Annotated in this window: 60 protein-coding genes (1 of these 60 cut by a window edge); 30 read left to right on the forward strand and 30 right to left on the reverse strand. The window is 71.9% G+C overall.

The features are described 5' to 3' along the window. The first annotated feature begins 209 nt into the window (after positions 1-209). Both ACFHWT_RS09870 and ACFHWT_RS09875 read left to right on the forward strand, forming a co-directional pair. Complete coding sequence (locus tag ACFHWT_RS09870; protein WP_416594307.1) at positions 210-596, forward strand: hypothetical protein; 387 nt, start codon at positions 210-212, stop codon at positions 594-596. Beyond that, positions 593-1,348 carry a GOLPH3/VPS74 family protein gene (locus ACFHWT_RS09875; protein WP_416594308.1) on the forward strand — a complete coding sequence of 252 codons (756 nt, stop codon included), beginning with the start codon at positions 593-595 and terminating at the stop codon, positions 1,346-1,348. Before ACFHWT_RS09870 ends, ACFHWT_RS09875 begins: the two co-directional genes overlap by 4 nt. Positions 1,349-1,425: 77 nt before the next feature. Here the strand turns inward: ACFHWT_RS09875 and ACFHWT_RS09880 are convergent, their stop codons facing one another. Further along, positions 1,426-2,577, reverse strand: a complete 1,152-nt coding sequence (locus ACFHWT_RS09880; protein ID WP_416594309.1) for a glycoside hydrolase family 11 protein — start codon at positions 2,575-2,577, stop codon at positions 1,426-1,428. Positions 2,578-2,803: 226 nt separating this feature from the next. Then, entirely contained in the window at positions 2,804-2,941 is a 138-nt protein-coding gene (locus ACFHWT_RS09885) for a hypothetical protein (protein ID WP_416594310.1), read from the reverse strand. 393 nt (positions 2,942-3,334) lie between these two features. Here ACFHWT_RS09885 and ACFHWT_RS09890 point away from each other — a divergent pair, with 393 nt between their 5' ends. From ACFHWT_RS09890 to ACFHWT_RS09915, 6 genes are all read left to right on the forward strand, one after another. Next, positions 3,335-4,939, forward strand: a complete 1,605-nt coding sequence (locus ACFHWT_RS09890; RefSeq protein WP_416594413.1) for a glycoside hydrolase family 27 protein — start codon at positions 3,335-3,337, stop codon at positions 4,937-4,939. Positions 4,940-4,982: 43 nt separating this feature from the next. Then, positions 4,983-5,438 (forward strand): hypothetical protein, encoded by a 456-nt coding sequence (locus ACFHWT_RS09895; protein WP_416594311.1) that lies wholly within the window; start codon positions 4,983-4,985, stop codon positions 5,436-5,438. Beyond that, positions 5,426-5,959, forward strand: coding sequence for a cellulose binding domain-containing protein (locus ACFHWT_RS09900; RefSeq protein WP_416594312.1), 534 nt, complete (start codon positions 5,426-5,428; stop codon positions 5,957-5,959). The genes ACFHWT_RS09895 and ACFHWT_RS09900 overlap by 13 nt, the downstream gene beginning before the upstream one ends. A gap of 241 nt (positions 5,960-6,200) precedes the next feature. Further along, positions 6,201-6,581 (forward strand): DUF2089 domain-containing protein, encoded by a 381-nt coding sequence (locus ACFHWT_RS09905; RefSeq protein WP_416594313.1) that lies wholly within the window; start codon positions 6,201-6,203, stop codon positions 6,579-6,581. Next, entirely contained in the window at positions 6,578-6,838 is a 261-nt protein-coding gene (locus ACFHWT_RS09910) for a hypothetical protein (protein WP_416594314.1), read from the forward strand. Before ACFHWT_RS09905 ends, ACFHWT_RS09910 begins: the two co-directional genes overlap by 4 nt. A 20-nt stretch (positions 6,839-6,858) precedes the next feature. Then, entirely contained in the window at positions 6,859-7,290 is a 432-nt protein-coding gene (locus ACFHWT_RS09915; protein ID WP_416594315.1) for an SHOCT-like domain-containing protein, read from the forward strand. Between the two features lie 60 nt (positions 7,291-7,350). Here the strand turns inward: ACFHWT_RS09915 and ACFHWT_RS09920 are convergent, their stop codons facing one another. Genes ACFHWT_RS09920 through ACFHWT_RS09935 form a run of 4 tightly spaced genes read right to left on the reverse strand, consistent with a single transcriptional unit; the run spans position 7,351 to position 9,419 of the window. After that, positions 7,351-7,845 carry a class I SAM-dependent methyltransferase gene (locus ACFHWT_RS09920; protein ID WP_416594316.1) on the reverse strand — a complete coding sequence of 165 codons (495 nt, stop codon included), beginning with the start codon at positions 7,843-7,845 and terminating at the stop codon, positions 7,351-7,353. 15 nt (positions 7,846-7,860) lie between these two features. Further along, positions 7,861-8,019, reverse strand: coding sequence for a hypothetical protein (locus ACFHWT_RS09925; RefSeq protein WP_416594317.1), 159 nt, complete (start codon positions 8,017-8,019; stop codon positions 7,861-7,863). Positions 8,020-8,021: 2 nt separating this feature from the next. After that, positions 8,022-8,732, reverse strand: coding sequence for a DNA alkylation repair protein (locus ACFHWT_RS09930; RefSeq protein ID WP_416594318.1), 711 nt, complete (start codon positions 8,730-8,732; stop codon positions 8,022-8,024). Between the two features lie 12 nt (positions 8,733-8,744). Further along, the gene (locus tag ACFHWT_RS09935) at positions 8,745-9,419 is read right to left on the reverse strand and encodes an NADPH-dependent F420 reductase (RefSeq protein WP_416594319.1); all 675 of its coding nucleotides are present in this window, start codon (positions 9,417-9,419) and stop codon (positions 8,745-8,747) included. Between the two features lie 145 nt (positions 9,420-9,564). Here ACFHWT_RS09935 and ACFHWT_RS09940 point away from each other — a divergent pair, with 145 nt between their 5' ends. Further along, on the forward strand, positions 9,565-10,137 hold the full coding sequence (locus tag ACFHWT_RS09940) for a TetR/AcrR family transcriptional regulator (protein WP_416594320.1): 573 nt from the start codon (positions 9,565-9,567) through the stop codon (positions 10,135-10,137). A gap of 15 nt (positions 10,138-10,152) precedes the next feature. Here the strand turns inward: ACFHWT_RS09940 and ACFHWT_RS09945 are convergent, their stop codons facing one another. Genes ACFHWT_RS09945 through helR form a run of 3 tightly spaced genes read right to left on the reverse strand, consistent with a single transcriptional unit; the run spans position 10,153 to position 13,787 of the window. Further along, on the reverse strand, positions 10,153-11,079 hold the full coding sequence (locus tag ACFHWT_RS09945; protein WP_416594321.1) for an alpha/beta fold hydrolase: 927 nt from the start codon (positions 11,077-11,079) through the stop codon (positions 10,153-10,155). A gap of 1 nt (position 11,080) precedes the next feature. Next, on the reverse strand, positions 11,081-11,554 hold the full coding sequence (locus ACFHWT_RS09950) for a hypothetical protein (protein WP_416594322.1): 474 nt from the start codon (positions 11,552-11,554) through the stop codon (positions 11,081-11,083). 46 nt (positions 11,555-11,600) lie between these two features. Next, positions 11,601-13,787 (reverse strand): RNA polymerase recycling motor ATPase HelR, encoded by a 2,187-nt coding sequence (gene helR, locus ACFHWT_RS09955; RefSeq protein WP_416594323.1) that lies wholly within the window; start codon positions 13,785-13,787, stop codon positions 11,601-11,603. A gap of 218 nt (positions 13,788-14,005) precedes the next feature. Here helR and ACFHWT_RS09960 point away from each other — a divergent pair, with 218 nt between their 5' ends. Both ACFHWT_RS09960 and ACFHWT_RS09965 read left to right on the forward strand, forming a co-directional pair. Continuing rightward, positions 14,006-14,410 (forward strand): hypothetical protein, encoded by a 405-nt coding sequence (locus ACFHWT_RS09960; protein WP_416594324.1) that lies wholly within the window; start codon positions 14,006-14,008, stop codon positions 14,408-14,410. Positions 14,411-14,416: 6 nt separating this feature from the next. After that, positions 14,417-14,827 carry a type II toxin-antitoxin system VapC family toxin gene (locus tag ACFHWT_RS09965; RefSeq protein ID WP_416594325.1) on the forward strand — a complete coding sequence of 137 codons (411 nt, stop codon included), beginning with the start codon at positions 14,417-14,419 and terminating at the stop codon, positions 14,825-14,827. Positions 14,828-14,930: 103 nt separating this feature from the next. Here the strand turns inward: ACFHWT_RS09965 and ACFHWT_RS09970 are convergent, their stop codons facing one another. The 7 genes from ACFHWT_RS09970 to ACFHWT_RS10000 all read right to left on the reverse strand — a co-directional run bounded on the left by ACFHWT_RS09970 (position 14,931) and on the right by ACFHWT_RS10000 (position 22,918). Further along, complete coding sequence (locus ACFHWT_RS09970) at positions 14,931-16,334, reverse strand: DHA2 family efflux MFS transporter permease subunit (protein WP_416594326.1); 1,404 nt, start codon at positions 16,332-16,334, stop codon at positions 14,931-14,933. A 5-nt stretch (positions 16,335-16,339) separates the two neighbouring features. Further along, positions 16,340-17,545 (reverse strand): AMP-binding protein, encoded by a 1,206-nt coding sequence (locus ACFHWT_RS09975; RefSeq protein ID WP_416594327.1) that lies wholly within the window; start codon positions 17,543-17,545, stop codon positions 16,340-16,342. Next, positions 17,497-18,525 (reverse strand): ATP-grasp domain-containing protein, encoded by a 1,029-nt coding sequence (locus tag ACFHWT_RS09980; RefSeq protein ID WP_416594328.1) that lies wholly within the window; start codon positions 18,523-18,525, stop codon positions 17,497-17,499. The genes ACFHWT_RS09975 and ACFHWT_RS09980 overlap by 49 nt, the downstream gene beginning before the upstream one ends. A 73-nt stretch (positions 18,526-18,598) precedes the next feature. After that, on the reverse strand, positions 18,599-19,396 hold the full coding sequence (locus ACFHWT_RS09985) for an alpha/beta fold hydrolase (protein WP_416594329.1): 798 nt from the start codon (positions 19,394-19,396) through the stop codon (positions 18,599-18,601). After that, positions 19,393-20,895, reverse strand: coding sequence for a class I adenylate-forming enzyme family protein (locus ACFHWT_RS09990; RefSeq protein ID WP_416594330.1), 1,503 nt, complete (start codon positions 20,893-20,895; stop codon positions 19,393-19,395). The genes ACFHWT_RS09985 and ACFHWT_RS09990 overlap by 4 nt, the downstream gene beginning before the upstream one ends. Further along, the gene (locus ACFHWT_RS09995; RefSeq protein ID WP_416594331.1) at positions 20,892-21,560 is read right to left on the reverse strand and encodes a class I SAM-dependent methyltransferase; all 669 of its coding nucleotides are present in this window, start codon (positions 21,558-21,560) and stop codon (positions 20,892-20,894) included. The genes ACFHWT_RS09990 and ACFHWT_RS09995 overlap by 4 nt, the downstream gene beginning before the upstream one ends. Before the next feature lie 266 nt (positions 21,561-21,826). Next, positions 21,827-22,918, reverse strand: a complete 1,092-nt coding sequence (locus ACFHWT_RS10000; RefSeq protein ID WP_416594332.1) for a TRM11 family SAM-dependent methyltransferase — start codon at positions 22,916-22,918, stop codon at positions 21,827-21,829. 78 nt (positions 22,919-22,996) lie between these two features. Here ACFHWT_RS10000 and ACFHWT_RS10005 point away from each other — a divergent pair, with 78 nt between their 5' ends. After that, entirely contained in the window at positions 22,997-23,245 is a 249-nt protein-coding gene (locus ACFHWT_RS10005) for a DUF5522 domain-containing protein (RefSeq protein WP_416594333.1), read from the forward strand. Between the two features lie 124 nt (positions 23,246-23,369). Beyond that, positions 23,370-23,981: a hypothetical protein gene (locus tag ACFHWT_RS10010; protein ID WP_416594334.1), complete on the forward strand. Its 612-nt coding sequence runs from the start codon at positions 23,370-23,372 to the stop codon at positions 23,979-23,981. Between the two features lie 58 nt (positions 23,982-24,039). Here ACFHWT_RS10010 and ACFHWT_RS10015 read toward each other — a convergent pair whose 3' ends face one another. Beyond that, on the reverse strand, positions 24,040-24,765 hold the full coding sequence (locus ACFHWT_RS10015; protein WP_416594335.1) for a metal-dependent transcriptional regulator: 726 nt from the start codon (positions 24,763-24,765) through the stop codon (positions 24,040-24,042). A 106-nt stretch (positions 24,766-24,871) separates the two neighbouring features. Here ACFHWT_RS10015 and ACFHWT_RS10020 point away from each other — a divergent pair, with 106 nt between their 5' ends. The 3 genes from ACFHWT_RS10020 (at position 24,872) to ACFHWT_RS10030 (ending at position 29,606) form a co-directional block, all read left to right on the forward strand. Further along, complete coding sequence (locus ACFHWT_RS10020; RefSeq protein WP_416594336.1) at positions 24,872-25,726, forward strand: sulfurtransferase; 855 nt, start codon at positions 24,872-24,874, stop codon at positions 25,724-25,726. A gap of 104 nt (positions 25,727-25,830) precedes the next feature. After that, entirely contained in the window at positions 25,831-27,048 is a 1,218-nt protein-coding gene (locus ACFHWT_RS10025) for an acetoin utilization protein AcuC (RefSeq protein WP_416594414.1), read from the forward strand. A gap of 2 nt (positions 27,049-27,050) precedes the next feature. Next, positions 27,051-29,606, forward strand: coding sequence for a GNAT family N-acetyltransferase (locus tag ACFHWT_RS10030; protein WP_416594337.1), 2,556 nt, complete (start codon positions 27,051-27,053; stop codon positions 29,604-29,606). Between the two features lie 132 nt (positions 29,607-29,738). Here ACFHWT_RS10030 and sigB read toward each other — a convergent pair whose 3' ends face one another. From sigB to ACFHWT_RS10045, 3 genes are all read right to left on the reverse strand, one after another. After that, complete coding sequence (sigB, locus tag ACFHWT_RS10035) at positions 29,739-30,716, reverse strand: RNA polymerase sigma factor SigB (protein WP_416594415.1); 978 nt, start codon at positions 30,714-30,716, stop codon at positions 29,739-29,741. A 195-nt stretch (positions 30,717-30,911) separates the two neighbouring features. Continuing rightward, positions 30,912-31,358 carry a D-aminoacyl-tRNA deacylase gene (dtd, locus tag ACFHWT_RS10040; protein ID WP_416594338.1) on the reverse strand — a complete coding sequence of 149 codons (447 nt, stop codon included), beginning with the start codon at positions 31,356-31,358 and terminating at the stop codon, positions 30,912-30,914. A gap of 77 nt (positions 31,359-31,435) precedes the next feature. Next, on the reverse strand, positions 31,436-32,902 hold the full coding sequence (locus ACFHWT_RS10045; RefSeq protein WP_416594416.1) for a methyltransferase: 1,467 nt from the start codon (positions 32,900-32,902) through the stop codon (positions 31,436-31,438). Between the two features lie 129 nt (positions 32,903-33,031). On the opposite strand from ACFHWT_RS10045, the gene ACFHWT_RS10050 reads away from it, so the two are divergent. Next, positions 33,032-33,607, forward strand: coding sequence for an HhH-GPD-type base excision DNA repair protein (locus ACFHWT_RS10050; protein ID WP_416594339.1), 576 nt, complete (start codon positions 33,032-33,034; stop codon positions 33,605-33,607). A gap of 119 nt (positions 33,608-33,726) precedes the next feature. Continuing rightward, positions 33,727-34,089: a DUF3099 domain-containing protein gene (locus tag ACFHWT_RS10055; RefSeq protein ID WP_278168141.1), complete on the forward strand. Its 363-nt coding sequence runs from the start codon at positions 33,727-33,729 to the stop codon at positions 34,087-34,089. Here ACFHWT_RS10055 and ACFHWT_RS10060 read toward each other — a convergent pair. Together ACFHWT_RS10060 and ACFHWT_RS10065 are read right to left on the reverse strand one after the other, a co-directional pair. Beyond that, a complete protein-coding gene (locus ACFHWT_RS10060; RefSeq protein WP_416594340.1) occupies positions 34,057-35,037 on the reverse strand; it encodes a carbohydrate kinase family protein in 981 nt (326 codons plus the stop codon). The genes ACFHWT_RS10055 and ACFHWT_RS10060 overlap by 33 nt on opposite strands. Beyond that, positions 35,034-36,035, reverse strand: a complete 1,002-nt coding sequence (locus ACFHWT_RS10065) for a pseudouridine-5'-phosphate glycosidase (protein ID WP_416594341.1) — start codon at positions 36,033-36,035, stop codon at positions 35,034-35,036. The genes ACFHWT_RS10060 and ACFHWT_RS10065 overlap by 4 nt, the downstream gene beginning before the upstream one ends. A 90-nt stretch (positions 36,036-36,125) precedes the next feature. On the opposite strand from ACFHWT_RS10065, the gene ACFHWT_RS10070 reads away from it, so the two are divergent. Together ACFHWT_RS10070 and ACFHWT_RS10075 are read left to right on the forward strand one after the other, a co-directional pair. Then, the gene (locus ACFHWT_RS10070; RefSeq protein WP_416594342.1) at positions 36,126-36,350 is read left to right on the forward strand and encodes a DUF3039 domain-containing protein; all 225 of its coding nucleotides are present in this window, start codon (positions 36,126-36,128) and stop codon (positions 36,348-36,350) included. A gap of 161 nt (positions 36,351-36,511) precedes the next feature. Beyond that, on the forward strand, positions 36,512-38,224 hold the full coding sequence (locus ACFHWT_RS10075; RefSeq protein WP_416594417.1) for a DEAD/DEAH box helicase: 1,713 nt from the start codon (positions 36,512-36,514) through the stop codon (positions 38,222-38,224). 15 nt (positions 38,225-38,239) lie between these two features. On the opposite strand, the gene ACFHWT_RS10080 is transcribed toward ACFHWT_RS10075, so the two are convergent. The 4 genes from ACFHWT_RS10080 to ACFHWT_RS10095 form a co-directional block, all read right to left on the reverse strand. Then, on the reverse strand, positions 38,240-38,743 hold the full coding sequence (locus tag ACFHWT_RS10080; RefSeq protein WP_416594343.1) for an SRPBCC family protein: 504 nt from the start codon (positions 38,741-38,743) through the stop codon (positions 38,240-38,242). After that, positions 38,740-39,168 (reverse strand): ArsR/SmtB family transcription factor, encoded by a 429-nt coding sequence (locus ACFHWT_RS10085; protein WP_416594344.1) that lies wholly within the window; start codon positions 39,166-39,168, stop codon positions 38,740-38,742. Before ACFHWT_RS10085 ends, ACFHWT_RS10080 begins: the two co-directional genes overlap by 4 nt. A gap of 167 nt (positions 39,169-39,335) precedes the next feature. Beyond that, complete coding sequence (locus ACFHWT_RS10090) at positions 39,336-39,566, reverse strand: DUF7455 domain-containing protein (RefSeq protein WP_123604458.1); 231 nt, start codon at positions 39,564-39,566, stop codon at positions 39,336-39,338. 242 nt (positions 39,567-39,808) lie between these two features. Next, positions 39,809-41,500, reverse strand: coding sequence for an RNA polymerase sigma factor (locus ACFHWT_RS10095; protein ID WP_416594345.1), 1,692 nt, complete (start codon positions 41,498-41,500; stop codon positions 39,809-39,811). Between the two features lie 385 nt (positions 41,501-41,885). On the opposite strand from ACFHWT_RS10095, the gene ACFHWT_RS10100 reads away from it, so the two are divergent. Further along, positions 41,886-42,698 carry an inositol monophosphatase family protein gene (locus ACFHWT_RS10100; protein ID WP_416594346.1) on the forward strand — a complete coding sequence of 271 codons (813 nt, stop codon included), beginning with the start codon at positions 41,886-41,888 and terminating at the stop codon, positions 42,696-42,698. Positions 42,699-42,709: 11 nt separating this feature from the next. Here the strand turns inward: ACFHWT_RS10100 and ACFHWT_RS10105 are convergent, their stop codons facing one another. Then, positions 42,710-43,228 carry a LytR C-terminal domain-containing protein gene (locus ACFHWT_RS10105; RefSeq protein WP_416594418.1) on the reverse strand — a complete coding sequence of 173 codons (519 nt, stop codon included), beginning with the start codon at positions 43,226-43,228 and terminating at the stop codon, positions 42,710-42,712. 435 nt (positions 43,229-43,663) lie between these two features. On the opposite strand from ACFHWT_RS10105, the gene ACFHWT_RS10110 reads away from it, so the two are divergent. Together ACFHWT_RS10110 and ACFHWT_RS10115 are read left to right on the forward strand one after the other, a co-directional pair. Then, on the forward strand, positions 43,664-43,960 hold the full coding sequence (locus tag ACFHWT_RS10110; protein WP_123600728.1) for a DUF4193 domain-containing protein: 297 nt from the start codon (positions 43,664-43,666) through the stop codon (positions 43,958-43,960). Between the two features lie 95 nt (positions 43,961-44,055). Beyond that, complete coding sequence (locus ACFHWT_RS10115) at positions 44,056-44,880, forward strand: hypothetical protein (RefSeq protein ID WP_416594347.1); 825 nt, start codon at positions 44,056-44,058, stop codon at positions 44,878-44,880. Between the two features lie 10 nt (positions 44,881-44,890). Here the strand turns inward: ACFHWT_RS10115 and ACFHWT_RS10120 are convergent, their stop codons facing one another. Further along, positions 44,891-45,466, reverse strand: coding sequence for a DUF3093 domain-containing protein (locus ACFHWT_RS10120; protein WP_416594348.1), 576 nt, complete (start codon positions 45,464-45,466; stop codon positions 44,891-44,893). A gap of 93 nt (positions 45,467-45,559) precedes the next feature. Between ACFHWT_RS10120 and dut the strand changes: the two genes are divergently transcribed. The 4 genes from dut to ACFHWT_RS10140 all read left to right on the forward strand — a co-directional run bounded on the left by dut (position 45,560) and on the right by ACFHWT_RS10140 (position 47,986). Beyond that, positions 45,560-46,057 carry a dUTP diphosphatase gene (dut, locus tag ACFHWT_RS10125; protein ID WP_416594349.1) on the forward strand — a complete coding sequence of 166 codons (498 nt, stop codon included), beginning with the start codon at positions 45,560-45,562 and terminating at the stop codon, positions 46,055-46,057. A 31-nt stretch (positions 46,058-46,088) separates the two neighbouring features. Continuing rightward, positions 46,089-46,727 carry a DUF3710 domain-containing protein gene (locus tag ACFHWT_RS10130; RefSeq protein WP_416594350.1) on the forward strand — a complete coding sequence of 213 codons (639 nt, stop codon included), beginning with the start codon at positions 46,089-46,091 and terminating at the stop codon, positions 46,725-46,727. A 145-nt stretch (positions 46,728-46,872) separates the two neighbouring features. Continuing rightward, positions 46,873-47,253 carry an OB-fold nucleic acid binding domain-containing protein gene (locus ACFHWT_RS10135; RefSeq protein WP_416594351.1) on the forward strand — a complete coding sequence of 127 codons (381 nt, stop codon included), beginning with the start codon at positions 46,873-46,875 and terminating at the stop codon, positions 47,251-47,253. Between the two features lie 49 nt (positions 47,254-47,302). After that, positions 47,303-47,986, forward strand: coding sequence for a DUF3159 domain-containing protein (locus ACFHWT_RS10140; RefSeq protein WP_416594352.1), 684 nt, complete (start codon positions 47,303-47,305; stop codon positions 47,984-47,986). 29 nt (positions 47,987-48,015) lie between these two features. Here the strand turns inward: ACFHWT_RS10140 and ACFHWT_RS10145 are convergent, their stop codons facing one another. Together ACFHWT_RS10145 and ACFHWT_RS10150 are read right to left on the reverse strand one after the other, a co-directional pair. Beyond that, the gene (locus tag ACFHWT_RS10145) at positions 48,016-48,750 is read right to left on the reverse strand and encodes a potassium channel family protein (protein WP_416594353.1); all 735 of its coding nucleotides are present in this window, start codon (positions 48,748-48,750) and stop codon (positions 48,016-48,018) included. Continuing rightward, entirely contained in the window at positions 48,750-49,415 is a 666-nt protein-coding gene (locus tag ACFHWT_RS10150) for a potassium channel family protein (RefSeq protein ID WP_416594354.1), read from the reverse strand. Before ACFHWT_RS10150 ends, ACFHWT_RS10145 begins: the two co-directional genes overlap by 1 nt. Before the next feature lie 175 nt (positions 49,416-49,590). Here ACFHWT_RS10150 and ACFHWT_RS10155 point away from each other — a divergent pair, with 175 nt between their 5' ends. The 3 genes from ACFHWT_RS10155 to dxs all read left to right on the forward strand — a co-directional run. After that, entirely contained in the window at positions 49,591-51,729 is a 2,139-nt protein-coding gene (locus ACFHWT_RS10155; RefSeq protein ID WP_416594355.1) for an APC family permease, read from the forward strand. After that, the gene (locus ACFHWT_RS10160; RefSeq protein ID WP_416594356.1) at positions 51,719-53,038 is read left to right on the forward strand and encodes a class I SAM-dependent RNA methyltransferase; all 1,320 of its coding nucleotides are present in this window, start codon (positions 51,719-51,721) and stop codon (positions 53,036-53,038) included. The genes ACFHWT_RS10155 and ACFHWT_RS10160 overlap by 11 nt, the downstream gene beginning before the upstream one ends. Positions 53,039-53,189: 151 nt before the next feature. Further along, a protein-coding gene (gene dxs, locus ACFHWT_RS10165) for a 1-deoxy-D-xylulose-5-phosphate synthase (protein WP_416594357.1) crosses the window boundary here: on the forward strand, positions 53,190-55,057 show its 5' portion. It continues 124 nt past the right edge of the window; the window shows 1,868 of its 1,992 coding nt (coding positions 1-1,868); it begins with the start codon at positions 53,190-53,192; its stop codon lies off the right edge, out of view.

Raw genomic sequence — 55,057 nt, forward strand, 5'->3', positions numbered from 1 at the left:
CGTCGGTGATCTGCTCGACGGTGCCCCAGCCGGAGGAGGGGCGCTGCTGGAACAGGCCCCGTCGCTGGCGGCGGCAAGCCCAAACCCGTACGGAGATTGGAGAACGTCATGTGCCTCCTCCTCACAACAGTGGTCTGCGTGCTGGCCGGGCTGGTTGGCGTGGTGGGTGGGTTTGTGTTGTGCCGGTGTCGGCACCGGTGGTGTCCGGTGTGCGGGCAGACGTTGACCTGCCGGGACTGCACCGCCCCGATCGACCGAACCTGGGGCACCACGCCACCACCACCGGCTCCGCCGCAGTCGGGCCCACGCGGGCGGCGGTGGCGCACCCAGGCCCGGGTGCAGCGGCGGTGACCGGCCGCGACGACGTGCCGCATGTGCCCGTACGGCCGGTCTGGTCCTGTTCGGGGTGTGGGCCGCGGGTCGACTGGCCGTGCGGGTACGCGCGGGCCGAGTTGACCGCGAACCTGGACCCGATCTCCCACAGCATGTACGCGGCCGAGCGGATGGCCGAGGCGATCGCCGACCTGCCGGAGGAGGCGACGCCGGGGGACCTGTTCACCCGGTTCCTGGCGTGGACGAGGCGGGCCGGCCGGTGACCGTCTACCGCACCCGCACCCGCGACTGGTCGACCCCATCGTCGACACCGGCACCGCTGGCGGAGCCGGCCGTACCGTTGCCGCCCGCCGGTCGGCTCGCCGACGAACTGTTCCTGATCGCCCACGACGACGTCACCGGCCGACTGCGCGCCCCAGCCGGAGTCGTCGGGCGTGGGCTGGCCACCGCGATCCTCGCCGACCTGGCCCTCGCCAGCGCGGTCGCGGTCGCCGTGTCCGGCATGGTCGTCACCGGCACGGCCGCGCCGGGTGCCGTCGACCCGTGGGGGCGTACGGTGCTGCGCTGGATCGACACCGACACACCGCACCCACCGGCCGCCTGGATCGACCGGCTCGCCGGGCACGCGTACCGCAGTGTCGCCGACCGGCTCACGGCTGCCGGGCTGGTGCGGCCCCGCACGGTCCGCCGCTGGTGGCGTCGGGACACCGTCTACCCGCCGGTCGACACGAACGTCGCGGCCTGGCCGTGGGCGCGGTTGTCGATGCGGGTACGCCGCCGCACCCGTCTCAGCGTGCACGACAGCACGTTGGCCCGACTCTGTGTGGCAACCGGACTCGGCGGCCACATTCTCGGCGTGGACACGTTGACCGCCCGTCGGCAGCTGCGGCAGCTGCTCACGCCCGTACCACCGGGGGTCGATCAGCTGGTGCGGCATCTTGCCGCCACCGACGGATGGAGCCGGCACAGTCAGCATGACCGACGGAGCCGGCACGGCCGGCGGGGCCGGCGGTGACCGCGACCGCCGGCCCCGCCGGCCCAGGCGCATGCCTCGGGGCCAGACCCGTGAGTGCCTGGCCCCGAGGCGAGGGGTCAGTTCCGGAGACTCCACTGCTGGTTGGCGCCGCCCCAGCAGCTGTACAGCTGAATCATCGCCCCGTTACCGCTGCCGCCGGCATCGAGGCACAACCCTGACTGCGCGCTGGTGATGGTGCCGTTGGAGACGTTCCACTGCTGGTTCGCGCCGCCGTGGCAGTCATAGATGATCACGGGTGTGCCGTTGCTGGTTCCGCCACCTGAGGCGTCCAGGCACTTGCCGTTCACCGTCAGCTGCCTGCTCGAGGTCTGGGTGAACCGCTGGTTGGCGCCACCCCAGCAGTCGTACAACTGCAGCTGGGTGCCGTTGGTGGTGCTCGCGTTCGGGACGTCGAGACACCGGCCGGACTGCTGACCGACGATCATCTGGCCGGAACCGGACGGTGGGTTGGAGGGGTTTCCCGGGTTGCCGGGGTTGCCGCTGCCGCCTTCCCAGACGGTGATGTCGGAGCTTCCCTGGCTCTGGTAGCCCTCGGTCGCCATGACCTGGTAGGCCCAACTGCTGCCGAGGTTGAGGCCGGCACGTGCCCAGGCGTCGAAGTGGTTGGCGGTGGTGATGGTGCCGCCGGTGCGCTTCTGCTGGCGGACGCTCCAGTACTGGTAGAACGTCTGGGTCCCGTCGATCGACGGCGCGTTGACCCGCTGGCTGCGCAGAATGTCGTAGGTGCCGCCGTCGGTGGTCACCGAACCGAGCCGCTGCGCGCCGCTGCTCGGGTTGTAGCTGCCGAAGTTCTCGACGATGTAGTACTCGATCAGCGGGTTGCGGGTCCATCCGTACAGGGCGAGGTAGGTGTTGTTGTTGCCCGGGTTGTAGCTGCCCGAGTAGCTGATCGTCCGGCGGCTGCCGGTGGCCCAGCCCTTGCCGCCGACCCAGTTGTTGGTGCTTCTGCCCCAAGAGCTGGAGTACCGGCCGTTCTCGCGCAGCACCATGCAGGCGTCGCCGCTGTCTTTCCAGAACGAGAAGTAGAACCCGTTGTGGGTGCCGGTGGTGTTCGAGCAGACCTGCCGGTCGGCTTCGGCGTGGGCGGGGCTGGCCAGGAGCGCGGCGGTGCCGGTCGTGACCAACGCTACGGCGCAGGCACCGCTGATGAGCATTCTGCGGAGCCGGCCGCGTCGGCGGCTCTCAAGTTGCGGGGGGACGTTCTTCATTTCGCGTGCTTCTCCTTGTGCGAGGCGGCGCGAAGCAACCGGCGGGGGTGGGTGCGGTCGAGGGACGACCGCCACCACCCGCCGGTGCCGCGCCAGGGTGGACGGAACTGCAGGACCGCTGGCTGTGGGCGCGCCACTGCTGCTTCGGTGTCACCGTGACCCTTCGGGACTCGAGATGACAAGGCAGCATCTATATTTACCGGCATCGTTATCTGGCCCTACGGCATCAGTCAAGACTTCTTGCCCGACCGGCGCCACCGACCAGCCAGACCGACGCCGGCACCTGGTACGTGCGGTCAGTGCGGGTGTGCGCGGGGATGCGGGTGGCGACCTCGTCGCGGAACGCCTCGATGCGCGTGGTCACCTGCCGTCTGCCGTAGGTGTTCTCGATCCGGTCCGGGCGCGTCGCCGAGGTGGCGGTTGATGTGATCGCTCACCACGGCCCGGTCGTCGGCCTGGGTGGCACGTCACTCTAATTCATTTACACCGACCGATGTCAGCGTTAACATTGCTGACACCTTCGTGACGTCGCCCGGCATCCGCATCACGGGCTCCGACCGGACCCGACCCGACGGGACGGCCTGCAGGTCACCGGCCGCACCACCGGCCGCACGCCGGTGACAGCCGTCCCGCCTCCGGTGCCGGCTGCCCGACCGCCGTGGCGATGTCCATCCGCCACCGGTCGACACCGGTAGACAAGGAGTAGCACGTGTGGAAACCCAAGAAGTGGCTTACTGCGGTCCTGGGCGTGCTCGCGATGACGCTCGCGACGACCGTGGCGAGTGAAGGCGTGGCCCCCACCCCGGCACAGGCGCTGGACAACGGGGTGGCCCGTACGCCGCCGATGGGGTGGAACACCTGGAACACCTTCGGCTGCAACATCAACGAGACCCTGATCCGCCAGATGGCCGACGCCATCGTCAATCACGGGCTGCGCGATCTCGGCTACAAGTACGTCGTCGTCGACGACTGCTGGTTCAACCCGAACCGCGACGCGCAGGGCAACCTGCAGGCCCATCCGGAACGGTTCCCCAGCGGCATGAAGGCCCTCGGCGACTACCTGCACTCCCGTGGCCTGCTGTTCGGCATCTACCAGGTGCCGTTGGACCGGACCTGCGCCCAGTACTTCGGCTCGTTCCCCGGCGCCACCGGCAGCCTCAACCATGAATATCAGGACGCCCGGCAGTTCGCCGCCTGGGGCGTGGACTACCTCAAGTACGACTGGTGCTCGCCGACCGGCACCATCAACGACCAGGTGGCCCGGTTCAGCATCATGCGCGACGCGCTGGCCTCCACCGGCCGGCCAATCGTCTACAGCATCAACTCCAACAGCATCCACGAGAAGACCGGGCCGCAGCGCAACTGGAGCGACGTGGCCAACCTCTGGCGGACCACCGAGGACATCACCAACACGTGGGACAGCGGCCAGACCAACGGCTACCCGATGGGCGTCAAGAACATCGTCGACGTCAACGTGCCACTGGCTGGCTACGCCGGACCGGGCGGGTTCAACGACCCGGACATGATGGAGGTCGGCAACGGCGGCATGACCGACACCGAGATGCGCAGCCATTTCGCGCTTTGGGCGATCATGGCCGCCCCGCTGATGATGGGCAACGACCTGCGCTCGGCCAGCACGGCGACGCTGAACATCCTGCGCAACCAGAATCTGATCGCCATCAACCAGGACTCCCTCGGGCTGCAGGCGGTCCAGATCTCCAACGACGGCGCCCGGCGGGTGCTGGCCAAGCGGCTGGCCAACGGCGACGTCGCGGTCGCCCTGTTCAACCAGGGCAGCTCGACCACGACGGTCTCCACCACGGCGGCGGCGATCGGCAAGACCGGCTCTTCGTTCACCCTGCTGGACGCGTGGACCAACGGTACGTCGACCACTTCCGGCAACATCTCGGCGAGCGTCCCGGCGCACGGCACAGTGGTCTACCGGGTCAGCGGCGGCGGCACCGTCGACCCGCCGACCCCGACCACGTTCCGGCTGCGCAGCGAGTCGGCCGGCCGCTGCCTCGACCTGGACAACTCCAACACCGCCAACGGCACCGGGACGCTGATCTGGGACTGCCACGGCAACGCCAACCAGCAGATCACCCAGGACGGTCAGAGCCTGCGGGTCCTCGGTAAGTGCCTGGACATCCCGACCAACGCGACCAACGGCTCCAGGGTCGTGGTCTGGGACTGCCACGGCGGTGCCAACCAGCAGTGGACGCTCAACGGCAACGGCACGGTGAGCAGTGTCCAGTTCCCGTCGCTGTGCCTGGACGTGGACAGCAACGGGACGGCGAACGGCACCCCGGTGATCGTCTGGACCTGCCACGGCAACGCCAACCAGCGCTGGAGCCGCGCGTAGCCGACAGGCCCCCACCCACTCACCGCGTCACTGGGAGATCCTGATGCGTAGACCCAGATCCTTGTTCCGACCGGTCGGTGTCGCGGCGCTGCTGGTCGCGGCGCTCACCGTCACCACCGTGGGTGCGGCGCTCGGCGGGACCGCGTCGGCCGCCGATACCAGCGAGGCCGCGTCGGCCGGCACCGCCGCGTCGGGCGACGCCGTCGGCATCACCGCTGCGACGGCCGGTTGCGGCCGCGCGCCGGGGCTGGCCAGCGGCACCCGTACGATCCAGAGCGGCGGTCGGTCCCGCAGCTACATTCTGCGGCTGCCGGACAACTACCAGCAGAATCAGCCGTACCGCCTGGTCCTTGGTTTCCACTGGTGGGGCGGCACGGCGGTCGACGTCGACACCGGACAGACCGTGCAGCGGGACGTCTGGTCCTACTACGGGCTGCGTCGGCTGGCCAACAACAGCACCCGCCGCAGAACCCGCCGGAGCCGGCGGTGGGCAGCCTGACCCACCGCACCACCACGTACTCGGGTTGCCGGGCCGGTTACCCGGTGGTGTGGGCGGCGTTCGACGGCGGCCACATCGCCGCGCCGCAGGACGGTGCCCCCGGTGACAGCGGTACCCGGACCTGGCTGCCGGGGGAGACCTGGGACTTCTTCACCCAGTTCGGTGCCACGCCGGGTCCGGACCCGACGACTCCACCGCCGGGTCCGACCACCCCGCCGCCCGCGACCGGTGCGTGCATCGCGACGTACCAGACCATCGGCTCGTGGCCGGGCGGCTTCCAGGGCGAGGTCACCGTCCGGGCCGGTAGCGCGGCGATCAACGGCTGGACCACCCGGTGGACCCTCGCCGGTGGTCAGGGCATCAGCCAGAGCTGGAACGGCGCGCTGAGCGTCAGCGGGTCGATCGTGACCGTCCGTAACGTCGAGTACAACGGCCAACTGCCGGCCGACGGTACGGCGACCTTCGGGTTCCTCGGCACCGGCTCCGCGTCGAGCCCGACGGTGAGCTGCAGCAGCCCGTAACCGTACCGGGTCCTCGACCCGCTCCCCGCGACTGGCGGCGGATCCCTCACCTGTCGACGCGTCCCGCGCGTCCGACAGGCGGGTGGATCCGCCGCCAGTGGCATATGTGGGCTGCTGAGCTGGCGAAATAAGATAATTCAAGATCAACTTCAAGAAAATCAAGATCAAGATGTGGTACAGACGAGAAAAGTGAGGTACAAATGAGTGGCGAGCACATCGCCGAGATCAGGGGAGCCGAGCAGTGGACTGGCAGGAGTTGACCGACCTGACCCGCGGACAGCCGTTCGTGGTCGAGCGGGTGCGGCTGGCCGACAGCGGCGTCGCCGTCGAGGGCCAGTTCGAGCCGCCGCAGCTGGCCCAGCTCAGCGCCGACGACCAGGTCTTCGTCGCCGCGTTCGTCCGGTCGCACGGGTCGATCAAGGAGATGGAGCGGATCTTCGGGGTGAGCTACCCGACGGTCAAGTCCCGGCTCAACCGCATCGCCGAGCAGCTCGATTTCGTCGAGCAGCTCGACATCGCCGACACCGGCCCGACATCGGCCAGCGCCGAGGTCGTCGACCGGCTGCGCCGGGGCGAGATCACCGTCCGACAGGCGCTGGCCGAGCTGGACGGCCCCCGATGATCCCGCAGCTGGTGACGGTGCGCTGGCGTCAGAGCGACGGTCGCCGGCGGCGGCTGTGGATCCCGGTCCTACCGGTGCTGCTGATGCTGTCGCCACTGCTGGCGATCGCCCTGGCCGGCGGCCTGATCGCCTGCCTGATCCACCGGATCAGCCCGGCCGGTGCGCTGCGCGCCGCCGGAGGTCTGCTGTGGGCGCTGCCCGGCGCCCGCGTCGAGTTCGCGCAGGGCCGCACGGCCCTGCTCGTGATTGTCAGATGACAGCAAAGGAGAAGCCCGAGATGGACGAACAACGCCGCCAGATCCTGGAGATGCTGGCCGAAGGCAAGATCACCGCCGCCGAGGCCGAGCAGCTGATGGACGCCCTCGACCGGGAGCAGCCCGAGCCGTCGCCTGCCGGCGCAACCCGTCCGAAGGCCCGACCGAAGTACCTGCGGGTCGTCGTGGACTCGGCTGAGGGCTCCGGCGGTGACGGGCCGGGCCGGATCAACGTACGGGTCCCGTTGCAGCTGCTGCGCGCCGGTGTCCGGCTGACCAGCCTGATCCCGCCGCAGGCGCTCGCCCACGTCAACGCCGAGCTGGGCAAGTCGGGGGTGCCGATCGACCTCACCCAGCTCAAGCCGCAGCACATCGAGGATCTGGTCGAGCAGCTCGACGACCTCACCGTCGACGTCGACCAGCCCGACGCCAAGGTGAAGGTCTTCTGCGAATGACGTCGCCGCGACCGCGTCGGCTGCCCGCCCGGACCACGGGGCCGGGCGGGCAGCCGACGGTCACCGCGCCGTAGCCAGCAGGACCGCTTGGTCGTCGCGTTCGGCACCCTGGGCGCGGCGCAAGAGGCGGCACACCTCACGCAGGCCGGCCGCCTCGATCCAGGCGGCGACCTGGTCCGGGGTGACGAGGTGCCGCTCAAGCACGATGTCGTGGCCGAACCGGCGGTACGTCGCGGCGACGTCGCGCGTACCGTCGCCGGCCTGGAACCCGACGAGCAGTTGGCCTCCCGGGCGCAGCACCCTGGCGGCCTCGGCGAAGACGCGGCCCTGACCGGCCGGTGGCGTGTGGATCGTCGAATACCACAGCAGTACGCCGCCGAACAGCTCGTCTGGGAACGGGAGGTCGGCCAGCGAGCCGACGGCGAACGGCAGCGCTCGGTGGTCGCGGCGGGCCATGGCGATCATGCCTGGTGACAGGTCGACCCCGACCACTCGACAGTCCCGGTCGGCGAGATACCGGCTCATCCGACCCGCACCGCAGCCCGCGTCGAGCACCAGCGGGTCGACGCCTCAGCGGACCGCCTCGGCGAAGGTGTCGATCATGGCGAGATCCAGCGGTGCCTCAACGCGGGTGTCCGGCATGCGGGCCGCGTAGTCGCCGGCCACGGTGTCGTAGGCAAGCCGGACGCCCCGCAAGTCGGGCCGGGCAGGTGAGGTGGACACTGGCACGGTCAGGCCGTGCCGGCGAGGTACACCGCGCGACGCTGCGGCTCGAACTTCTCGATGGCGTACCGCAGCATCACCCTCGGCATGTCGCGTTGGTGCCGGGTCAGGAACGTCTCGGCCACCGTACGGTCGCGGTTGCCGACCTCGCGCAGCATCCAGCCGACGGCCTTGTGGATCAGGTCGTGCGGGTCGTGCAGCAGCCGCTCGGCCAGCCGCAACGTCCAGTCGAAGTCCCCGACCCGGATGAAGGCGAACGTCGCGATGATCGCGATCCGCCGGTCCCAGACCAGCTCGGAGGCGGCCAGCCGGTCCAGCACCGTCCGGTCGGTGTCCAACAGCCACGGCCCGACGATGTACGGGGCGCACGAGTCGACCAGGTCCCAGTTGTCGATCCGGTCCGTGTGGGCCAGCACGGTGTCGAAGATGGCGGCCCGCTGCCGCTGCCTGCCCTTGTCGAACATCCGGACCAGGATGAAGATCGCGGTCAGCCGCTCCTCGTGCACCTCGCTGGTCAGCAGCCGGGTCGTCTCGGCCAACGACAGGTCACGCCAGTACCGACCGGCCACCCGGCGCTGGTCCGGCACGGGTACGCCGAGCGCCCGGTCGCCCTCGCCGTACCCACCGGGTTGCATCTGCAGGAACCGGCGGGTCTGCTCGGCCCGCGCCGGGTCGGCGAGGTCGGCGAGTGCCCGGCGGACATCGTCACAGGTGGCCATCGACCGCCGAATCTACCGGTCAGTTGCTGTCGAGGAGTGCGGCGAGCCGGGCGGCGTCGGCCGGCCGGCCGGGGGCGGTGAACATGCCGTCCGGGTCGAGGTAGGCGTGGTGGGCCGGCGTACCGGGGCCGAACCGGCGGCTGTCAGCGAGGGCACCCGCGTCGTGGACGTCGTAGCCGAGGGTGTCGATGAGGGCGGCGACGGTGGCCTTCGCGGTGGGGTCGTCACCGGCGATGGCGATGGCGCTGCGGTCGGCGGCGCCGGCGGGCCGGCCGAGCGTGGCAGGTGTTTGAAGAAGATGTTGCTGAACGCCTTCACGACGAGCGACTCGGGCAGGTGGGCCTGGAGCAGTTCGCCGACGGTGGTGCGGTCGGCGTCGAGTTCGGGGAAGTTGCCGTCGCGCTGCGGGTAGTAGTTCATGGTGTCGATGACGACCGTGTCGCGTAGCGGCGCGACGGGGACATCGCGGTAAACCTCGAGTGGGATCGTCACCATGACGACGTCGCCGGCTCGGGCGGCCTCGCCGGGCGTCGCGGCACGAGCCTGCGGTCCGAGCTGGGTGACCAGGTCCCGCAGGGTGTCCGGTCCCCGGCTGTTGCTGAGGACGACGTCGTGTCCGGCGTCCACGGCCAGTCGCGCGAGCGTGCCGCCGATCTTGCCGCTGCCGATGAAACCGATCGTGCTCATGGTGGCTCCTGATTTGTCGGGAGCAGCGAGGGTCGGGTGACTCCCCGCTGGCTAGAGTGGGAACGGCCCATGTAGCGAAGGGGCTCCTTGACTTTAGCGCAGGAGTGCCTGCGTTTAGCAACCGTGTACCGCCGAGGGGACTGTGATGGCCGCCACCGAGCCAGAGCCGCGCATGACCGTGCGCCGGCCGCAGCGGGCCGACGCACGCCGCAACTTCGACGCCCTCCTGTCGGCCGCCCGCGAGGCGTTCGCCGCCGATGGCTCCGGGGCCTCCCTGGAGGGCATCGCCCGGCGCGCCGGCGTCAACATCGCCACCCTCTACCGCAACTTCCCGACCCGCCAGCACCTGTTCGAGGCCGCCTACCTCGACGAGGTGCAGACCCTGGCCCGGACCGCCGCCGACCTCGACCACCTCGACCCGTGGGACGCGCTGGAGAGCTGGCTGCGCCAGTTCGTCAGCTACGCCACGACCAAGAAGGCCGTGTACGACGCGATCGCCCACAACGAGGCGATGTTCGTCTCCGGCCGGGAGATCATCCACGCCGCCGGACGGCCGCTGCTCGAACGCGCCCAGCGCGCCGGCGCAGCCCGCGCCGACGTCACCTTCGACGATGTGCTCTTCCTGGTCAACGGCGTCAGCGGAGCCAACTTCGTGCAGGAGGCCCAGCGCGACCGGGTCCTGGCCATGGCCCTGGACGGCATCAGAGCGAGGGCCTGACCTGCGGCGCAGTCCTCAACGGGTGACGAAGTCGGCGACGAGGTCGGCGATTCCCACCGAGTCCTCGGCGATCATGGCGTGACTTGCGCCGTCGAGCGGCTGTACGCGTACCAACGGATTGTCGGCCGCGACGGCGCGCGACGTCTCGACCTGCCAGCGCCGGTACGCGGCGTAGAGCTCGGCGTACGGCTGCTGCTCTGGCAGGTCGGTGGTGGCGAGCACCAGCAGCAGCGGGCAGCGGGCCGCCCGGTGGACGGCCGGCAGGTCGAGTGAGTCCATCGCCGGGCGCAGCGAGGCCAGGGTCGCCGGCAGCGGTCGGAGCCAGGTCTCGCCGACCACGGTCGTCTCGTTGCGGGCGACCGCTTCGGTCCAGTCGGCGGCGGTGCCGCCGTGCCGCGTCAGGTCGGCGAGCTGGGCCTGGCGGATCGTGGCGAGCTGGCCCGGCGGGACCGGGCGGGCCATCGCCTCAGCCATCGTGGTGAACGCGGCGTGCAGCCGGTCCAGTTCGGCGGCGGCGTGCGCCGGGTCGAGACCGGGCAGCTGCTCGGGGCGGGTCGGCGCCGGGTTGCCGTCCAGGCTGACCACGCCGGGGCAGCTCGGGTGGCGGGTGGCCCAGAGCGCGCCGATCATGCCGCCGAGCGACGAGCCGGCCACCGCCGGGTCGGTCAGACCCAAGGTGTCGACGACGGCGTCGAGCCCGTCGAGCACCGCGTCCCACTCCCAGGCCGGCAGTTCACCGGAGTGGCCGTGGCCGGGCAGGTCGACGGTGACCACCCGGTGCCGGTCGGCGAGGTGCCCGGCGAGCACCGACAGCCAGGCGAGGTTGCCGCCGGCGCCGTGCAGCAGCATCAGCGGCGGTTGGTCGCCGCCGGTGTCCCGTACGGCGATCGTGGTGTGTCCGGTGTTGACGATGTGGTCGACGGTGGCCGGTGCGGGTGCCATGTCAGCTCCTCGTGGCGGGTGGGGCCGGCTGGGTGCGGAGCCGGTCGCGGATCGAGTCCGAGGTGACGCCACCGTCCGGGTGGCGGTCGAGCTTGCCGCGTCGGACCAGGTCGTGTACGCCCTGGCGGCTGATGCCGAGCATCGCCCCGGCGACCGGCAGCGAGACGCCGGCCGCCGCCGGGTGGCCGAACCGGGCGGCGACGACCTGGCCGAGCGGGGTGCGCCACCACGCGACGGGCGGGTCGAACGGCCCGTCGCCGGGGTGCAGGCTGCTGTAGAGCCGGATAGCCGTGTGCAGCGCGGCGGGGTCGTCGCCGTCGAGCAGTGCGGTGGCGAGGGCGCCCGCCCGGTGGTGAGCGCGGCCGCGCAGGTCGTCGAGCGGGTCGTCGAGCAGGATCTCCAGCGGGTCGACCAGCCTGATGTCGATCTGTCGCACCAGGTGGTCGGCGAGTTCGGCGTGGGTCGGTACGGCCACGACGGCACCGTCTTGACGGCCATCGTCAAGTACTTGACGATGGCCGTCAAGTGAGCACGACGAGTTGCCCGGTGGCCCGGGTCATCGCCACGTACCGGTCGACCGCGCCGGTGACCCCGTCGCCGAACGACGCCGGGTCGACCACCACCACCAGGTCGAACTCGAGCCCCTTGGCCAGCTCCGGAGTCAGCGACCGGACCCGGGGCGTCGCCGGCAGGGCGGCGACATCGACCGGCGGTACGCCGATCACGCATACCGTGCCGTCGACGTGGTCGGCCAGCCAGCCGTCCAGGATCTGCCGCAGGTCGGCGACCGGCCGCTGCGTGACCGGGACGCCACCGTGTCGGATCGAGGTCGGCACGTTGGCATCCGGCAGCGCGGCGCGGATCACCGGTTCGGCGTACGCCATGATCTCGGCCGGCGTCCGGTAGTTGACCGTCAGGGTGGCGACGTCGCTCCGATCCAGGCCGACCCGGGCGAGCCGGTCCGGCCACGACTCGGTGAAGCCGTGCCGGGCCTGGGCGCGGTCACCGACGATGGTGAAACTGCGCGACGGGCAGCGGCGCAGCAGCATCTGCCACTGAGCGTCGGTCAACTCCTGCGCCTCGTCGACCACGATGTGCGCGAACGGGCCGGCCAACGCGTCCGGGTCGGCGTCCGGCCCGCCCGTCTCGTCGATCAGCGTTTCCTGCAGATCCTGGTGGCGCAGCATCGCCAGGACGCCTTCGCCGTCGTCGTAGCTGTGCGCGTCGAGCAGGTCGTCGATCACCCGGGCCCGGTGGACCCGTTCGACGGTCACCGCCGCCCGGTGCCGCCGCTCGCGGTCGGACGCCTGCGCGTCGCCGAGGCGCAGCCGGGCCGCGTCCAGCAGCGGCAGGTCTTCGACCGTCCAGGCCCGTGCGTCGGCGCGCTGCAGCGTACGGATATCGGCCGGGTCGAGCCACGGCGCGCACCGGCGCAGGTAGGCCGGGACCGACCACAGATCGGCGACGATGTCGGCCGGGTCGAGCAGCGGCCAGGCCCGGTTGACCGCCGTACGCAGCGACCGGTTCTGTTCCAGTGCGGCGCGGACCTGGTCTTCCGGCTCGTCGCCGTCGTAGCGGCCGACCAGGATGGTCAGCAGTCCGTCCATGATCTGCTCACGGGCCTCGTTGTGCGGCACGCCCGGCCCGGGTGCGGCGAACGCGTCCGCCCAGTCGTCGGGAGTGAGGGTCAGCTCGGTCCAACCGGTGGCCACCGTCATCGCGGTCTGCGGCGGCTCCTCGTAGAACCGGACGGCCGCCTCGACCGCCGCCTCCCACCGCGCCGACGACTTCAGCCGGGCCACCTCAGGGTCGGGTTCGGCCGCTGCGCCTGCACCCTCGGCGACCAGGCCGGCCAGGGTGCAGGTCTGCACGTCGTCCTCGCCGAGGTTGGGCAGGACGTCGGCGACGTACGCCAGATAGGGCTGGTGCGGTCCGACGAACAGCACCCCGCCGCGACGCTGGCCGAGTCGGGGGTCGTGGTAGCGCAGGTACGCGGTGCGGTGCAGGGCGACGACCGTCTTGCCGGTGCCGGGTCCGCCGTCGACGACGAGGGCACCTGACGAACCGGCACGGATGATGGCGTCCTGGTCGGCGGCGATGGTGGCCAGCACGTTGCGCATCTGGTCCGACCGGTGCCCGCCGAGGCTGGCGATGAAGGCGGACTGCTCGTCGAGGGCGACGTGCCCGTCGAGCGCGTCGGCGCTGAACACCTCGTCCCAGTAGTCGCTGATCCGGCCCATCGTCCAGTGGTAACGCCGACGGCTGGCCAGGCCCATCGGGTTGCCGTGGGTGGCGCCGAAGAACGGCTCGGCGGCGGGGGAGCGCCAGTCGAGCAGCAGTTGACGGCCGGTGTCGTCGGTCAGCCCCTGCCGTCCGACGTACACCGTCTCGCCCCCGCCCCCGCCGCCGTCGGGGACCATCCGGCCGAGACACAGGTCGAGGCCGAACCGGCGCAGCGCCCGCAGCCGTACGGTGAGCCGACGGACCTCCTGGTCGCGGTCCACCGCCCGCTGGCCCCCGCCGGCCGGTGCCTTCCGGGCCGCGTCGAGCCGCTCCGAAAGGTCGGTGGCCAGCTGGTCGAGGCGGTGTGCGACGGCCGCGAAATGCCGTTCGTCGTCGGCGATCAGTTTAGGGTCGGCCTTGGCGTGCGGCCGGTCGGGGAGATCGAAAGCGCTGGTGGTCAGCGGGCGCACCTCGATCAGCTCCATTCTCGGGTCGGCGGAAAAGCGCAGCGTCCAGTGGCCGGCAAGAAATGCCGGAGAACTGGAGTAGGAACGCGATTGTGCGCTACGACCCGGGTCTTGCCGCAAGACCCCCTATGCGTTATATGTTGATACTGGCGGCAGTGAAGCTCAATGAAAGCTCCGACCCATCGGCCGCTTCGGTGGTGACGGCGCAATGTTCCTACTGCGGGTAGCATCGGCGAATGGCTGTCGAACCGTTCCCGCCGAGCGCGGGTGACCCTTCGGATCGCCTGCGTCTGATCCTCCCGGAGATCCTGGCGGCGATCCGTGACCCTGGGGCGGCGTCGCCTGACCTGCTGGCTGAGTTGGAAGCAGCCGTCGTGGGCGAGGCGTCCGGCGCTGGCCGCAGGCTCCGGCTGGTCGGCCGCGCACGCAAGGTGAGTGTGTCGATGCCGGAGGATCTCACTATCGCCGTGCAGCAGCGGGTGGGCCGGGGGGAGTTCAGCCAGTACGTGACCGAAGCGGTCGCACGACAACTTGAGTTGGATCTCATCGGGGAGCTTTCGGATCTCCTCCGCTCGGAGCATGGACCTGTGCCACCTGACGCGTTGGACGAAGCAAGGGCGTCATGGCCAGACGGGCGGTAGGAACAGGTGGCACGCTGGTACTCCACAGCGAAAGGCCTCGTCAAGCTCGCACAGGGCGACAACAAGTCGCGGGCTTTCCTGGAAGCGGCCCGGGAACGCGGCGCCAGAGTCGTGACGAGTGCCGTCACGCTGACGGAGGTCCTTCGAGGTGGGCCGCGTGATGCCCGCCTCCACCGGGTGCTGTCGAGGATCGTGGTACAGCCGGTGAGCCCGCAGATCGGCAGGCGGGCAGGTGAAGTTCTCGCAGCGACCGGGCTGTCGGGGCACCGCTGTGCCATCGACGCGGTGGTTGCCGTTACCGCTTTGGAGATGCCGCGTCCCGTCGTGCTGCTGACCAGCGACCCAGACGACATGAACCGCCTCGTCGAGGAGCTGGACCGGCCGAAGGAGCAGCGAGTCGTGGTGGTGCACGTCTGACGGCTCACGTCGCGTCGCGGATAGATCACCTGGGCTCCGCGCGCCGAGGCGTCGCGCCGGTGGCGAAGTCAGCGGGCCACGGTCAGGCCGGGCATGACCGCCGTCAGGGTCCCGATGTCGTCCTGGTCAGGTTCGGGCCGGCCGCCAGACAGCCGATGCCGCCCAGCACGGCCACCCCGGCCAGCAGCAGCATCGCGGCGCGGGCCGCCCCGACGGTGACGACCTCGCCGATCTGGCTGTGCAGCAGGGTGCCGACGGCCGCGGCGCCCAGCATCGAACCGATCTGCAACGAGGTGATCAGCACCCCGGAAGCAGCGCCGGCCTGCTGCTGCTCGACATCGGACAACGCGACCACCGCCAGCGGGGTGAACAGGAACGCGTTGCCGACACCGATGACGCACATCGGGGCGACGAACGCCGTCCACGTCGCACCGTCGCGCATCTCGATTGCCGCCCACGCCATGCCGGCGACAGTGGCCGCCGCCCCGACCAGCAGCAGGTAGCGGCCCTGAACCCGGTCGGCGAGCTTGCCGGCCACCGGGTCGAGCAGGGTGGAGAACAGCGACGCCGGCACGATCATCAGCCCGGCGGCCCAGGCGTCGAGACCGAGCACCTGCTGGAAGTACAGCGACAGCACCAGCACCAGGCCGATGACGGTGCCGGAGGTGGTCAGCGAGAAGCCGTTCATCAGCGGGAAGTTGCGTCGCCGGAACAGGGTGAACGGCACCAGCGGCTCCCGGTCCTGGCGGCGGCGCTGCTGCGCGAGGAAGGCCACCACGAACAGCCCGGACACGCCGAGCGTCGCCCAGATGCCGGCGTTCCAGCCGTACCGTTCGCCCTGGCTGATGCCGAACGCCAGGCAGAACAGCGCCGCCGAGGCCAGCACCACGCCGGTCACGTCGAGCCGGCGGCGGACCCGGTCGGCGACCTCGGGCAACACCAGCCGGCCGACCACGAGCATCAGTAACCCGAGCGGTACGTTCAGCCAGAAGATCCACCGCCAGTCGAGGGTGCTGACCAGCACCCCGCCGGCGGCGGGTCCGCTGATCGCGGCGATCCCGCCGACCGCGCCCCGGATGCCGAACGCCGTGCCCCGGCGGTCCGGCGGAAAGGCCTCCATCAGCAGGGCGAGGGTCTGCGGGGTGAGCAGCGCCGCGCCGAGACCCTGCACCGCGCGGGCGGCGATCAGCTGGCCGGGCCCCTGCGCCAGGCCCGCCGCGACACTGGCGGCGGTGAAGAGGGCGACCCCGATCAGGAAGACCCGTCGGCGGCCGTAGAGGTCGCCGAGCCGGCCGGCGGTGATCAGGGCCATCGCCAGCAGGAAGATGTAGGCGCTCAGCGACCACACCACCTGGTCGGCCGACGCGTCGAGGTCGGCCATGATGCTGGGCACCGCGACGGCGAGCACCGCGACGTCGAGCTGGGTGAGGAAGTACGCCAGCGACAGCACGGCCAGCACCGCCCACGGGTTGCCGCGCAGTTTCGTCAGCAGCTTCGGCTCGCTCACGGTCGTCATCCGGTCGGCTCCAGCCAGATCATCGGCGGGATCTTGTTGGTGCGGTCCACCCGGCGCAGCCGCGGCACCTGCTCGACGGCGACCGCTGTGGGATGGTGCTGGACGATGACGCCCAGGTCGTAGAACTGGTGCAGCAGCCGGGTGCGTACCGCCGCCGGGTCGGCGTCTCCGGTGTAGTGCACGGTCACCGCGCTGACCGAGTGGCGCTCGCCGACGGCCCGCCGCAGCAGCAGCTGTGCGTCGCGTACCCCTGGCGCGGCGCGGACGATGTCCAGCACCATGCCGATGCCGACCAGCGCGCCGTGCAGCTTGATCGCGTCGTCGGCGCGGCCCAGCACCCGCAGCGCGTCCGGTCGGCCGCAGGCGCAGGTCGCCGCCGCGACCCGGTCACCGAGGCGGTACCGCACGGTCGGCACGGTCCAGCCGTCACCCACTCTGGACAGCAGGGCGCCGGCGTCGTCGAGCTCGAGCACCTGGTCGGGCATCAGGTGCAGCACCGAGGTGTCGCACGCCGGGGTGTTCGTGGCGATGACGTACGTCTCGACCGAGCCGTAGTTGCCCCAGAGCTGGACCTGCGGGAACGCCTTCCGCACGATCGCGGCCTTCTCCTCGGTCCACGGCTCGGCCATCCAGATGATCTTCTCGATTGGGGTGGCCGCGCCCGCGTCCAGCACGCCCCGGGCCAGGTCGGCCAGGGCCGTCGGGGTGCCGGCGACCGCGTTGACGCCGAGTCGGCGCAGGGTCGGCAGCCAGCCGTCGACCTCCTCCGGGATGATCGGGCCGAACGGTGCCACGTCGGCGCCGCAGCGCTGCGCCAGGGCCTGCATGTAGTAGTGCGACGCCCACAGCCGGCCGGGGGTGAACAGGTTGAGCAGCAGGTCGCCGCCGACCAGCGGTCGCCACTGCCGCAGCAGCCGGTCGATGGCCTGGTGGTACGCGACGTAGGTGAGCTTGGGCTGCCCGGTGGTGCCGCCGCTGGACAGCAGCAGCGCACCGGTCCGCCGGGTCACCGCGTGGGAGACGGCGAAGATCTCGTCCGGTCCGGTGACCGGCAGGTCGGCGAGCCCGGTGACGGTGTCCGGCACGGCGCCGCCGCTGACGGCGGCATTGCGTCGGGCCTGGTCGCGAAGCACGTCCCAGGGCACCGCGCCGATCATCCGGGCCGCCGCATCGCCGGCTCCGCCCGCGGTTGGACCTGCCACCGGGCGAACCCGGCCAGGTACGCCTCGAACCGGGCCCGCACGATCGCCCGGGCGGCGGCGTCCTGCTCGGGAATGCCGTTGAACGCGACCGCGCCGTCGAGTTCGATCTCCGACACCCAGTGCCGCTCGCCGTCGAAGAGGAAGTCCAGAGTGAAGTACGGCGTGGGCAGCCGTTCGGCGACGTAGGCGACGGTGCCGGCGAGCTCCGGCGGCAGGGCCGAGTAGCCGCGTTCGTGCCGGCCGCCGCTGGCCTTGGTGACCGACAGGCAGTAGCCGTCCTTGTAGCCGTACAGCACGGTGTGTGCCTGCCCGTCGACCACATACACCCGCTGTTCGCGTACCACCTTGAGGTAGGGCTGGGCGACCAGCGCGGTGTCCGAGCCACCGGCGAGTCCGATGAGACCTTTCAGGTCGTGCATGTTGTGTACCACCGAGATACCCAGGCCCATGCCCCAGTAGGCGGGTTTGACGATCATCGGGAACGGCAGCGCGGCGAGCGCGGCGTCGCTGCGACCGGCCATCGCCTCCCGGCCGCTGCCCACCCGGATCGTCGGCAGCAGCGGGATCGGACTGCCGGCCAGGTGCACCACGCTGGCCAGCTTGTCCTCGCCGATGTAGGACAGCGCCGGTGGGATCGGCAGGTAGAAGCCGAGCCGCTCCAGGATGGTGAACAGGAACACCTGGTTGCACACATCCTGGGTCTGGTGCGGCAGGGAGTACAGCGAGGTGACGAAGATGGTGTCGGCCGGGGTGACCGGCGCACCGTTGAGCCAGACCTTGGGCTGGCCCGGGTCGGTCGCGTCGACCGCGACCTCCTCGGGCTTGTTCACCGTGAACTCCAGGCCCAGGTCGGCGGCGATTTCCTGGTACGGCCCCCAGACCGCGTCCTGCTCGGCCTGCCGTAGCCAGGCGGTGCCCCGGTCGGGGTAGATCCAGCTGAGGCGCCGCGCCGTACTGGGCGCGGCCGTGCGATCGGTCAATGCCCTCTCCCTTGCGGTGTGGTGCGGGTCCTCGGCCGGTGGGTCCGCGTCGGCTGGGTCCCGGGCGGATGGCTCAGGTGGCCACCGGGCGGTCGACGAAGGTCGACACGAGTTCCGCGAACCGGTCAGGTTCCTCGATGAACGGCAGATGGCCGCTGCCGGCGAACACCTCCAGCCGGGACGCCGGTATCGCCGAGCGCAGCCACCGGCCGACGTCGCCGGGGTAGACCTGGCTGTGCGCTCCGTGGACGAGCAGCGTCGGTACGCTGATCCGGCGCAGCCGCTCGCGCCAGTCCACGGTGAGTGCCTCGGCGAGCAGCGCCCGTACGGCGTCCGGGTCGCACCGGCGGGTCTCGGCGATGAGGCCGGCCAGCGTCGTCGGGTCGGCGTCGGTGCCGGCGGCGAACGAGCCCCGGACCAGTCCGCCGGCGAAGGCGGGGTAGTCGTCGGTCACGCTGGCCAGGACGGCGTCGGCCCCGGCGGCGTCGAGGTTGCCGAAGGCCGCGTACGGCCAGTCGTCGTCGCGCAGCAGCCGTGGGGTCTGCTCGACCGACACCAGGGCACGGGTCCGGGCGGCCCCGAACTGCTCCAGATAGCCGTAGGCCACGGTCGCGCCGAGCGACCAGCCCAGCAGGGTGACGTCGGTCAGGTCGAGCTTCTCGATGGCGGTGTGCAGGTCCTCGGCGGCGCGGGTGAGGCTGACCGGACGGTCGGCCGTGGCGTTGTCGCCGTGTCCGGGCAGTTCGACGACCACCACCCGGTGCCGGGTGGCGAGCCGGGCCACCGGGTCGGAGAAGAACGCGGCGGTGGCGGCCAGCCCGGGCACCATGACCAGGGCCGACCCGTGACCGTGAGCCAGGTGCCGGGTCATTGGCAGCCCCCGGCCAGCCCGAGTCGCGTGCGGAGCAACGGCTTGTCGATCTTGCCGACCGGGGTACGGGGAATCGCGGTGACGAGGTGCACCGAACCGGTCAGTCCGTGCCGGGCGAGCAGCTCCTCGACGGCTTTGACGGCCTCGTCGCCGGAGTGCCCGTCTGCAGGGGCGACGGCCACGGCGACCGCGTCGCGGTAGTCGCCGGGATGCACGGCCAGACTCACGGCCTGTGCCACCGCCTCGGCCGTGGCGAGTTCGGTGTCGAGCACCGGCGCCGGCAGCGGCCCGTCCCGGGTGGCCAGCGTCTCGGACACCCGACCCAGGATCCGGTAGCCGCCCTGCGGGGTGCGTTCGGCGACGTCCCCGGTCCAGAATTCGGGTCTGCGGAAGGTACGGGCGTTGGCCTGCGGCGCGTCGACGTACCCCTCGCTGGTGCAGTCCGAGTAGAGGACCAGCTCCCCGACGTCGGGGTGGCCGGGCACGAAGGGTTCCAGCCGGGTGCCGACCCCACGGACCGGGACCATGGCGGTGTCGGTCTGCAGTACATCGTCCATGTTGCCCAGTGCCAGGCCGAACTCGGTCGTACCGTAGATCTGCCGGATGTGTACGCCGAGCACGTCGGCGGCGTCCCGGATGATCGCCGGGCTGAGGTAGGCACCACCGCACAGCGGGCGGCGCAGCGCCGGCAGCGGGAAGCGGCCCTGGTGCCGGGCGGCGGCGACCAGTTCGGCGTAGTGCTGCGGCAGGGCGCTGGTCACGGTCGCCCGGTGGGCGGCCAGTTGGGCCAGCAGCGTGCCGGCCGGCGCGTGCGGGTCGGCGAGCACCAGTTGTGCGCCGGACAGCAGCGCAGCGAACACGTGCAGGTCGGTGGCGTGTGCCACGTCGAGGGTGTGGCGGCAGAAGAAGACGTCGTCGGGGCGGATCCCGGTGTCGGCCAGCCAGCGGCGTCGTTCGGTGACGAAGCGGTCCTGCCGCCAGGCCATCATCTTCGGGAAGCCGGTCGAGCCGGATGTCCACAGTAGCCGAAAGACGGCGGTGGTCGCCGAGGCGGTGGAGTCCGTGGTGGAGTCCGCCGGGTAGTGCGCGGTGGGCTCCGGTCGGGGCGTCGAGGCGGTCAGCGTGTCGAGGTCGACCATGGTCGGGCCGTCGGCGGGCGTCCGGCGGTGCCCGTCGGTGACCAGCAGGGCGGGGCGTGCCCGGTCGAGAGCGGTCCGCCCCCCGGCGTCGTCGAAGTTCGCCATCAATGGTACGTATCGGGCACCGAGCCGGGCCACCGCCAGGATCAGGCAGACGTACCCGATGCTGTTGCGCAGCACCACGGCGACGGTGTCGCCGGCCGCGACGCCGTGCGCGGCCAGGCCGGCGGCGACCCGGTCGGTCGACTCGACGAGTTCGCGGTACGTCACGCACGCACCGTCGGTGATGCGTACCGCCACGGCGTCCGGTCGACGGCCGGCCACGTCGCGGACAGCCTGGTAGAGCCCGGTAGCGGTCACGACGCGAGCCACCCGGCGTAGGTGGCGAACCGCCAGTCCTTGGCCAGGCAGTCCACCGTGTCGAAGCCGGCGTCGCGTAGCCAGCCGAGTTGGGTTCCGACGTCGATGCAGATGTCGTGCTTCATTCGTTCGCGGCCGGCCGCCCATTCGTCGGCAGGCGTTCCGGCGGCGTGTACGTGGCTTTCGTGCTGCCGGTCGTACATCTCCTCCAGTCGCGGCGCGGGCGCGAGGACCTGCTCGACGTTGACGAAGATCCCACCCGGCCGCAGAATGTCGGGTAGGCGGCCGAACAAGGTTCGTTTCTCGTGATGCTCGAGGTGGTGGATAGCTAGGCCGGAAACGACTGCGTCGTACGGTCCTGCCGGCAACGGATCCATCAGTCCCTGAACAGCGAAACTGACCCGATGGACACCCTCGAACCGTTCTCTGGCCTGAGTGAGCATCCGCTCGGAATGGTCGACGAGAGTAATGGTTGCTTCCGGGATACGGGCGATCAGAGCTGCGCTGAGCAGCCCGGTCCCCGCGCCCAGATCCAGGATCTGTGCGCGGCCCGGCACCGACATCTGCACTGCGCTGGACGCGCTGCCGTACAACAGGTCGAACGACGGGATGAGTTGGCGCCGCAGCGCATCGTAGGTCGTGGGATTCCACAGCTCGAAAGTCACGATAATCCCCCGTGGGTCACCGGGCGGCGCTTTTGTGGCGCTGGCGTCGGATGCTGGACAAACTGTGGTTTGCTGAGCCGACACTTCGTCAGATGGTGATTCCGGTGGTGCACGCTTCTGCTTGCCGGCATCTGCTATTCAGAAAATAGCAAGGAGTGGCAGGGCGATGAAGAGAACTGTCGATATCGAAGTGTGATGCTGGTCACATTGGCGATCGGGTTGTCCGTTATTGACAAACTGTCGATCGTGTCAGGAATTGGCGTTTGTCAGGCTCTTTGGGCCACGATCAGGTCCCGGACGATCGCCTGGTCGACCCGGTGGGCGAAGCCGCCGTACCCCGGACCGTCGGCCACCTCCAGGCCCGCCTTGACCAGCAGCGCGGCCAGATCGTCGCGGGCGGCGACCAGGGTGTTCCAGGAGATGCCGAGCGCCCCGCCGGGGCGCAGCAGCGCCACCCACCCCGGCAGCGCCTCAGCCAGCAGACCCAGCGGATCGCGGGTCAACCGGTCCGCCTGCCCGCGGGTGCCGTGCTGCACCCCGTACGGCGCGTCGGTGACGATCGCGTCGAAGCTGCCGGCCCGGAACACCTCCCGGCTGCGGCGGGTGTCGGCGTGCACCATCGTCAGGTCGACGGTCCGCCCGGCCCGGTGGTCGTCCTTGCTGGCCGCCAGGGTGACCGCCAGCCGTCGGCCCAGCACGGCCCGGTTACGCCGCACCGGGGCGATCTCGGCCGAGTGCTTGAGCCGCTTGTGCTTCAGCCAGGTACGGATGAAGTTGGCGTACACCTCGAAGTCCTTGCCGTCGACCTCCACCCCGGCGGCGTGCCAGCCGTACATCATCGCCTGGTTGAGCGTGGTGCCCCGGCCGCACATCGGGTCGAGCACCCGCAGCGGCGGCGAGTCCGGGCCGAGCGGGCCGGCCGCCGCTCCGACGGCAACGCCGGTCCCGCCGGCACCAGCGGCACCGGCCCGGTCGGTCGTGGCCAGCGCGGTCACGTTCAACAGCAGCTTGGTGAACTGCTCGTTGGTCTTGCCGGCGTACTTCGGGATGGTGATCAGGTCGCTGTCGAAGCGGTCCCGGCCGGTCACCTCCAGCGGCCGCAGCAGGTCGCCGTCGCGGGCGAAGAACGCGTACCGGGCGGACAGGTTGGCCAGCACGGACAGGTCCCGGTCGGTCAGGTCGACGCCGGTGAAGGTGACGTACGGCAGCCCGCCGATCGTGGTGACCGCGACGTCGTCCACCCGGCCGCCGAGGGCCCGGTCGCCGAAGACGGTCAGCTCGGCGGTGGCCAGCCCGACCGCCGACTCGGCGTACACCCGGTTCGCCGACGGGTGGATCAGCAGGGCGTACGCGGTCATCGGCGGTCCATTCGCTCAGGCGGGTGCGGTGGGACCCACGAGTGTTACCACATCGGCGGCCTGCGTAAGGTCACCGGCATGGCACGGCAGCGGGGGCGACGTCTGCCGCTGGCGGACCGCCCGCTCACCGAACCGCATCCGGCGCGGCTGCCGGCCGACCACCCGCACCGGGCGGCGGTGCTGGCCGCACACGCGGCAGCGCTCGACGCCGGCGAAGCCGGCTACCCGGACCCGGGCAGCGGGCTGTTCGTGCTGACCGCGGCGTTCCTGGCCCGCCGGGGCACCTGCTGTGACCAGGGTTGCCGGCACTGCCCGTATCTGGGGTGATTCCGGGGATTTCCTACGCTGCGCGGTCGGTGCGGGTGGCGGGCTTTCGCGGCGGCGGCGGAACCCGTACGGTGTGCGACGAACAATCCGCCTTTTTCGACCGGCCTGACCGTGGGAGGTCACTGTGGGCGTTCGGCTGCGTCTGTCCGGCGCCGGGCTGATCCTGCTGCTGTCCGCCGCCGGCTGCTCCGACCGGGCGGTGGCCACCGAGAACCCCGCCCCGGACGACCCGGCCCAGGCCGGTCCGTCGCCGAGTCCGGTCGAGCCGTACCCGGAGGTGCCCCGTCCGCCGGCCGCCGAGTCCGGCGGGGCGTGCACGGTGTTCGACTTCGACGTGGTCGAGCAGACCGTCGGGTTCCGGTTCGAGGTGGCGGCGGCCAACAAGCACGACAAGACGCAGTCGTGTGTGCTGCGGCCGGCCGAGGAGCCACTGCCCGACCTGATGGTCTCCATCTCGGACACCAAGGCGAGCGCGTCGGTCTTCGCCGACGACGTCGCCCCGGTCGGTGCCAAGGAGATCAAGGATCTCGGCAAGGCCGCCTACTGGATCCCGGTCAAGCCGGACCCGGACACCGGATACGGGGCGGCGCTGGAGGTCAACTGGATCACCGGGGACCCGAAGCTGATCAGCCTGCGCTGGACGTTCGCCCCCGGTGACGACGAACTGTCCGCCGTGGAGCTGGCGCCCAAGATGGTCGAGCTGGCCCGGGTGGTGCACGACAACCGCAAGAAGTGACCGGCCGGGGTGCGTGGCGCACCGCCGGCCGGTTGATGCTCAGGCGGCCGGTTGATGCTCAGGCGGCTGCGCCGGCCAGTGACCGTCCGTGGTCGGCGGCCGCGACGAACACCCGGGACGCGACCTCGCGCGGCAGGTGGATCTTGTCGCCGGACCGGTCGATGGTCACCCCGTCGCGCTCCTGCGCCACGGTGACCGTCGCACCCGGATCCACCCCGGCGGCGTGCAACTGGCGCAGCACGTCGGCGTTGGTCTGCACGCTTTCGCAGATCCGACGGACCACGACCGTGCCGGTCAGGCCGGGGAACGCCAGGTTGCGCTCGGTGTCCGGGCTGATGTCCGGATTCGCCAGCTCCGCCGGGCCGTCACCCAGCGCGTCCAGGCCGGGGATCGGGTTGCCGTACGGCGACCGGGTCGGTCGGTTGAGCAGGTCGTAGACCTTCTTCTCGACCGCGTCGCTCATCACGTGCTCCCAACGGCAGGCCTCCTCGTGGGCCTCCTCGTAGGGCATGCCGATGACGTTGACCAGCAGCAGCTCGGCGAGCCGGTGCTTGCGCATCACCGAGACCGCTTGGGCCCGGCCCAGCTCGGTGAGTCGCAGGTTACGGTCGTCCTCGATGGTGAGCAGCCCGTCGCGCTCCATCCGGGCGACCGTCTGGCTGACGGTGGGGCCGCTCTGGTGCAGCCGCTCGGCGATCCTGGCACGCAGCGGCGGCACCGACTCTTCCTCGAGCTCAAGTATGGTGCGCAGATACATCTCTGTGGTATCGACAAGATCATTCACGGTCAGCTGCCCTCCAGTGTTCAATCCTACCTTGCAGCGCCGATAACCAGCCGGAACGGACGATCGGCAGGGGACAGGCGTAGCCCCGTTGGTGTTGACTGGGATGGTGTTCGATACCGCAGACCCTACCGTCGCCGTCACCGGGCTCGCCGCCGCGCTGGCCGGTGGCCGACCGCCGACCCTGCTGGACGTGCGCTGGCGGCTCGTCGGCCCGCCGGGCCGCGACGACTATGTCGCCGCCCACCTGCCCGGCGCGGTCTTCGTCGACCTGGACGCCGACCTGTGCGGCCCACCGGGCACCGGTGGCCGGCACCCGCTGCCCGATCCGGCGTCGCTGCAGCAGGCGCTGCGCCGGGCCGGGGTCCGCACCGGGTGGCCGATCGTCGTATACGACGGTGGCGACGGTCTCGCCGCCGCCCGCGCCTGGTGGACGCTGCGCTGGGCCGGGCACCGGCCGACCTGGGTGCTCGACGGCGGCTATCCCGCCTGGCTGGCGGGCGGTCAACCGGTCACCACCGCCCTGCCCGCACCGCCGCCCGGCGACGTGACCGTACGCCCGGGAGGTATGCCGGTGCTCGACGCCGACGCCGCCGGCCGGCTACCCCGGCAGGGCGGACTGCTGATCGACGTCCGCGCCGACGCCCGGTACCGGGGTGAGCACGAGCCGGTCGACCCGGTCGCCGGGCACATCCCCGGCGCGGTCAACCTGCCGACCACCCTGCACCTCGACGACGCCGGGCTGCTGCGTGACGCCGGGACGCTGCGGGACCGGTTCACCGGTGCCGGGCTGCGCCCGCAGGCCCCGGTCGCCGCGTACTGCGGGTCGGGGGTGACCGCCGCGCACACGGTGCTCGCCCTGCACCGCGTCGGCCGCACCGACGCAGCGCTGTATCCCGGATCGTGGAGCGAGTGGATCACCGACCCGACCCGGCCGGTCGCCACCGGCCCGGACCCCGGCTGACCTGCGGTCCGCTGCCGGCCGGGCTGGCCATCCGGCCCGGGCGGCCGGGCGCGGGGCAGGCGGGTGCGTGCGACGATGGCCAGATGTCGGACGGGACGAGTCGGATGTCGGACGGGACACCCCAGGCCCAGGCGGCGGGCGGTACCGACGCGACGCTGGTGGTCTGGGACGAACGCCTGCTGGCGTACGACCTCGGTGACCATCCGCTGGACCCGGTACGGGTCGAGCTGACCATCGCGTTGGCCCGCGAGTACGGCGTGCTGGACCGCCCCGGGGTGCGGCTGGGCGCCCCGGAGCCGGCCGACGACGCGGCGCTCACCCGGGTGCACCGGGCCGACTACCTCGACGCCGTCCGGGTCGCGCACGACGACCCGTTCTTCTCCGGGTACGGCCTCGGCACCCCGGACAATCCGACCTTCGCCGGGATGCACGACGCCAGCGCGCTGGTCGCCGGTGCCACGATGGCCGCCGCCGAGGCGGTCTGGCGCGGCGACGTACGGCGGGCGGTCAACGTCTCCGGCGGGCTGCACCACGCGATGCCCGGCCGGGCCGCCGGGTTCTGCGTCTACAACGACCCGGCGGTGGCGATCGCCCGGCTGCTCGACCTCGGCGCCGAACGCATCGCGTACGTCGACATCGACGTGCACCACGGCGACGGGGTGCAGGAGATCTTCTCCGACGATCCGCGGGTGCTCACCGTCAGCCTGCACGAGACGCCGCTGGCGCTGTTCCCCGGCACCGGATTCCCCGACGAGGTGGGCGGCCCCGGCGCGCAGGGCAGCGCGGTGAACGTCGCGTTGCCGTCCGGCACCGCCGACCGGGGCTGGCTGCGTGCGTTCCACGCCGTGGTGCCGTCGCTGCTGCGCGCCTTCCGGCCGCAGCTGCTCGTCACCCAGTGCGGGGCGGACGCGCACCGGCTCGACCCGCTGGCCGACCTGGGGCTCAGCGTCGACGGCCAGCGGGCCGCGTACCTGACGCTGCGGGCCCTCGCCGACGAGCACTGCGGCGGCCGCTGGGTCGCCACCGGTGGCGGCGGGTACGCCCTGGTCGAGGTGGTGCCCCGGGCCTGGACCCATCTGCTGGCGATCGCCACCGGCGCGCCGATCGACCCGGCCACGCTGACCCCGCTCCGGTGGCGGGAGCTGGCCGCCGCCCGCTGCCCCGGCCGACAGGTTCCGCTGCGGATGACCGACGAGGCCGACCTGGACTTCCAGCCGTGGCAGCCGGCCGGTGACCCGGACCCGGTCGACCGGGCGATCATGGCGACCCGCCGGGCGGTCTTCCCGCTGCACGGACTCGATCCGCACGACCCCCGGGACTGACCATGGACCGATCGGCTGACGTGCTGCTGCGCGACGGCACCACCGTCCACCTGCGGCAGATCCGCCCGGACGACGCCGACGCGATCGTCGCGATGCACGCCCGGTTCTCCGACCGCACCCGCTACCTGCGGTACTTCTCCCCGTACCCGCGGATCCCCGACCGCGACCTGGCGCGCTTCGTCAACGTCGACCACCACGACCGGGAGGCGTTCGTGGTGGTCTCCGGCGACCGGATCTTCGCGGTCGGCCGCTACGACCGGATGGGTCCGGGCTCGCCCGAAGCCGAGGTCGCCTTCGTCGTCGAGGACGCCCACCAGGGCCGGGGCGTCGGTTCGGTGCTGTTGGAGCACCTCGCCGCCGCCGCCCGGTCCGAAGGCGTCACCTCGTTCGTCGCCGAGGTGCTGCCGGTCAACGCGCCGATGCTGCGGGTCTTCGCCGACGCCGGCTTCCAGGTCCGCCGCCGGTACGCCGACGGCGTGGTCCACCTGAGCTTTCCGATCGCCCCGACGGAGGCGTCCCTGCAGGTGCAGTGGAGCCGCGAACACAGCGCCGAGGCCCGGTCGATCGCCCGGCTGCTGACCCCGCGGGGAGTCGCCGTCTACGGTGCCAGCGCCACCGGCCAGGGGGTCGGCGCGGCCGTCCTCGGACACCTGCGCGACGGCGGGTTCACCGGGGACGTGGTCCCGGTACATCCTGCGGTGGACCGCATCGGAGGGCTGCCCGCGTACCGTCGGGCGGCCGACGCCGGCCACCCGGTCGACCTGGCGGTCGTCGCGGTGGCGCCGGACGCGGTGCCGGCCGTGGTCGCCGACGCCGCCGCTGCCGGCGCCCACGGCGTCGTGGTCATCTCGGCCGGGTTCGCCGAGTCCGGCCCGGCCGGCGCCGCCGTCCAGCGGGAACTGATCCGTACGGCGCACGTGGCCGGGCTGCGGGTGGTCGGACCGAACTGTCTCGGCGTGGCCAACACCGACCCTCGGATCCGGCTCAACGCGACGCTGGCGCCGCAGCTGCCGCCGGCCGGCCGGGTCGGCTTCTTCAGCCAGTCCGGGGCGCTCGGCGTGGCGTTGCTCGCCGAAGCGGACCGGCGCGGGCTCGGGCTGTCGACGTTCGTGTCGGCCGGCAACCGGGCCGACGTGTCCGGCAACGACCTGCTGCAGTACTGGCAGGACGACCCCGGCACCGACGTGATCCTGCTGTACCTGGAGACGTTCGGCAATCCCCGCAAGTTCGCCCGACTGACCCGCCGGATCGGGCGCACCAAGCCGGTGGTGGCGTTGGCCTCCGGCGCCGGCCCGGCGGCGCACGTCGAGCAGGGCCCGGACGCCGCCGCGGTGACCCGGCTGTTCGCCCGGTCCGGGGTGATCCGGGTCGACACGGTCGCGGAGATGTTCGACGTCGGCACCCTACTGGCCAACCAGCCGCTGCCGGTGGGCCGGCGGGTGGCCGTGGTCGGCAACTCGTCGGCGTTGACCATGCTGGCCGCGGCGGCCTGCCGGGCGCAGCGACTCACCGTGGCGGCCGACTACCCACGTACCGTCGCGCCCGAAGCCGGCGCGCACGAGTTCGCCGACGCGCTCGCCGACGCCGCCGTCGACGCCGCCGTGGACGCCCTGGTGGTGGTGTTCGCGCCGCCGCTGCCCAACCAGTTGGCGGACGAGGACGCCGACTTCACCTCGGCGTTGGCCAGCGTGGCGCTCGCCGGAGACAAGCCGACGGTGGCGACGCTGCTGGTCGGCCAGCCGCCGGCCGGTGTGCCGACGTACCCGTCGGTGGAGGAGTCGGTCCGGGCGTTGGCCCGGGTCGCCGACTACGCGGACTGGCTGCGCGAGCCGCCCGGCACGGTACCGGAGCTGGCCGGGATCGACCCGGGCGCGGCCGGTGCCGCGCTGGCCGTCGACCCAGTCGACTCGGTCGACCCGGTCCGGCTGCTCGCCGGGTACGGCATCGAGGTGGTCGACTCGATCCCGGCCGCCTCGGTCGACCAGGCGGTGGCCGCCGCCCGGCGGCTCGGCCTGCCGGTGGTGCTCAAGGCCGCTGCGGACGGTCTGCGACACCGGTTGGACCTCGGCGCGGTACGGCTCGATCTGGCCACCACGGGCGCGGTGGAACGGGCGTACCGCGACGTCGCGGCCCAGTTCGGCGCGCAGGTGCTGATCCAACCGATGGTGCCGCCCGGCGTCGCCTGCGTGGTCGAGTCGACCACCGACCCCACCTTCGGTCCGGTGGTCGGTTTCGGGCTGGGTGGTGTGGCGACCGATCTGCTGGGTGACCGGGCCTGGCGGGCCGCGCCGCTGACCGACCGGGACGCGGCCGGGCTGGTCGACGAACCCCGGGCCGCGCCGCTGCTGTCCGGGTACCGGGGAGCCGGCCCGGTGGACCGGGCCGCCCTGGTCGATCTACTGCTGCGGGTCGGGCGGCTCGCCGACGAGCAGCCGCAGGTCCACCGGCTACGGCTCAATCCGGTGCTGGCCCGGCCGGACGGGCTGGCGGTGCTGCACGCCAGCGTCGCGGTCGGACCGCCGGACGCCCGCCCGGACACCGGTCCGCGCCGGCTCTGACCGCACCGGCCCGCGCCGGCTGCTGACCGCTCCGTCGGCCCGCGCCGGCGCTGACCGCCTTGACGTCGCGCGGCCGGCCGGAGCTCTTGCTCCGACCGGCCGCCGCCCCCGATGAACCGGCTGTCCCCCCGGTCAGCCGGCGTACGTCTCCAGCCGCTGCGCCCGCGACGGGTGCCGCAGCTTGAGCAGCGTGACCTTCTCGATCTGCCGGATCCGCTCCCGGGACAGGCCGAACTCCCGGCCCACCTCGTCGAGGGTGCGCTGCCGGCCGTCGTCCAGCCCGAACCGCAGCCGGATCACCGCCTGCTCCCGCTGGGACAGCGTGGCCAGGACAATCTCCACCTCGTTGCGCAGCTTGCCCTCGGCAGCGGACTCCCCGCCCTGCTCACGCGGGTCGACGGCGGCGACGAAGTCGCCGAGGGCGCTCTCGCCGTCCTCACCGACCGTCTGGTCCAGGCTGACCGGCTCCCGGTCGTAGGAGATGAGCTCGATCACCTGGAACTCGGGCACCGACATGGCGGCGGCGATCTCACCGATCGTCGGCTCCCGCCCCAGCGTCGCCGACAGGTCACGGCGGGCCCGTACCATCCGGTTGACCTGCTCGACCATGTGCACCGGGATCCGGATGGTGCGGGCCTGGTCGGCCATGGCGCGGGTGATGGCCTGGCGGATCCACCAGGTGGCGTAGGTGGAGAACTTGTAGCCCTTGGCGTAGTCGAACTTCTCGACGGCGCGGATCAGGCCGAGGTTGCCCTCCTGGATCAGGTCGAGGAAGGCCATTCCCCGACCGGTGTACCGCTTCGCGATGCTGACCACCAGCCGCAGGTTGGCCTCCAGCAAGTGGTCCTTGGCGGCACGGCCCTCGGCGGCGACGACGTCCAGATCGGCGCGCAGCTGCGCGGACAGCCGGTCGGGCCCGGCGAGCTTCTCCTCGGCGAACAGCCCGGCCTCGATCCGCTTGGCCAGCAGCACCTCCTGAACGGCGGTGAGCAGCTTGGTGCGTCCGATCCCGTTCAGGTATGCGCGGACCAGATCGGCCGAAGCGCCGCGGTCGTCGGTGGCGTCAAGGTCGTGCTGACCGTCGGTGGTGACCTGGACGGTGGTGTCGATGTCGTCTTCGATGGTGCGTGTGACCACTCTCAGTCGCCTCCCCGCGTCGACAAGTGGTGAGCCAGCAGCGGAGTGCCGCTGGTGACAACCAGCTTGCCGGGTAGGGCGTGAAGTCACGGTTAGCCGGGGGCCAGGTGGCATGAATTCGGGACCTGACCGTTGCCGTACACCGCTTGGCGGTTGCTGACAGTGATGTCACAGTTCCAAAAGGATGGTCTGCGGTCCGATGTTGACGCTCTCCACCTGCATGTGCGCCCGGAACCGTCCGGTGCGTACCGTCGCGCCCCGCGCGGCCAGTGCCTCGACCACCGCCGTCACCAGCGGCTCGGCCAGCTCCGCCGGGGCGGCGGCGGACCAGCTCGGCCGTCGTCCCCGGCGCGCGTCGCCGTACAAGGTGAACTGGCTGACGACCAGGACCGGCGCGGCCAGCTGCGCGGCGGAGCGCTCGGCGGTGCCTTCACCGGTCGGGTCCGGCGGGAAGATCCGCAACTCGTAGACCTTGCGGGCCATCTCGACGGCGGTCGCGACCGTGTCGCTGTGGGTCACCCCGAGCAGCACCAGCAGCCCGGGGCCGATCGCCGAGACCACCTCGCCGTCGACCGTCACCGAGGCCCGACCGACCGTCTGCACCACCGCCCGCACACCGGTCAGCCTGCCACACCGGCCGCGGCCAATCAGCCCGTCGTGTCGGCCGGCCGGTCAGCCGACCACACCGCCGGTCACCCCGGCAGCAGGATGCCGCGTTCGACCAGCCGGGCCAGGACCGGCACGGCGGCCTCGGCGAGCTCCTGCTCGGGTACGTCGTGCGCGAGCGCCAGCAGCGCCAACTGCTCGCGCATCGGCAACCGGCCGTCGCACCCGCCGACCACCGCCAGCACCAGCGGATCGATGTCCTCGGTCCACCGCAGCCCCCCGGTCAACGTGACGGTCTGCCGGTCGACCGCCCAGCCGTCGTCGCCGATGCCGGCCTCCTGCTGCAGCCGCAGCCCGTCGGCGGCCCGGTAGCGGGCGTCGAGCAGACCGGCGGCGTCGCGGGCGCGCAGCCAGTCCTGCCGGGTGAACCACTCGTCGACCCGGTCGCCCAGCGGCGGTGCCACCTGCTGGCGCAGCTCCTCGACCCGGACCACCGGGTCGGCGTGTCCGCTGCGGCGCAGGGTGACCAGGCCGAAGCCGACCGCCTCGACCTTCTGCGCGTCGAACCAGTCGAGCCAGGCGGCCGCCCGGTGCGCGTCCGGGCCCTCGCTGGCGTCGGCCAGCCAGAGATTGACGTAGGAGACCGGGTCGGCCACCTCCCGCTGGATCACCCACCCGTCCAGCCCGGTGCCGGCCAACCAGCCGGCGACCCGTTCGGTCCAGTCCTCCCCGGCGACGTGCATCCAGTTCGCCAGGTAGTGCATGGTGCCGCCGTCGGTGAGCAGGTCCGGGGCGGCGGCGGCGAGCTCGGCGCAGATTCCGTCGCCGATCCGGCCGGAGTCGCGGTAGGTGTGGGTGGCGGTGCCCGGCCCGACCACGAACGGCGGGTTGCTGACCACGAGGTCGAACCGGCGACCGGCGACCGGCGCGGTCAGGTCGCCGTGCAGCAGCTCCCACCGTTGGCCGTTGAGCGCGGCGGTGGTGGCGGCGAACCGCAGCGCCCGGGCCGACAGGTCGGTCGCGGTGACGCTGTCGGCGTGGCCGGACAGGTGCAGCGCCTGTACGCCGCAGCCGGTGCCGAGATCCAGCGCCGCACCGACCGGCCGCCGGTGCACCGCACCGGCCAGGGTGGTCGACGAGCCACCGATGCCGAGGACATGATCGGCGGCGAGCGGCTGACCCGCCCGCAGGTGCGACGGCACGTCCGAGATCACCCACCAGGCGTCGCCGTACGGCTCCAGGTCGACGCCCTGCCGCAGCCCGGGTCCGTCCGGTGACTGCTCCACCAGCCCGGCGGCGAGCGCGTCGGCCAACGGCAGCGGCGCCAGTGCGGCGGCGACGGCGTCGGCCGGCTCGGTCTGGGCGCAGACGAACAGGCGGATCAGGGTGGCGAGCGAATCACCGTCGGCGGTACGCCGCAGCGCTTCCCGGTGATCGTTGCGGGCCACGGCGGAGGTGGCCTGCGGACCCAGCCGCTCGGCGATCCCGGTCGAGGTGAACCGGGCCGCGGTCAGCGCGGTCCGCAACTGGTCGATCCCGGCCGCGTCGAGCAGCGCGGGGTACTCGGTCGTGTCGTCGGTCACGTTGCCATCCTGCCCGGTTGCCTGACTTGTCCTGGCCCATCCTGCCCGGCGGGGCGGGTCGTCGCCGGACGATCTGCTCCGATCCGGCAGGATACGCGGATGAGCCTTTCGCTGCCCATCGACGCCGACGCCAACGAGCTGCTGCGGCGCAGCCCACTGGCGCTGGTCGTCGCGATGGTCCTGGATCAGCAGGTGCCGCTGGAACGCGCCTTCTCCGCGCCGTACGACCTGGGTCTGCGGCTGGGGCACCAGCCGGACGCCCGCGAACTCGCCGAGTACGACCCCGAGGAGCTGATTGCGGTCTTCGCCCAGCGGCCGGCGCTGCACCGGTTCCCGAAGGCGATGGCCGCCCGGGTGCAGCAGGTCTGCCGGATCGTCGTCGACCGGTACGACAACGACCCGGCCCGGATCTGGACCGACGCCCCGGACGGGGCGACCGCGTTGGCCCGGATCAGCGAGCTGCCCGGCTTCGGCAAGCAGAAGGCGCAGATCTTCCTGGCACTGCTCGGCAAGCGGTACGGCGTACAGCCGACGGGGTGGCGGGAAGCAGCCGGTGAGTTCGGCCGGGACGGGGTGCACGTCTCGGTGGCCGACATCGTCGACGAGGACTCCCTGGTCCGGGTACGCGAACACAAGCAGCAGATGAAGGCGGCGGCGAAGGCGGCCAAGGCCTGAGCAGCCGCGTCCCGTCGGTCGCATCCGCCGACCGATAGGTGGGTCACGTCTGCGGCTGGGCGTTCGGCGACGTGCGCCGGCAGGTGCGACGATGGCGGTACGCGACACGAGGAGGCACGGTGCGACGGACCGCTGGGCAACCGACCGTGATCACCGACGCCGAACCGAGCCCGGGAGACCAATTGCGCGGCCGGCAGCGTCGGTACGTGCTGATGATGTCGATCCGGGGCATCTGTCTGATCGTCGGCGCAGTCCTGGTGACCAGCGAGGCGCCGCTGCTCTGGCTGTGGCTGCCGATCTGCGCGGTCGGGATGATCCTGGTGCCGTGGCTGGCCGTGCTGCTCGCCAACGACCGGCCGCCGAAGGACCGGCACCGGATGCGCAACCAGCGGCGCCAACCCACTCCACGGGGCGGACCAGCGCAGGTCGGCGCCGTGCCGACCACGCCGTCACCGGTCCGCGTCATCGACGTCGAGCCCTGACCCGACGCGGCGGACCGGCCGGGCACCAACCACCCCGACCGCCGTGACGCCCGCCCGCCCGGCGGCGGCCAGTGCGGTCACCGGATCATCGTCGGCGAGCCAGGTGGCGAGTAGCCCTGCGGCGAAGGCGTCACCGGCACCGGTGGGGTCGACCACCGGCCCGCTCGCCGCCGCCGCCGACACCACCACCGCCGCCGACACCACCGTTGCCGGCTCGTACCAGACGGCTCCGCCGGAACCCCGCTTGACCACCAGCCGCCGCACCGGTGCCGGCGTCGGCAGTCCGTCGGCCAGCCCCAGCGCCGTGGCCTCGTCGAGGTTGGCCAGCAGCAGGTCGGTCCCGCGTACCCAGTCGAGGAACCTCGCCGGTCCGGCGGCCAGCAGCGGAGCCGCCGATGCCGCGTCGACGCTGGTCGACATGCCGTGCGACCGGGCCGTTACCAGCGCGTGGCGGCCGGCCTCCCGGCTGCGCGGGTGCAGCAGCGGGTAGCCGGACAGGTGCAGGTGTGTCGCGTCGGGAAACAGGGCCACGGCGTCATCGACGTCACCGGCCCGCAGCGACAGGTTGGCACCCCGGTCGGCGACCATCGACCGCTGTTCACCATGGGCCAGCACGATCACCGTGCCGGTCGCCGTGTCCGGACAGCGCCGTACCGCGAGGTCGACCCCGGCCGCGGCCAACTCGGCCAGCCGGATGTCCCCGAGGTCGTCATCGCCCGCCGCCGCCACCAACGTCACCGGTACGCCGTGCGCGGCGAGCCAGGCCGCGGTGTTGGCAGCCTGACCGCCGCCGGTAAACCGGATCCCACCCGCCGTGTCCGAGCCGGCCGCCAGCGGTGCGGTGAGCACGGCCACCACGTCGGTGACCAGGTCGCCGACGACCAGGACCCGGCCTGGGCGCGGCCGGCCAGGGGCCAGGCCGTCGCCGGTCAGCCTGCGGCCGGTCACCCCGCCGTGCCAGTGGACTCTGCGGCGCCGACGAACTCGGCCGCGTGGGCGGCCTCCGCCACCGCCGCCGCTACGGCGATCCGCCCGGCGAGGTCGGCGTTGCGCAGGATGATCCGGATGTTCACCGCCAGGCTGGCACCCGCGGTGGCCGAGTGGAAGTGCGCCAGCAGGAACGGGGTGACCTCTTTGCCGGTGACGCCCGCCTCGGCCATCCGGGCCAGCCCGGTGGCCAGCGTGGCGTCGTGCAGACCCGGATCCAGTTGCTCCTGCGGTGGCAGTGGATTCGCCACCACCAGCGCGCCCCCGCCGAGGCCGTGCCGGCGCCGGGCCCGGATCACCTCGGCAACGTGCTCCGGCGAGTCGAGCGACCAGTGCAGGTCGTGGCCGCTGTCGGTGACGAAGAATCCGGGGAACCGCCGGCTGCGGTAGCCGGCGACCGCCACGCCGAGGGTCTCCAGCCGCTCCAGGGTGGCCGCCACGTCCAGGATCGATTTCACCCCGGCGCAGACCACGGTGATCGGCGTACCGGCCAGGGTGACCAGGTCAGCCGACTCGTCGAAGGTCTGCGCCGCCTCCCGGTGCACCCCGCCGAGCCCGCCGGTGGCGAACACGCCGACGCCGGCCGCCGCCGCGACCACGCTGGTGGCGGCGACCGTCGTCGCCCCGTCCACGCCGCTCGCCGCGGCCAGCGCCAGGTCCCGGGCGGAGAGCTTGGCGACGGTGTCGGAGCCGGCCAGCCGGGTGAGCTCGGCGTCGTCCAGGCCGACCACCAGCCGCCCGCCGAGCATGCCGATGGTGGCCGGCACCGCGCCGGTGGCCCGTACCGTGGCCTCGATTTCGCGGGCGACCCGCAGATTGTCGGGTCGCGGCAGGCCGTGTGCGATGATGGTGCTTTCCAGGGCGACGATGGCCCGTCCGTCCCGGCGGGCGTCGGCCACCTCGGCGCCGTACTGGATGTCGTAGTGCAACGGCCCGGTGCGGCCTGCGGATTCTGCCATGATCACCACGGTACGGGGCCGGGGTCGCGCCGGACGTTGGACCCGTACGCCACAAACTGCCAAACTCTCAGCCTGGAGGTGGGAGACGACGTGACTACCGAGGTTCTTGAGCGTCCCGAGGTCAAGGATGCCGACGCCGACACCGGCCCGGAGATGTTCCACTACGTCCGCAAGGACAAGATCGCCGAGAGTGCCGTCATGGGCACCTTCGTGATCGCACTGTGCGGCGAACGCTTCCCGGTGACCCGTACGCCGAAACCCGGATCACCCGTCTGTCCCCGGTGCAAGGAGATCTACGAGTCGATGACCGGCTGAGCCGGACTCCGATCGGCCTTCGCGTCCACCGGCCGCGAGGGCCTTTTCGTGGCCGCGACCGGACTCCGGTCGCGGCCGCCGGCCGAGCGGGTAGACGGTTCCGTGATCGCCGGACGGGCCGGATCCGATCACGGGGGAAAGGGGTTCGCGTGCCGACCACCATGCCGACGGTCGACACGTTCCCGGCGCTGCGCGGTTGGCAGCGCCGGGCACTGGTGGAGTATCTGCGCCGGCGCAGCGAGGACTTCCTCGCCGTCGCGACGCCGGGTGCCGGTAAGACGACGTTCGCGCTGCGGATCGCGGCCGAGCTGCTGGCCGACGGCACCGTCGAGGCGGTCACCGTGGTCGCGCCGACCGAGCACCTGAAGGCCCAGTGGGCGGCGGCGGCCGGCCGGGTCGGCATCCAGCTCGACGCCGCGTTCCGCAACGCCGACCTGCACTCGGCCGCCGACTTTCACGGCGCGGTGGTCACCTACGCCCAGGTCGGGATGGCTCCCCAGGTGCACCGGCGGCGCACGATGACCCGGCGGACGCTGGTCATCCTCGACGAGATCCACCACGCCGGTGACTCCCGGTCCTGGGGCGACGGGATCAAGGCCGCGTTCGAGCCGGCCGTCCGTCGGCTGATGCTCACCGGTACGCCGTTCCGGTCGGACGACAACCCGATCCCGTTCGTACGCTACGAAGCGGGCGGCGACGGCCTGCCGAGGTCCCGGGCGGACAGCATCTACGGCTACTCCGACGCGCTGCGCGACGGAGTGGTCCGGCCGGTGCTGTTCCTGGCGTACTCGGGGGAGACCCGGTGGCGGACCAGCGCCGGGGACGAACTCGCCGCCCGCCTGGGCGAGCCGATGACCCAGGACCTCATCGCCCAGGCCTGGCGCACCGCGCTGGATCCGGCCGGCGACTGGATGCCGGCCGTGCTGCGCGCGGCCGACGCCCGGCTGACCTTCCTGCGTGACGGCGGCATGTCCGACGCCGGTGGTCTGGTCATCGCCAGCGATCAGGCGGCGGCTCGCTCGTACGCCCGGCTGCTGGAGCGGCTCACCGGGGAGAAGGCCGCGGTGGTGCTCTCCGACGACGCCGGCGCGTCGGCCCGGATCGCCGCGTTCGCCCGGTCCGAGCAGCGCTGGATGGTGGCGGTCCGGATGGTCTCCGAAGGGGTGGACATCCCCCGGCTGGCCGTCGGCGTGTACGCGACCAGCGCCTCGACGCCGCTGTACTTCGCCCAGGCGATTGGCCGGTTCGTCCGGGCCCGCCGGCCGGGGGAGTCGGCGACGGTGTTCCTGCCCAGCGTCCCGCACCTGCTCGGGCTGGCCAGTGAGATGGAGGCCGAGCGGGACCATGTGATCGGGGCGGCCAAGAAGCGGGAGGGCTTCGACGACGACCTGCTGGAGCGCGCCCAGCGCAACGAGCAGGCCAGCGGGGAGCTGGAAAAGCGGTTCGAGGCGCTGTCCGCCACCGCCGAGCTGGACCAGGTGATCTTCGACGGCGCCTCGTTCGGCACCGGCGCCCAGGCCGGCACCGCCGAGGAGGAGGAGTACCTCGGCCTGCCCGGCCTGCTCACCCCCGATCAGGTCACGGTGCTGCTGAACCGTAGGCAGGCCGAGCAGATCGCGGCGCAGCGACGGGCCCGGTCGACGGATCAACCGGTGCCCGCCGCCCGGCCGGCGGAGCGTCCACCGACGGCCGGGGAGCGGCGGATCACCCTGCGCCGTCAGCTGAACGCCCTGGTCGCCGCGCATCACCACCGTACCGGGCTGCCACACGGCAAGATCCACGCCGAGTTGCGGCGGCGGTGCGGTGGCCCCCCGAGCGCGCAGGCCACCATCGAGCAGCTGGAGGAGCGGATCGCGATGGTGCAGACGCTGTGACCCGGTAGGTCCCGGTCAGCCGGTCGCCAGCAGCTGGTCCAGCTTCTCGTACCCCTCGCGGACGCCGTGCTCCATTCCGCTGGCCAGCATCTGGTCGCGGGCGACCAGGTTCTCGACCAGCGACAGTACGGTGACTCGAGTACCGCCGTCCGGCAGGTCGTCGAAGGTGGCGGTCTCCAGGCTGACCCCGTCGGGCACCCCGTCGTAGGTGAAGGTCTGCACCAGTCGCTCGTCGGGGCGTACCTCGTGGAAGGAACCGTAGAATCCGGCAATCTGTTCGCCGTCGCGCCAGTTCGTGTATCGGTAGCTGCCGCCGGTGCGGCCGTCCCAGTGTTCGATCCGCAGCTCCAGATCCTTCGGGCCGAGCCACCGGGCGACCAGCTCGGGGTCGATCCAGGCGCGGAACACCCGGGCCCGGGGCGCGGCGAAGTCGCGGACGATCCGGATCCAGGGCAGGTCGGGGTGCGCCTCGATGCGGGTACGGGTGGTCGGGTCGTCGGTCGTGGTCGTGGCTTTCACGCTGCTCCTTGTTGTTCAGGGCCGGTCCCGTGGGTGCTTTCCCGGTCGGTCCGCTCGTAGTCGCCGGTCGGTTCGGTGCCTGCGGCCGGGCCGGCGGGCTGGTCGTCGTCCAGCGCAGCCAGTACGGCGTCCAGCCGGCTGAACCGCTCCTCCGCCCGTTGGCGGTACCGGTCGAGCCACCGGGACATCAGGTCGAAGACCTCGGCTTCCAGGTGGCAGGGCCGCCGCTGGGCGTCCCGGCTGCGGCTGACCAGGCCGGCGTCCTCGAGCACCTTGATGTGCCGGGAGACCGCCTGCACCGAGATGTCGTAGGGCGCGGCCAGTTGATTGACGGTGGCGTCGCCGTCGGTCAGCCGGGTGACGATGTCCCGACGGGTTGGATCGGCCAGCGCCGCGAACACCCGCGACAACTGGTCCTCACTCACCCGGCACCCCCCTCCTATTCAACGTTCTGGTTGAACAAGAGGTTATGCTGATCCCGGCAGCTTCGCAACAACTTGGTTGAATAAGCAGCTGGCACCGGGCAAAAAGAAGGGCTGGGCCCCACCGTCCGGTGGAGCCCAGCCGTTGCTGTCCAGGTGGTCTCGTCGTGTCAGTTGGCCATCAGATCGGCGCCACGCCAAGTGAACTCAGGGTCGGCCTTGAACTGCACCGCGATCTTGACGAGATCGTCGGCGTACTTGTTGGCGTGGTGTCCGCAGAACACCAGCTCGCTGCCGCCCGCCAAGGTCACCCGTAGTTTGCCGGCCGCGTTGCACCGGTCGCACCGTTCATCGGCGCCTAGGGCATCCACCGTCTCCGGAGGCGTGAGAGTCGGGGTCATCGCCTTCCTCCTCTGGTCGTCACCGATGAACACACTCTTCGGTCTGTCACCCATCGTCCAACACCGGCGGGGGTCCCCGCCTTCCCGATGTGCCCCCGGGGGACCGGGCTCACACCTGGTAGGCACAGTGTGCCGTGAACCAAGGGTGCCACGTCAACGATCACCGCCGGGTAACGCCGTGATGACCTGGGTTTGGTAGACGCCAAGTGACCAAAGTTACACATTGGGTTGTCCTGAACCGGTCAGTCCAAGTAGTCCCGGAGCACCTGCGAACGTGACGGGTGTCGCAACTTGGACATCGTCTTGGATTCGATCTGGCGGATCCGCTCCCGGGTGACCCCGTAGACCTGTCCGATCTCGTCCAGCGTCCGCGGCTGCCCGTCGGTGAGACCGAACCGCAACCTGACCACCCCGGCCTCGCGTTCCGACAAGGTCTGCAGCACCTGCTGCAGCTGGTCCTGCAGCAACGAGAAGGAAACCGCGTCCACCGCTACCACGGCCTCGGAATCCTCGATGAAGTCACCGAGCTGGCTGTCGCCCTCGTCGCCGATGGTCTGGTCCAGCGAGATGGGCTCCCGGGCGTACTGCTGAATCTCCAGCACCTTCTCCGGTGTGATGTCCATCTCCTTGGCCAGCTCCTCCGGCGTGGGCTCACGGCCCAGGTCCTGCAGCAGCTCGCGTTGGATACGACCCAGCTTGTTGATCACCTCGACCATGTGCACCGGGATCCGGATGGTGCGGGCCTGGTCGGCCATGGCGCGGGTGATGGCCTGGCGGATCCACCAGGTGGCGTAGGTGGAGAACTTGTAGCCCTTGGCGTAGTCGAACTTCTCGACGGCGCGGATCAGGCCGAGGTTGCCCTCCTGGATCAGGTCGAGGAAGGCCATTCCCCGACCGGTGTACCGCTTGGCCAGCGAGACCACCAGCCGCAGGTTCGCCTCCAGCAGGTGGTTCTTGGCCCGTTCCCCGTCCCGGGAGATCCAGCCCAGGTCCCGGGTCAGCTGGGTGGGCATCTTCTGGTCGCTCTCGTCGGCGGCCCGCAGTCGCTCCGCCGCGTACAGCCCGGCCTCGATCCGCTTGGCCAGCTCGACTTCCTGCTCGGCGTTGAGCAGCGGCACCTTGCCGATCTGCTTCAGGTACGCCCGGACCGAGTCGGCCGAGGCGGTCAGCTCGGCGTCCCGGCGGGCCTGCTTGAGCGCCTCGGACTCCTCGTCGTCCCACTCGAAGTCGTTGTCCCGGGTGGCGTCGGCCTCGGCCGCCTGGGCGAGCTCGGCCGGCTCCTCCACCACGACGTCCTCGATCTCTGCCGCCAGTGTTTCCGGATCGATCTCCTCGTCCGGCGTGTCCGGGTTGCTGCCGTCCTTCGCGGTGGCCTTGCCCGCCTTGGCCGGAGCCTTGCCGGCCGGTGTGGCGCCGGCGGCCTTGGCCGGGGCGGCACCACCGGCGGCCTTGGCGGCCCGGGTCCGGGTGCTCTTCGGCGCGGGCTTCGCGGCGGCGGGCTTGGCCGCCGGCTCCTCGGCCGGAGTGCCGTTCTGCGCTGCGGCCGGCACCGCCGCCGTGGTGGCCTTGCGGGTGGTGGCCTTCTTCGCCGGCACGGCCACCGCCGGGGCCGGCTCGTCGGGGCCCGGCGCCTGTTTCGGGGCGCTCGGGGCCCGACGGGTGGTCTTGGCCGTGGTGGCCTTCGACGCCGGGGTGGCGGACCGGGCCGCAGCGACCCGGCGCCGGGTGCTGGCCGAGCCGTCCACTACGACCGTGACGCCGGCGTCGGCGAGCGCGCGGAGAATCTTCTTGGCTTGGGCCGGAGTCACTTCGGCGGACTCAACCGTCCGTGCGACCTCGGCCGACGTTAGCTGACCACCGGCCTGTTCGGCATGGGCGATCAGGGTGTCGGTTAGCGAGCGTACGTCGGCGCCGGTGTGGCGGAGTTCTGTCACGAATGACCTTCCGGAGGCGATGAACGAGCACGGCCGGACCGGCCACCGCAGCGCGGAGCGACGTGCCGGTTGTGATTGTGTCCCCCCGCGACCGCTCCACCGGCCGGACCGGCTGACCGTGACACGAGGGCAGGCGTGAATTGTAACGCCGTTTGTGGGGATCATCCCGCCACGCGCGAGCCAGCCGCCGGTCGGGGGCCACCGACATGGGACGAACGTGGACTTTGACAGGATGTTACCCCTGCCGTACGGGTGATTGTCGCTGACCACCCGGCTGAGGTGGCCACCCGGTCCCCGGCCCGCGGCGAAGGCCGGCAGCGATCGCACCCGCTCACGGTTCGCCAGCGGGATCGGTGACCGGGCGTACGGCGGAGAAGGGGAGACGATGGCGGAGCGGACACCCGAACCGGAGCACCTGTTGGAGATCGCGGTCGACGTCGCGCGGGCGGCGGCGCGTACCGCGGCCGAGATGCGGCGGGCCGGGGTCTCCGGGCTGGCCACTAAGAGCACCGCGACCGACGTGGTCACCGCCGCCGACCGGGCGGTCGAACGGCAGGCCGTCGCGGCGCTGCGCGAGCAGCGCCCGAGCGACTCCGTGCTGGGCGAGGAGTACGGCGATTCCGCCCCGGCCGGGGGCCGCGTGCGCTGGATCCTCGACCCGATCGACGGCACGGTGAACTACCTGTACGGGCTGCCGAACTACGCCGTGTCGCTCGCCGCCGAGGTCGACGGCCAAGTGGTCGCGGGAGTGGTACGCAACGCCGCCACCGGGGCCGAGTGGACCGCCGTGCGGGGCGGCGGTGCCTACCGCGACGGGCAGCGGCTGGCCGGGTCCGATCAGTCGGAGTTGGCCCAGGCGCTGGTCGCCACCGGGTTCGGCTACCACTCGGCGCGTCGGGTGCACCAGGCACGGGTGCTCGTCGGCCTGATACCGCACGTGCGGGACATCCGCCGGTTCGGCGCGGCAGCGATCGACCTGTGCCTGGCGGCCGAGGGCCAGGTCGACGCGTACTTCGAGAAGGGGCTCAACCCCTGGGACCACGCGGCGGGGGGACTGGTGGCGGAGGAAGCGGGTCTGCTGGTCGCCGGACTGGCCGGGGCTCCGGTCGGCCCGCAGATGGTGGTGGCCGCCCCACCGGCGCTGTTTCCGGCGCTGCAGGGGCACCTGATCCGGCTGGACGCCGCCGGCGGGCCGTGAGTGCCGGTCGGTCAGTCCTCGGGTGCGGCACAGGTCTGCGGTGGCAGCACCGGCTTGCCCAGTGCCGCCAGCGACTGGTTCACCTCGGTGGTGGTCGCCAGTTGCCGGAACGCGTTGCCGATGACCACGTCCACAATGTCGTCCTCGCGGGCCGGATCGTACTCGGTCCTGGCCTGGTCGAGGAAGTATGCGCGCATCAGGTGGGCGGAGCCGACCGCCTCGGGGCCGTACCGCAGCACGGCCACGTCGTCGATCCGCCGGCCCTCCGGGTCGTTGGCAGCCTCCTCGATCTGGAAGTTGCGGTTGCTCAGATCGTCGGCGATGTTGGTGGCGAGCCCGCTGGTGTCGGTCGCATTGTAGACATTGAGCCGGACGTCCTTGGCCTCTCGTAGCTGGACATCGGCCAAGGCCCAGCCCTCCGGGCAGGTGGTCGCGGTGGCTTCGCCCCCCTGGCTGTCGCGGACCATCGCGACGATGACGAAGACCAGGGCGAACACGACAAGTCCGCCGATGACGACGAGCGCTCGCACGCGCGCAAAGCTCATGGATCTGGCCCCCTGCGAGGTGTGGCGGTACCGGGTGTCGGCCCGCCGCACCGGTGAGTACCGAGTATGCCCGCCGAGGTTAGCGGTTGTCCGGACGGCACGGTAAACAGCTCGCCGTCCGGCCGGCGTGCCGGCGCCGATCGGCCGGCGGGTACCCCTATCTTCGTGTCGCCTGAGTCACACTGGGAACAACTTCCGGTGTCTGGGCGTACATCAGTCCCACAAGGGCGGTATACATGCGTCGGCCAGAGAGGGGTAAGGTACCGCGCTCGCGGGGGGAGTTTCCTGCGGCAACCGCAAAACGGCGCAAAACGGTACGTTTCGCCGGGATGCGATCCCACCAGGGCCCGCATGGGAACCGAAATACCGTCGTCCGGCGTTATCACCGGAAGCGACTGAACGATACGGGAGAGTGAACCGATGGCCACCGACTACGACGCTCCGCGTCGCGACGAGGTCGACCTCGGCGAGGACAGCCTGGAGGAGCTCAAGGCACGGCGCGTCGACTCACAGTCGGGCGCCGTCGATGTGGACGAAGCCGAGGTGGCCGAGAGCTTCGAGCTGCCCGGTGCCGACCTGGCGGACGAGGAACTGACGGTGAAGGTGCTGCCGATGCAGTCGGACGAGTTCCGCTGCGCGCGCTGCTTCCTGGTCCACCACCGCAGCCAACTCGCCGTCGAGCGCAACAACGAGCTGATCTGTCGCGAGTGCACCTGACGACACACGGGGGGAAGAGGGGGACACGCGGCGACCTCGACACGAGGTCGCCGCAGTCGCCGTGACCGCGTCCGGCCGCCGGCCCTGGAGGCAGCATGACCGATCCTGACCGTTCCGCGCAGGACGGCGACCGGGCCGGGACCGACCGGTTCGCCGCCACGGTGGCCGAACTGACCGGGGACGCGACCCCGCCGGCCGACCGGCGGCGCCTGCTCGGGCGGCTCGTCGAACAACTGCGTCGGCGCGGCGTGACCGAGCTGTTCAAGCCGGCGGCGGCGGGCCGGTGGCTGGTCCAGGCGGTGGCCGACGTCGCCCCGTACCTTCCGGTCCGCGACCTGGCCACGTTGCGCCGGCACCATCCGGGCCTCGACGACGAGGAGCTGGCCGAGCGGCTGATCCGCAACGCCAGCCGGGTCAGCGCCGGGATCGGCGCGGCGGGCGGCGGCGTCTCAGCCGTCCAGTGGACCGTCACCCCGACCCTGCTGTCCGCGCCGGTACTGCTGGCGGCCGAGACGGTCGCCGTCGTGGCCGTGGAGCTCAAACTGGTCGGCGAGCTGCACCAGGTGTACGGCGTACCGGTGCCCGGCACCGGCACGGAGCGCGCCGTCAACATGATCCACGCATGGGCCAACCAGCGGGGCGTCAACCCGATGGTGCCCGGTGTCGGAGTGGGCGCGGTGCTCGGCACCGCCGCCCGTCGCGAGCTGGGCGAGCTGCTGCTTCGCCGGTTCGGCCGCAACCTCACCACTCTGGGCCCGTTCCTGACCGGCGCGGCGGTGGCCAGCTACCTCAACCGTCGGGCGACCCGGGCGCTCGCCGACCGCGTCCGCGTCGACCTGCGTGGCCAGCGGCGGGCGCTCGGTCTGATGCACCCGCCGGCTCCGCCGGCGATCGGGGGCGTGCGCCCACGGCCCGAATGATCCGCGCGTCTCAGCTGGCCGGCGGGTCGGCGGTGACGCCACCGCCATCCGTCGCTCCGTCACCGGTCGGGCGGTCACCGGTCGCGCCGGCTGCCTGGCGCTGTCGGGCGGCGCGGACCTCGCCGGCCAACCGGACCGGGTCCCGGGTGCTCACCACCCAGTACGGCGTGGGGTCCGCCGGATCGTCCAGCACGACCTGCACGGCGCCGGCGATCCACGGCCGTTGGATGACGAACGCCAGCGGGTCGGCGCCTACTCCGAGCAGTTCCCGGCGCCCGTCCCCGTCCAGGGCGATGACCTCGGCGACGTACCGCAGGGGAAGCCGGGCGTCGTCGACCTGGAGCTCGTCCGAGGTGACCCGGATCGGGATTCGCCCCAGCCACCACAGACCGGCGACGGTCGACGGCAGCAGCACGCTGAACGGCAGCCAGGCCCGGACCCCGGAGGTGCCCATCCAGACCTCGGCGGCCAGGAAGGCGGCGAGCGCCGACCCGCCCAACCAGAGCCACCACGGCAGGCGGAGTCGCTCCCGGTAGTGCACCACGGCCCGGTACGGTGTGTCGGGTTCGGCGGAAGCGGATGCCACGTCGTCCGAGGGTACGGGCCCGGCAACGGGGTGCGTTCGGCGGCCTGTGCGCAGGAGCCGTCCCGGTCGGCGGTGGCGGAGAGGTGGGGGTTCATGTCTAACACGGTGCGGGTGGCGGTGCGCCGGCTCGACCCGGGTCTGCCGGTGCCGGGCTACGCCCATCCCGGCGACGCCGGGGCCGACCTGTTCGCCGCCGAGGACGCCGAGTTGGCGCCCGGCGCGCGGGCGCTGGTGCGTACCGGGGTGGCGGTCGCGTTGCCGGGCGGGTACGTCGGGCTGGTCCACCCCCGCTCCGGCCTCGCCACGCGGCTGGGCGTCACCGTGCTGAACGCCCCCGGTACGGTCGACGCGGGCTACCGCGGTGAGATCCTGGTGAACCTGATCAACCACGATCTGTCCCGGCCAGCCCGGATCTGCCGAGGTGACCGGATAGCGCAACTTGTGATACAACGCGTCGAAACAGCAGAATTTTCTGTCGTCGACGAGTTGCCCGACTCGGCGCGAGGTTCCGCCGGACACGGCTCGACCGGCGGCCATGCCGGCCTGTCCGTCGTGGCCCAGCCGACCCCGGCCGAACCGGCAGCCCGCTGACCAGCGACAGCGCATACGGAAGGTTGGCATCGTGGTCTTCTCCCGCGGCCGCGGGCGCGGCCGGCACGCTCAGGACGGACCCGTCGGTCCCGAGACCGACGACCTGGCACCCGGCAACCCCACGCAGGGCCCGTACGACGTTACCGAGGCCCCGACCGGCGTCCGCCGGCTCGACCTGGGCAGCCTGCAGATCCCCGCGATCGAAGGGGTCGAGGTCCGGGTCCAGGCCAACCCGGACGGGGCGATCCAGCAGGTGGTGCTCGCCAACCGGGGCAGCGCGCTGCAGCTCGGGGTCTTCGCCGCACCGCGTACCGAGGGCATCTGGGACGAGGTGCGCGTCGAGATCACCGAGTCGCTGCGCCGCGACGGGGCGAGCATCCGGGAGGCCACCGGCGAGTACGGCCCCGAGCTGGTGGCCCAGGTGCGTACCCCGGACGGCGGCACCGACCTGCGGTTCGTCGGCATCGACGGACCCCGCTGGATGGTACGGGCGCTGTTCCAGGGCCCGGCCGCCGTGGACCCGGCGGCCGCCGCGACGCTCACCGAGGTGCTGCACGGTCTGGTCGTCGACCGCGGCCAGGAGGCCAAGCCGGTACGCGAACCGCTGCCGCTGCGGCTGCCCCGCGAGCTCGCCGAGCAGGCGCGGCAGTCGCCGCCGGCCACGGCGTAGCGCACCCGGCCACGGCGTAGCGGCACCGGCGGGCCGGGCGCACCGGCCAGTTGGCCGGTGCCGGTCGCGGCGTACCCTGGTGGGGCGGGCCGCACCCGACGCGGATCCGCGCCGCACCGGCGACGCCGAGGAGGGGCAGACGGTCATGGCAATCGATGAACGCCGCCCGTCGCTGCGCCGGTTCCTGCGCCGGCTCGCCGCCACCGAAGCCGAGCTGGACGCCGAACAGCTACAGCGGGAGAGCGCGGAATGCGGAGCCACTCCCGCCGGGCAGTGTCACCGCGGCGAGGTCGTCTCGGTCTCCGGACGGCTCCGTACCGTGGTCTACTGCCCTCGGACCAACCTGCCGACCCTGGAGGCCGACCTCTATGACGGCAGCGACGTCGTCACCCTGGTCTGGCTGGGCCGGCGACGGATCGCCGGCATCGAACCGGGCCGTGCGCTCACCGCCCGCGGCCGGGTCGCGGTCCGCGACGACCGTAAGGTGATTTACAACCCGCACTACGAGTTGGAATCCCCCCGGTGAGCCGGCCGGTCACGTCCGGCGCCGCCACCAACAAAGGAAGGCGGTGCCGATGACCTCTGGACAGCACCCCCCGGCAGCCGGCAGTGACGACGAGGAACGCCTGCCGAGCATCACCGAGCAGATGGCCGAGCAGCTCGGCGGCTGGCGCGGGCTCGTCGAGTCGAGCGTGCCGATCGCCGTCTTCGTGGTCTGCAACGTCATCTGGGACCTGTCGGTGGCGCTGATCGCCGCGGTGGGTGTCGCGGTCGGTATCGCGGTGGTCCGGCTGCTGCAGCGCCGGCCGATCCGGCACGCGGTCAACGGGCTGTTCGGCATCGGCATCGGTGCCCTGCTCGCCTGGCGGACCGGCGAGGAGCGCGACTTCTACCTGCCGGGCATCCTGTACGGCATCGGCTACGGGCTGGCCCTGCTCGGCTCGGTGGTGATCCGCCAACCGCTGGTCGGCTGGATCTGGTCGGTGCTCGCGGCAGGTGGCCGCTCCGAGTGGCGCGCCGACCCCGTGCTGATCCGCACCTTCAACCGGCTGACCGTGCTCTGGGGCGTCGTCTGGCTGCTCAAAGTCGGTGTACAGGCCGGCTTCTACCTGGCCTCGATGGAGACCGCGCTGGGCGTCTCCCGGCTGCTGCTCGGCTATCCGCCGTACGCGGTGCTGCTGGCGATCACCATCTGGGTGGTCCGTCGGGTCAACCGTGAGCGCCACGACGCCGGACCGGTGCTGGCCGCCTCGAACTGACGGCCGCCCGTCCGCTGGCTGGCCGGGGTTCAGTCCTGCGGTGGGGGTTGCTCGTCGCGGACCGGCGGCGGCGGTTGCTCACCGCGCCGGGTGCGGGCCACGCTGTCCGCCCCGAGGACCACCGCCCGGACGTCGTCCTCCACCTCAGCGGTGCAGACGAAGACGAGTTCGTCCCCGGGTTCGAGCGGGTCGTCCGGGCCGGGGGTCAGTACCCGCTTGCCCCGGACGATCGCCACCAGGGCGGAGTCGCGGGGCAGCGGCACGGTGCGGACGGCATGTCCGACGTACGGGGCGTCGGTCGGTAGGGTGATCTCCACCAGGTTCGCCTCACCCTGCCGAAAGGTCATCAGCCGGACCAGGTCGCCGACCGTCACCGCCTCCTCGACCAGCGCCGCCATCACCCGTGGCTTGCTGACCGCCACGTCGACGCCCCACTGCTCGGTGAACAGCCACTCGTTCTCGGCCCGGTTCACCCGCGCCACCACCCGGGGGACGCTGAACTCCGTCTTGGCCAGCAGCGAGACCACCAGGTTCACCTTGTCGTCGCCGGTGGCCGCGACGACCACGTCGTACGAGCTCAGCTCGACGTCCTCCAGGCTGGCCACCTCGCATGCGTCGGCCAACACCCAGTCGGCCTCCGGCACCCGGTCCGGCAGGACCAGCGCGGGATTACGTTCGACGAGGGTCACCTGATGGCCGTTGTCGATCAACTCCTGGGCGATGGAGCGGCCGACGTTGCCGGCACCCGCGATGGCCACCCGCATCACCGCGCTCCTTCCGGCAGGCTGCTGGCGGTCAACGTGACGGCGTCGGCGATGTCGTCGGTGACCAGCATGAAGACCTGATCACCCTCCTGCAGCACGGTGGACGGGGTCGGCAGCATGCCGATTCCGAACCGCATCAGGTACGCCGCCCGGGTGCCGGCCGCCCGCTCCAGCGCCTGCAGCGGCCGGCCGATCCACTCCCGGTGCAGCGGCACCTCGACGATCGACACCGTGCTGGTCGGGTCCCGGAAGATCTCCACGTGCCCTTCGGGGACCAGGTGACGCAGCATCCGGTCGGCGGTCCATCGTACGGTCGCCACCGTCGGGATGCCGAGCCGTTCGTAGACCTCGGCCCGCCGCTGGTCGTAGATGCGGGCGGCGACCCGGGACACGCCGAACGTCTCGCGGGCCAGCCGGGCCGAGATGATGTTGGAGTTGTCGCCGCTGGAGACGGCGGCGAAGGCATCGGCCTGCTCGATCCCGGCCGACTGGAGCACGTCGCGGTCGTAGCCGGAGCCGGTGACCCGGGTGCCGGCGAAGTCGTTGGGCAGCCGACGGAACGCGTTGGCGTCCTTGTCGATCACCGCGACCGAGTGGCCGCGGTCCTCCAGGTTGTGTGCCAGGGTCGAGCCGACCCGGCCGCAACCCATGATCACGACGTGCACCTGAACCCTCCCGCCGGGCGATCCGTCGGACGCGTGCCGGTACGGTCGCCACGTTCACCTGCCAGCCTGCCACGTGGCGGCCGGATGACGCGCCGACCGTACCGTGCCGGCGGGCGGGCCGCGTGATCAGCCACCCGGATTCGTCGGGAGCCGGACGGCCGTACCCTTAGCGCTTGTGGCCAGTCCGACCTCCCTGATCAAACGGCTGCTGCTGGGCCGGCCGTTCCGGTCCGACCGGCTCCAGCACACCCTGCTGCCCAAGCGGGTGGCGCTGCCGGTCTTCTCGTCCGACGCGCTCTCCTCGGTGGCGTACGCACCGGACGAGATCCTGCTGACCCTGTCCATCGCCGGCGCGGCCGCGTTCGTCTACTCGCCGTGGGTCACCCTGGCGGTGGCGGTGGTGATGGTCACCGTGGTCGCCAGCTACCGGCAGAACGTGCACGCCTACCCGTCGGGCGGCGGCGACTACGAGGTGGCCAGCGTCAACCTCGGCCCTCGGTTCGGCGTCGGGGTGGCCAGCGCCCTGCTGATCGACTACGTACTCACCGTCGCCGTCTCGGTCGCCTCCGGGGTGGCCAACCTCGGCTCGGTGCTGCCGTTCGTGGCCGAGCACAAGGTGCCGGTGGCGGTGGCCGCCATCGTGACGCTCACCGCCCTCAACCTGCGCGGGGTGCGCGAGTCCGGGCGGATGTTCGCCGTCCCGACGTACGGCTTCGTCATCGTGATCACGGCGGTGATCGCCACCGGCCTGATCCGGATCTTCATCCTCGGGCACGACCTGCGCGCGCCCAGCGCGGACCTGGTCATCGCCGCCGAGTGGGTCGACCTGACCGGCTTCGCGATGGCGTTCCTGCTGCTGAGGGCCTTCTCGTCGGGCTGCGCGGCGTTGACCGGGGTGGAGGCGATCTCCAACGGGGTGCCGGCGTTTCGCCCTCCGAAGAGCCGCAACGCCGCCACCACCCTGGTGCTGCTCGGCGCGCTGTCGGTGACCATGATCGCCGGGATCATCTGGCTGGCCCAGCGCACCGGGCTGCAGTTCGTGGAGAACCCGGCGCTGCAGATCGAGTCCGGCCCGGACGGCTACGTGCAGAAGACGGTGGTGGCCCAGCTGGCCGAGACCGTCTTCGGCTCCGGTGTGCTGCTCTTCGTCGCCGCCGGGGTGACCGCGCTGATCCTGTTCCTCGCCGCGAACACCGCGTTCAGCGGATTCCCGGTGCTCGGCTCGATCCTTGCCCAGGACCGGTACCTGCCCCGCCAGCTGCACACCCGGGGCGACCGGCTGGCGTTCAGCAACGGCATCCTGTTCCTGGCCGGCTTCGCGATCGTGCTGACCGTGGTGCTGCAGGCCGAGGTGACCCGGCTGATCCAGCTCTACATCGTCGGGGTGTTCGTCTCGTTCACCCTGTCCCAGGCCGGCATGCTGCGGCACTGGAACCGGCGGCTGCGTACCGAGCGGGACCCGGCGGTACGCCGTCGGATGCACCGGGCGCGGGCGATCAACGGGTTCGGCATGACGCTGACCGGCGCCGTCCTGGTCGTCGTGCTGGTCACCAAGTTCGCCCTCGGCGCGTGGATCGCGATCGCCGCGATGGCCGGGGTGTACGCGCTGATGCTGGGCATCCGCCGGCACTACGACACGGTGGCCCGGGAACTCACCCCGGCCGAGGGTCGGCCGGTGCTGCCCGCCCGCAACCACGCCGTGGTGCTGGTCAGCAAGGTCCACCTGCCGACGCTGCGGGCGGTCGCGTACGCCCAGGCCACCCGCCCGGACTCGCTGGCCGCGCTCACCGTACGGGTCGACGACGCGGACACCCGCGCGGTGCAGGCCGAGTGGGACCGCCGTGAGCTGCCGGTGCCGCTGACCGTGGTCGACTCGCCGTACCGGGAGATCACCCGGCCGATCATCGACTACGTCAAGTCGGTGCGTCGCGACGCACCGCGCGACGTGGTCACCGTGTTCATTCCCGAGTACGTGGTCGGCCACTGGTGGGAGAACCTGCTGCACAACCAGAGCGCGCTGCGGCTCAAGGGCCGGCTGCTGTTCGAACCGGGGGTGATGGTGACCAGCGTCCCATGGCAGCTGGCGTCGAGCGTCGGCCGGGACCTGAGCCGGTACGACGAATCGCTCAGCCGCGGCCCGGCGCGCGGTCCGCGCCCGATGCCCACTGATCCGATCGATCCGATCGATCCGGTCGACCCGGACGATCTGGCTGTCGCGTCCGATCCGGCCGGGCCGACGGTGCCGGCGGATCCCGCCGGGTCGGGCGGCGGCCAACGGCCGGCGTCGGAGGGGCAGGTACGCGGTGACCGGTGACGCCGTCAGTTCAGCACGGGCCGACCTGGCGGAAGGTGACCGGAAGACGGTACGGGTAGGCGCCGTGGCGCACGGCGGGCACTGCGTCGCCCGGGTCGACGGCCAGGTGGTCTTCGTCCGACACGCCCTGCCGGGTGAATTGGTCACCGTCGAGGTCACCGAGACGCACCGAGGCTACCTGCGCGGTGACGCGGTCTCCGTGCACGAACCTGCCCCGGACCGGGTCGAGCCACCCTGCCGGTACGCCGGCCCCGGCCGCTGCGGCGGCTGCGACCTGCAGCACGTCACCGTGACCGGTCAGCTGGCCTGGAAGGAGGCGGTGGTCCGGGAGCAGTTGCGGCGGCTTGGTGGGCTGACCGTGGCCGAGGTCGACGGGTTGGCGCCGCGGGTCCGGCCGTTGCCGGGCGGCCCGCTCGGCTGGCGGACCCGGGTGCGCTACACCGTCGACGCCGCCGACCGGGCCGGCCTGCTCAAGCACCGGTCACACGAGGTGGTGCCGGTGGACCGCTGTCTGATCGCCCACCCGGCCGTGCAGGCGGCACCGGTGGTGCCGGCCAGCGGACGTCGGTGGCCGGGCGTCGACGCGGTCGAAGTGGTCGCGTCGGCCGCCGGCGAGGTCGTCGTCACCCCGGCCGGCGGGTCGTCACCCCGGCCGGCGGGGGCGTCCGGTGCCGGGTCCGCTGCGCCGTCGGAACTGCCCGATGCGCTGCCAGGTTCAGTGACGCAGGTCACCGAATCTGCCGCCGGTCGCCGCTGGCGGTTGCCGGCCGGGGCGTTCTGGCAGGTGCACCCGGCAGCGGCCGACACCCTGGTCAGCTCGGTGCTGGACCTGCTGGATCCCCGTCCCGGCGAGTCGGCGTGGGACCTGTACGGCGGTGCCGGTCTGTTCGCCGCCGCGGTGGCCGGCCGGACCGGGCCGCACGGGCGGGTCACGATGGTCGAATCGTCGCCCGCCGGGGTGGCCGCGGCCCGACTCAACCTGGCTGACCTGCCCCGGATCGAGGTCGTCGCGGCCCGGGTGGAGACGGCGCTGACCCGCCGGCGGATCACCGGACCGGTCGACCTGGTGGTGCTCGATCCGCCCCGGGCCGGAGCGGGCGCCCGGGTGGTCGCCGGGATCGCAGCGGCAACCCGGCGGGCCGTCGCCTACGTCGCCTGCGATCCGGCCGCGCTCGCCCGGGACGTACGCACCTTCCGGGAACTCGGCTGGACGTTGGCGCAGCTGCGCGGCTACGACTGTTTCCCAATGACCCAGCATGTCGAGTGCGTGGCCCTGTTCACTCCACCTGGACCACCGGCTGAGGAGTGATCGCCCTGGGTTCGGCCGGGCTGCGCGGCGGCGTGTTCCCGATAGACTCACCGGTCATGGGCGGACGTCGCGCGCAGGCCGGAGCGCGCACCGGCGCCGGGACAGACGCTCCGCGCCGGATCAGGGCGAGTGGGGCAGTTGGGAGCGAAAGTTGAGCCAGGCAGAGGCAGGAGCCGACGGCCGTTTGCTGGCCACCGTACGCACTCCGCAGGACGTCAAGCGGCTCTCCGCCGAGGAGCTGACGCTGCTGGCTGCGGAGATCCGTGACTTTCTGGTGGCCAAGGTCTCCCGCACCGGCGGGCACCTGGGGCCCAACCTCGGTGTGGTGGAGCTGACCATCGCCATGCACCGGGTCTTCGACTCGCCCCGGGACCGGTTCCTGTTCGACACCGGTCACCAGGCCTACGTACACAAGATTCTGACCGGCCGGCAGGCCGCCTTCGACCAGCTCCGCCAGCGCGGTGGCCTGTCCGGCTATCCGAGCCAGGCCGAGAGCGAGCACGACCTGATCGAGAACTCGCACGCCTCCACCGCATTGTCCTATGCGGATGGTCTGGCCAAGGCGTACGCGTTGCGCGGCGAGGCGCGCAGCGTGGTCGCGGTCGTCGGTGACGGGGCGCTGACCGGCGGCATGTGCTGGGAGGCGCTGAACAACATCGCCGGTGCCCGCAACCCGCTGGTCATCGTGGTCAACGACAACGGCCGGTCGTACGCGCCGACCACCGGCGGTCTGGCCGACCATCTGGCGGCGCTCCGGCTGAACCCCGGCTACGAGAAGGTCCTCGACCTGGTCAAGGACACCCTCGGCGCCACCCCGATGGTCGGCCGGCCGATGTACGAGGTGCTGCACGCGGTCAAGAAGGGCATCAAGGACGCGGTCGCGCCGCAGACCATGTTCGAGGATCTCGGCATCAAGTACGTCGGCCCGATCGACGGGCACGAGCTGGCCGCCGTCGAGTCGGCGTTGCAGCGGGCCAAGGGTTTCGGCGGGCCGGTCATCGTGCACGTGGTGACCCGCAAGGGGTACGGCTACCGGCCGGCCGAGGAGGACGAGGCCGACTGCCTGCACGGTCCGAGCAGCGCTTTCGATGTGGAGACCGGCAAGCTGCTGGCCGCGCCGGCGGTGAAGTGGACCCACGTCTTCGCCGACGAGTTGGTGGCGGTCGCCGACGAGCGGCCCGACGTCGTCGGGATCACCGCCGCGATGGCCGAGCCGACCGGCATCGCGTCGCTGGCCCGCAAGTACCCGCACCGGGTGTACGACGTCGGCATCGCCGAGCAGCACGCCACCACCTCGGCCGCCGGGCTGGCCATGGGCGGACTGCACCCGGTCGTCGCGGTCTACGCGACGTTCCTGAACCGGGCGTTCGACCAGGTCCTGCTGGACGTGGCGATGCACAAGCTGCCGGTGACATTCGTGCTGGACCGGGCCGGAGTGACCGGCCCGGACGGGCCCAGCCACTACGGCATCTGGGACATGTCGGTCTTCGGGGTGGTGCCAGGGCTGCGGATCGCCGCCCCCCGGGACGCGGCGACCCTGCGTGAGGAGCTGCGCGAGGCGGTGGCGGTCGACGACGGCCCGACCCTGGTGCGCTTCCCGACCGGTTCGGTCGCCGCCGATTTGCCGGCGGTGCGTCGGGTCGGCGGTGTGGACGTGCTGGTCGAGTCCGACCGGCGCGACGTGTTGCTGGTCGCCGTCGGCGCGTTCGGACACCTCGGTGTCGACGTGGCGGCCCGGGTCGCCGAGCAGGGCTACGGGGTGACCGTGGTGGACCCGCGCTGGGTCCGCCCGGCCGCCGCCGAGCTGGTCGAGCTCGCCGCCGCGCACCGGCTGGTGGTCACCGTCGAGGACGGGGTACGTACCGGCGGTGTCGGGGACGCCGTTGCCAAGGCGCTGCGCGATGCCGACGTGTCGGTGCCGCTGCGTGATCTCGGCGTACCGACCGACTGGCATCCGCACGGCAGCCGGGCGCAGATCCTCGCCGATCTGCGGCTGACCGCGCAGGACGTGGCGCGCGA

The sequence above is a fragment of the Micromonospora sp. LOL_021 genome (genome assembly GCF_048060215.1).
Taxonomy (GTDB): Bacteria; Actinomycetota; Actinomycetes; order Mycobacteriales; family Micromonosporaceae; genus Micromonospora_E.

Coding starts and splice junctions, on each gene's coding strand:
- ACFHWT_RS09880 (WP_416594309.1), bottom strand. CDS start 2,577: ATGAAGAACGTCCCCCCGCAACTTGAGAGCCGCCGACGCGGCCGGCTC.
- ACFHWT_RS09890 (WP_416594413.1), top strand. CDS start 3,335: ATGACGCTCGCGACGACCGTGGCGAGTGAAGGCGTGGCCCCCACCCCG.
- ACFHWT_RS09895 (WP_416594311.1), top strand. CDS start 4,983: ATGCGTAGACCCAGATCCTTGTTCCGACCGGTCGGTGTCGCGGCGCTG.
- ACFHWT_RS09910 (WP_416594314.1), top strand. CDS start 6,578: ATGATCCCGCAGCTGGTGACGGTGCGCTGGCGTCAGAGCGACGGTCGC.
- ACFHWT_RS09915 (WP_416594315.1), top strand. CDS start 6,859: ATGGACGAACAACGCCGCCAGATCCTGGAGATGCTGGCCGAAGGCAAG.
- ACFHWT_RS09930 (WP_416594318.1), bottom strand. CDS start 8,732: ATGGCCACCTGTGACGATGTCCGCCGGGCACTCGCCGACCTCGCCGAC.
- ACFHWT_RS09935 (WP_416594319.1), bottom strand. CDS start 9,419: ATGAGCACGATCGGTTTCATCGGCAGCGGCAAGATCGGCGGCACGCTC.
- ACFHWT_RS09940 (WP_416594320.1), top strand. CDS start 9,565: ATGGCCGCCACCGAGCCAGAGCCGCGCATGACCGTGCGCCGGCCGCAG.
- ACFHWT_RS09945 (WP_416594321.1), bottom strand. CDS start 11,079: ATGGCACCCGCACCGGCCACCGTCGACCACATCGTCAACACCGGACAC.
- helR (WP_416594323.1), bottom strand. CDS start 13,787: ATGGAGCTGATCGAGGTGCGCCCGCTGACCACCAGCGCTTTCGATCTC.
- ACFHWT_RS09960 (WP_416594324.1), top strand. CDS start 14,006: ATGGCTGTCGAACCGTTCCCGCCGAGCGCGGGTGACCCTTCGGATCGC.
- ACFHWT_RS09985 (WP_416594329.1), bottom strand. CDS start 19,396: ATGACCCGGCACCTGGCTCACGGTCACGGGTCGGCCCTGGTCATGGTG.
- ACFHWT_RS10000 (WP_416594332.1), bottom strand. CDS start 22,918: ATGACCGCGTACGCCCTGCTGATCCACCCGTCGGCGAACCGGGTGTAC.
- ACFHWT_RS10005 (WP_416594333.1), top strand. CDS start 22,997: ATGGCACGGCAGCGGGGGCGACGTCTGCCGCTGGCGGACCGCCCGCTC.
- ACFHWT_RS10025 (WP_416594414.1), top strand. CDS start 25,831: ATGTCGGACGGGACACCCCAGGCCCAGGCGGCGGGCGGTACCGACGCG.
- ACFHWT_RS10030 (WP_416594337.1), top strand. CDS start 27,051: ATGGACCGATCGGCTGACGTGCTGCTGCGCGACGGCACCACCGTCCAC.
- ACFHWT_RS10050 (WP_416594339.1), top strand. CDS start 33,032: ATGAGCCTTTCGCTGCCCATCGACGCCGACGCCAACGAGCTGCTGCGG.
- ACFHWT_RS10065 (WP_416594341.1), bottom strand. CDS start 36,035: ATGGCAGAATCCGCAGGCCGCACCGGGCCGTTGCACTACGACATCCAG.
- ACFHWT_RS10075 (WP_416594417.1), top strand. CDS start 36,512: ATGCCGACGGTCGACACGTTCCCGGCGCTGCGCGGTTGGCAGCGCCGG.
- ACFHWT_RS10090 (WP_123604458.1), bottom strand. CDS start 39,566: ATGACCCCGACTCTCACGCCTCCGGAGACGGTGGATGCCCTAGGCGCC.
- ACFHWT_RS10100 (WP_416594346.1), top strand. CDS start 41,886: ATGGCGGAGCGGACACCCGAACCGGAGCACCTGTTGGAGATCGCGGTC.
- ACFHWT_RS10110 (WP_123600728.1), top strand. CDS start 43,664: ATGGCCACCGACTACGACGCTCCGCGTCGCGACGAGGTCGACCTCGGC.
- ACFHWT_RS10115 (WP_416594347.1), top strand. CDS start 44,056: ATGACCGATCCTGACCGTTCCGCGCAGGACGGCGACCGGGCCGGGACC.
- dut (WP_416594349.1), top strand. CDS start 45,560: ATGTCTAACACGGTGCGGGTGGCGGTGCGCCGGCTCGACCCGGGTCTG.
- ACFHWT_RS10135 (WP_416594351.1), top strand. CDS start 46,873: ATGGCAATCGATGAACGCCGCCCGTCGCTGCGCCGGTTCCTGCGCCGG.
- ACFHWT_RS10140 (WP_416594352.1), top strand. CDS start 47,303: ATGACCTCTGGACAGCACCCCCCGGCAGCCGGCAGTGACGACGAGGAA.
- ACFHWT_RS10145 (WP_416594353.1), bottom strand. CDS start 48,750: ATGCGGGTGGCCATCGCGGGTGCCGGCAACGTCGGCCGCTCCATCGCC.